This window comes from Actinotignum sp. usb-actsch-rep-73 (assembly GCF_059082735.1).
The window spans coordinates 57,672-115,342 of the sequence record NZ_JBHNPV010000085.1 but is presented as its reverse complement, the minus strand read 5'-3'; the positions used below and the strand labels follow the sequence as shown (position 1 = coordinate 115,342).

Annotated in this window: 52 protein-coding genes, 1 tRNA gene, 1 pseudogene and 1 riboswitch (2 of these 55 cut by a window edge); of the genes and pseudogenes, 30 read left to right on the top strand and 24 right to left on the bottom strand. The window is 54.8% G+C overall.

All coding sequences use genetic code 11. The features are described 5' to 3' along the window. Together AC5RE1_RS09285 and glnA are read right to left on the bottom strand one after the other, a co-directional pair. Positions 1–1,067: the 5' portion of an AMP-dependent synthetase/ligase gene (locus tag AC5RE1_RS09285; RefSeq protein ID WP_103632612.1), read on the bottom strand. It extends 751 nt beyond the left edge of the window; 1,067 of the gene's 1,818 nt are visible here — the first part of the coding sequence; it begins with the start codon at positions 1,065–1,067; its stop codon lies beyond the left edge, outside the window. A gap of 205 nt (positions 1,068–1,272) precedes the next feature. Beyond that, positions 1,273–2,697 carry a type I glutamate--ammonia ligase gene (gene glnA, locus AC5RE1_RS09280; RefSeq protein WP_006681061.1) on the bottom strand — a complete coding sequence of 475 codons (1,425 nt, stop codon included), beginning with the start codon at positions 2,695–2,697 and terminating at the stop codon, positions 1,273–1,275. Between the two features lie 284 nt (positions 2,698–2,981). On the opposite strand from glnA, the pseudogene AC5RE1_RS09275 reads away from it, so the two are divergent. From AC5RE1_RS09275 to AC5RE1_RS09225, 11 genes and pseudogenes are all read left to right on the top strand, one after another. After that, a pseudogene (locus tag AC5RE1_RS09275) lies at positions 2,982–3,161 on the top strand (hypothetical protein); the annotation flags it as partial. Positions 3,162–3,223: 62 nt separating this feature from the next. Beyond that, positions 3,224–5,236, top strand: coding sequence for an excinuclease ABC subunit UvrC (gene uvrC, locus AC5RE1_RS09270; RefSeq protein ID WP_103632613.1), 2,013 nt, complete (start codon positions 3,224–3,226; stop codon positions 5,234–5,236). A gap of 114 nt (positions 5,237–5,350) precedes the next feature. Further along, a complete protein-coding gene (gene purT / locus AC5RE1_RS09265; protein WP_103632614.1) occupies positions 5,351–6,577 on the top strand; it encodes a formate-dependent phosphoribosylglycinamide formyltransferase in 1,227 nt (408 codons plus the stop codon). Positions 6,578–6,596: 19 nt separating this feature from the next. Beyond that, positions 6,597–7,544: an RNase adapter RapZ gene (gene rapZ / locus AC5RE1_RS09260; RefSeq protein WP_006681057.1), complete on the top strand. Its 948-nt coding sequence runs from the start codon at positions 6,597–6,599 to the stop codon at positions 7,542–7,544. Beyond that, entirely contained in the window at positions 7,545–8,549 is a 1,005-nt protein-coding gene (locus AC5RE1_RS09255; RefSeq protein WP_103632615.1) for a gluconeogenesis factor YvcK family protein, read from the top strand. 22 nt (positions 8,550–8,571) lie between these two features. Beyond that, positions 8,572–9,555 carry a DNA-binding protein WhiA gene (gene whiA / locus AC5RE1_RS09250; RefSeq protein WP_006681055.1) on the top strand — a complete coding sequence of 328 codons (984 nt, stop codon included), beginning with the start codon at positions 8,572–8,574 and terminating at the stop codon, positions 9,553–9,555. A gap of 198 nt (positions 9,556–9,753) precedes the next feature. Next, positions 9,754–10,761: a type I glyceraldehyde-3-phosphate dehydrogenase gene (gene gap, locus AC5RE1_RS09245; protein ID WP_006681054.1), complete on the top strand. Its 1,008-nt coding sequence runs from the start codon at positions 9,754–9,756 to the stop codon at positions 10,759–10,761. Between the two features lie 124 nt (positions 10,762–10,885). After that, positions 10,886–12,076, top strand: a complete 1,191-nt coding sequence (locus tag AC5RE1_RS09240; RefSeq protein WP_006681053.1) for a phosphoglycerate kinase — start codon at positions 10,886–10,888, stop codon at positions 12,074–12,076. Between the two features lie 3 nt (positions 12,077–12,079). Beyond that, complete coding sequence (gene tpiA, locus AC5RE1_RS09235; protein WP_006681052.1) at positions 12,080–12,856, top strand: triose-phosphate isomerase; 777 nt, start codon at positions 12,080–12,082, stop codon at positions 12,854–12,856. Positions 12,857–13,000: 144 nt separating this feature from the next. Next, a complete protein-coding gene (gene secG, locus AC5RE1_RS09230) occupies positions 13,001–13,246 on the top strand; it encodes a preprotein translocase subunit SecG (protein WP_006681051.1) in 246 nt (81 codons plus the stop codon). A gap of 212 nt (positions 13,247–13,458) precedes the next feature. After that, positions 13,459–13,536: an IS1/IS1595 family N-terminal zinc-binding domain-containing protein gene (locus AC5RE1_RS09225; protein WP_424133818.1), complete on the top strand. Its 78-nt coding sequence runs from the start codon at positions 13,459–13,461 to the stop codon at positions 13,534–13,536. 452 nt (positions 13,537–13,988) lie between these two features. On the opposite strand, the gene AC5RE1_RS09220 is transcribed toward AC5RE1_RS09225, so the two are convergent. From AC5RE1_RS09220 to AC5RE1_RS09210, 3 genes are read right to left on the bottom strand one after another with little or no spacing between them, the layout of a single operon-like run. After that, entirely contained in the window at positions 13,989–14,495 is a 507-nt protein-coding gene (locus AC5RE1_RS09220) for a hypothetical protein (protein ID WP_006681049.1), read from the bottom strand. A 15-nt stretch (positions 14,496–14,510) separates the two neighbouring features. Beyond that, positions 14,511–14,876 carry a hypothetical protein gene (locus AC5RE1_RS09215; RefSeq protein ID WP_131367638.1) on the bottom strand — a complete coding sequence of 122 codons (366 nt, stop codon included), beginning with the start codon at positions 14,874–14,876 and terminating at the stop codon, positions 14,511–14,513. Positions 14,877–14,927: 51 nt separating this feature from the next. Beyond that, a complete protein-coding gene (locus tag AC5RE1_RS09210) occupies positions 14,928–15,338 on the bottom strand; it encodes an Eco57I restriction-modification methylase domain-containing protein (protein WP_040318541.1) in 411 nt (136 codons plus the stop codon). Between the two features lie 34 nt (positions 15,339–15,372). Between AC5RE1_RS09210 and AC5RE1_RS09205 the strand changes: the two genes are divergently transcribed. Both AC5RE1_RS09205 and AC5RE1_RS09200 read left to right on the top strand, forming a co-directional pair. Continuing rightward, positions 15,373–16,608: a DUF6688 domain-containing protein gene (locus tag AC5RE1_RS09205; RefSeq protein ID WP_006681046.1), complete on the top strand. Its 1,236-nt coding sequence runs from the start codon at positions 15,373–15,375 to the stop codon at positions 16,606–16,608. A gap of 241 nt (positions 16,609–16,849) precedes the next feature. Further along, positions 16,850–18,697 (top strand): phosphoenolpyruvate carboxykinase (GTP), encoded by a 1,848-nt coding sequence (locus AC5RE1_RS09200; protein ID WP_493938749.1) that lies wholly within the window; start codon positions 16,850–16,852, stop codon positions 18,695–18,697. 244 nt (positions 18,698–18,941) lie between these two features. On the opposite strand, the gene AC5RE1_RS09195 is transcribed toward AC5RE1_RS09200, so the two are convergent. From AC5RE1_RS09195 to tkt, 3 genes are all read right to left on the bottom strand, one after another. Beyond that, positions 18,942–19,985, bottom strand: a complete 1,044-nt coding sequence (locus AC5RE1_RS09195) for a trypsin-like serine protease (RefSeq protein ID WP_103633761.1) — start codon at positions 19,983–19,985, stop codon at positions 18,942–18,944. Positions 19,986–19,987: 2 nt separating this feature from the next. Beyond that, positions 19,988–20,944 (bottom strand): DUF418 domain-containing protein, encoded by a 957-nt coding sequence (locus tag AC5RE1_RS09190; RefSeq protein ID WP_103633760.1) that lies wholly within the window; start codon positions 20,942–20,944, stop codon positions 19,988–19,990. Positions 20,945–21,539: 595 nt separating this feature from the next. Continuing rightward, positions 21,540–23,621, bottom strand: a complete 2,082-nt coding sequence (tkt, locus tag AC5RE1_RS09185) for a transketolase (RefSeq protein ID WP_493938746.1) — start codon at positions 23,619–23,621, stop codon at positions 21,540–21,542. Between the two features lie 301 nt (positions 23,622–23,922). Between tkt and AC5RE1_RS09180 the strand changes: the two genes are divergently transcribed. The 8 genes from AC5RE1_RS09180 to AC5RE1_RS09145 all read left to right on the top strand — a co-directional run bounded on the left by AC5RE1_RS09180 (position 23,923) and on the right by AC5RE1_RS09145 (position 29,960). Next, complete coding sequence (locus AC5RE1_RS09180) at positions 23,923–24,864, top strand: site-specific tyrosine recombinase XerD (protein WP_285067427.1); 942 nt, start codon at positions 23,923–23,925, stop codon at positions 24,862–24,864. Positions 24,865–24,887: 23 nt separating this feature from the next. After that, positions 24,888–25,751: a ParA family protein gene (locus AC5RE1_RS09175; RefSeq protein WP_040318539.1), complete on the top strand. Its 864-nt coding sequence runs from the start codon at positions 24,888–24,890 to the stop codon at positions 25,749–25,751. Further along, complete coding sequence (locus AC5RE1_RS09170; protein WP_179369642.1) at positions 25,735–26,574, top strand: segregation and condensation protein A; 840 nt, start codon at positions 25,735–25,737, stop codon at positions 26,572–26,574. The genes AC5RE1_RS09175 and AC5RE1_RS09170 overlap by 17 nt, the downstream gene beginning before the upstream one ends. Continuing rightward, positions 26,567–27,148 carry an SMC-Scp complex subunit ScpB gene (gene scpB, locus AC5RE1_RS09165; protein ID WP_285067430.1) on the top strand — a complete coding sequence of 194 codons (582 nt, stop codon included), beginning with the start codon at positions 26,567–26,569 and terminating at the stop codon, positions 27,146–27,148. The genes AC5RE1_RS09170 and scpB overlap by 8 nt, the downstream gene beginning before the upstream one ends. After that, positions 27,145–27,894 (top strand): pseudouridine synthase, encoded by a 750-nt coding sequence (locus AC5RE1_RS09160; RefSeq protein WP_006681035.1) that lies wholly within the window; start codon positions 27,145–27,147, stop codon positions 27,892–27,894. The genes scpB and AC5RE1_RS09160 overlap by 4 nt, the downstream gene beginning before the upstream one ends. Then, positions 27,894–29,033, top strand: a complete 1,140-nt coding sequence (locus tag AC5RE1_RS09155) for a prephenate dehydrogenase (protein ID WP_006681034.1) — start codon at positions 27,894–27,896, stop codon at positions 29,031–29,033. The genes AC5RE1_RS09160 and AC5RE1_RS09155 overlap by 1 nt, the downstream gene beginning before the upstream one ends. Positions 29,034–29,054: 21 nt before the next feature. Continuing rightward, the gene (gene cmk, locus AC5RE1_RS09150) at positions 29,055–29,786 is read left to right on the top strand and encodes a (d)CMP kinase (RefSeq protein WP_179369641.1); all 732 of its coding nucleotides are present in this window, start codon (positions 29,055–29,057) and stop codon (positions 29,784–29,786) included. A 100-nt stretch (positions 29,787–29,886) separates the two neighbouring features. After that, a tRNA-Pro gene (locus AC5RE1_RS09145) sits at positions 29,887–29,960 on the top strand. 290 nt (positions 29,961–30,250) lie between these two features. Here the strand turns inward: AC5RE1_RS09145 and AC5RE1_RS09140 are convergent. After that, on the bottom strand, positions 30,251–31,276 hold the full coding sequence (locus AC5RE1_RS09140) for a DUF5692 family protein (RefSeq protein ID WP_006681032.1): 1,026 nt from the start codon (positions 31,274–31,276) through the stop codon (positions 30,251–30,253). Further along, complete coding sequence (locus tag AC5RE1_RS09135; protein ID WP_373273800.1) at positions 31,276–32,244, bottom strand: hypothetical protein; 969 nt, start codon at positions 32,242–32,244, stop codon at positions 31,276–31,278. Before AC5RE1_RS09135 ends, AC5RE1_RS09140 begins: the two co-directional genes overlap by 1 nt. A 276-nt stretch (positions 32,245–32,520) precedes the next feature. Here AC5RE1_RS09135 and AC5RE1_RS09130 point away from each other — a divergent pair, with 276 nt between their 5' ends. After that, positions 32,521–33,801 carry a DUF5692 family protein gene (locus AC5RE1_RS09130; RefSeq protein ID WP_103633753.1) on the top strand — a complete coding sequence of 427 codons (1,281 nt, stop codon included), beginning with the start codon at positions 32,521–32,523 and terminating at the stop codon, positions 33,799–33,801. Positions 33,802–33,888: 87 nt separating this feature from the next. Here the strand turns inward: AC5RE1_RS09130 and AC5RE1_RS09125 are convergent, their stop codons facing one another. From AC5RE1_RS09125 to AC5RE1_RS09115, 3 genes are all read right to left on the bottom strand, one after another. Beyond that, entirely contained in the window at positions 33,889–34,461 is a 573-nt protein-coding gene (locus AC5RE1_RS09125) for a methylated-DNA--[protein]-cysteine S-methyltransferase (RefSeq protein WP_285067432.1), read from the bottom strand. 114 nt (positions 34,462–34,575) lie between these two features. Next, on the bottom strand, positions 34,576–36,054 hold the full coding sequence (gene der / locus AC5RE1_RS09120; protein WP_103633751.1) for a ribosome biogenesis GTPase Der: 1,479 nt from the start codon (positions 36,052–36,054) through the stop codon (positions 34,576–34,578). A 71-nt stretch (positions 36,055–36,125) separates the two neighbouring features. Then, positions 36,126–37,703: a UDP-N-acetylmuramoyl-L-alanyl-D-glutamate--2,6-diaminopimelate ligase gene (locus tag AC5RE1_RS09115; protein ID WP_006681027.1), complete on the bottom strand. Its 1,578-nt coding sequence runs from the start codon at positions 37,701–37,703 to the stop codon at positions 36,126–36,128. An 80-nt stretch (positions 37,704–37,783) separates the two neighbouring features. Here AC5RE1_RS09115 and pepN point away from each other — a divergent pair, with 80 nt between their 5' ends. From pepN to AC5RE1_RS09080, 7 genes are all read left to right on the top strand, one after another. Beyond that, positions 37,784–40,339 carry an aminopeptidase N gene (gene pepN / locus AC5RE1_RS09110; RefSeq protein WP_493938740.1) on the top strand — a complete coding sequence of 852 codons (2,556 nt, stop codon included), beginning with the start codon at positions 37,784–37,786 and terminating at the stop codon, positions 40,337–40,339. A gap of 2 nt (positions 40,340–40,341) precedes the next feature. Then, complete coding sequence (locus tag AC5RE1_RS09105; protein ID WP_493938738.1) at positions 40,342–41,178, top strand: DUF881 domain-containing protein; 837 nt, start codon at positions 40,342–40,344, stop codon at positions 41,176–41,178. A 2-nt stretch (positions 41,179–41,180) separates the two neighbouring features. Continuing rightward, a complete protein-coding gene (locus AC5RE1_RS09100) occupies positions 41,181–41,513 on the top strand; it encodes a small basic family protein (protein WP_006681024.1) in 333 nt (110 codons plus the stop codon). A 5-nt stretch (positions 41,514–41,518) separates the two neighbouring features. Continuing rightward, positions 41,519–42,340 carry a DUF881 domain-containing protein gene (locus AC5RE1_RS09095; RefSeq protein ID WP_006681023.1) on the top strand — a complete coding sequence of 274 codons (822 nt, stop codon included), beginning with the start codon at positions 41,519–41,521 and terminating at the stop codon, positions 42,338–42,340. Between the two features lie 65 nt (positions 42,341–42,405). After that, the gene (locus AC5RE1_RS09090; RefSeq protein WP_040318538.1) at positions 42,406–42,837 is read left to right on the top strand and encodes an FHA domain-containing protein; all 432 of its coding nucleotides are present in this window, start codon (positions 42,406–42,408) and stop codon (positions 42,835–42,837) included. After that, positions 42,834–43,589 (top strand): transcriptional regulator FtsR, encoded by a 756-nt coding sequence (ftsR, locus tag AC5RE1_RS09085; RefSeq protein ID WP_006681021.1) that lies wholly within the window; start codon positions 42,834–42,836, stop codon positions 43,587–43,589. Before AC5RE1_RS09090 ends, ftsR begins: the two co-directional genes overlap by 4 nt. Positions 43,590–43,719: 130 nt before the next feature. Next, complete coding sequence (locus AC5RE1_RS09080; RefSeq protein WP_179370357.1) at positions 43,720–44,274, top strand: MerR family transcriptional regulator; 555 nt, start codon at positions 43,720–43,722, stop codon at positions 44,272–44,274. An 83-nt stretch (positions 44,275–44,357) separates the two neighbouring features. Here AC5RE1_RS09080 and AC5RE1_RS09075 read toward each other — a convergent pair whose 3' ends face one another. Together AC5RE1_RS09075 and AC5RE1_RS09070 are read right to left on the bottom strand one after the other, a co-directional pair. Next, a complete protein-coding gene (locus AC5RE1_RS09075; RefSeq protein WP_493938734.1) occupies positions 44,358–45,866 on the bottom strand; it encodes an Hsp70 family protein in 1,509 nt (502 codons plus the stop codon). 36 nt (positions 45,867–45,902) lie between these two features. Beyond that, positions 45,903–46,682, bottom strand: coding sequence for a phosphatase PAP2 family protein (locus AC5RE1_RS09070; protein ID WP_285101372.1), 780 nt, complete (start codon positions 46,680–46,682; stop codon positions 45,903–45,905). Between the two features lie 263 nt (positions 46,683–46,945). Between AC5RE1_RS09070 and AC5RE1_RS09065 the strand changes: the two genes are divergently transcribed. Next, positions 46,946–47,311, top strand: a complete 366-nt coding sequence (locus AC5RE1_RS09065; protein WP_006681016.1) for an RNA polymerase-binding protein RbpA — start codon at positions 46,946–46,948, stop codon at positions 47,309–47,311. A 136-nt stretch (positions 47,312–47,447) separates the two neighbouring features. Here AC5RE1_RS09065 and lnt read toward each other — a convergent pair whose 3' ends face one another. The 9 genes from lnt to rpe form a co-directional block, all read right to left on the bottom strand. Beyond that, positions 47,448–49,022 carry an apolipoprotein N-acyltransferase gene (gene lnt, locus AC5RE1_RS09060; protein ID WP_493938731.1) on the bottom strand — a complete coding sequence of 525 codons (1,575 nt, stop codon included), beginning with the start codon at positions 49,020–49,022 and terminating at the stop codon, positions 47,448–47,450. Beyond that, positions 49,019–51,787 (bottom strand): DEAD/DEAH box helicase, encoded by a 2,769-nt coding sequence (locus AC5RE1_RS09055; RefSeq protein ID WP_103633745.1) that lies wholly within the window; start codon positions 51,785–51,787, stop codon positions 49,019–49,021. Before AC5RE1_RS09055 ends, lnt begins: the two co-directional genes overlap by 4 nt. Beyond that, positions 51,784–52,761, bottom strand: coding sequence for a helix-turn-helix transcriptional regulator (locus AC5RE1_RS09050; protein ID WP_493938729.1), 978 nt, complete (start codon positions 52,759–52,761; stop codon positions 51,784–51,786). Before AC5RE1_RS09050 ends, AC5RE1_RS09055 begins: the two co-directional genes overlap by 4 nt. Next, on the bottom strand, positions 52,761–53,690 hold the full coding sequence (locus AC5RE1_RS09045; protein ID WP_493938727.1) for a helix-turn-helix transcriptional regulator: 930 nt from the start codon (positions 53,688–53,690) through the stop codon (positions 52,761–52,763). Before AC5RE1_RS09045 ends, AC5RE1_RS09050 begins: the two co-directional genes overlap by 1 nt. 40 nt (positions 53,691–53,730) lie before the next feature. After that, on the bottom strand, positions 53,731–54,576 hold the full coding sequence (gene hisG, locus AC5RE1_RS09040; protein ID WP_006681011.1) for an ATP phosphoribosyltransferase: 846 nt from the start codon (positions 54,574–54,576) through the stop codon (positions 53,731–53,733). 22 nt (positions 54,577–54,598) lie between these two features. Continuing rightward, on the bottom strand, positions 54,599–54,862 hold the full coding sequence (locus AC5RE1_RS09035) for a phosphoribosyl-ATP diphosphatase (protein ID WP_006681010.1): 264 nt from the start codon (positions 54,860–54,862) through the stop codon (positions 54,599–54,601). 59 nt (positions 54,863–54,921) lie between these two features. Beyond that, positions 54,922–55,941 (bottom strand): ABC transporter substrate-binding protein, encoded by a 1,020-nt coding sequence (locus AC5RE1_RS09030; protein ID WP_219585826.1) that lies wholly within the window; start codon positions 55,939–55,941, stop codon positions 54,922–54,924. Between the two features lie 12 nt (positions 55,942–55,953). Next, positions 55,954–56,727 (bottom strand): ABC transporter permease, encoded by a 774-nt coding sequence (locus AC5RE1_RS09025; protein ID WP_103633763.1) that lies wholly within the window; start codon positions 56,725–56,727, stop codon positions 55,954–55,956. A 69-nt stretch (positions 56,728–56,796) separates the two neighbouring features. After that, positions 56,797–56,921, bottom strand: a riboswitch (FMN riboswitch). Between the two features lie 93 nt (positions 56,922–57,014). Continuing rightward, positions 57,015–57,671, bottom strand: the 3' portion of a protein-coding gene (gene rpe / locus AC5RE1_RS09020; protein ID WP_103633741.1) for a ribulose-phosphate 3-epimerase. Its footprint extends 6 nt past the window's final position; 657 of the gene's 663 nt are visible here — the last part of the coding sequence; its start codon lies beyond the right edge, outside the window — the gene reads right to left on this strand; it ends in the stop codon at positions 57,015–57,017.

The window sequence follows — 57,671 nt, the reverse complement described above, 5'->3', positions numbered from 1 at the left end:
CCGCCGGACACGATGTACTTCAGGTTCGGGCCCAGGATCTCACGAATCTTCTTCAGAACCAGAGTGTCAGCAACCGAGTGGCGCACGCGCTTCAACGGCGATGGGCCAAGCGTCTTTTCTTTCGAAGTTGCCCACGACCTTGCCTGCTTGGCGGACCAGGAGAAAATCTTGCCTTTAATGCCCTTACCGGCCTTCGCGGCTGCGGAGTTGTAGACCTTTTCCAGGACGCGCGGGACAACCAACAACACGGAGGGCTTGAATGAGGCAATGTCGGGAAGCAGGTTCTTAATGTCGGGGGAGAATCCGAGTGTTCCTTGGCCGGAGATCACCACGTGCATGACGAAGCGAGCGAGTACGTGTGCCACGGGAAGGAACAGAAGCAGGCGGGTGTCGGGGGAGTCAATGACCGCTCCGAGTACCTGTCGAGTTGCGTAGGCTGTGCCGACAAAGTTGGCGTGAGTCAGGCAGACACCCTTCGGCATGCCGGTTGTTCCCGACGTGTAAATGATGGTTGCCAGATCACTGCTCTTGATTTTGATACGGCGTGCTTCAACTTCTGAAGCCTCGATGCCGAGCGCAGCTGTAGCGATATTGCGCATGGCGCCACGGTCAATGGAATCAATGAAGCGAACGTTGGGAGTACGGACGCTTTCCACAAGTTCCGCCTGCTGGCTGGTCTGGGTGAAGACCTGAATAACCTTCGCGTCGGTCAGGATGTGTTCGATTTGAGCAGCAGAGTCTGATTCGTAAATGGGAACGGTGATAGCTCCGATAGACAGGATGGCATAGTCCAGTAGCATCCATTCATACGAGGTTGATGAAAGGATCGCGACGGCATCGCCGGGGTGAATGCCCTGGCCGATCAAGCCGCGAGCCACATCGTTGACTTGAGCAAGAAGCTCTTCGGCGGTCACCGGTTGGGGAAGACCAACGGGAGTGCGCTGTTCGACGGCGACCTGTTTGGGGTGCTTCTGAGCACGCGCAATCAAGAGTGAGGATACTGATTCGTGTGCCCCAACCTTGAACTTTGGTTTCACTGTGAATGAGCCGTCGCGTAGCTTTTTCATGGATTCCTCCCGTGGTCGCGAACTTATTTCAATTCTTTTATTAACTTGAGCCTACCTACATCTCCTTCAACTAGTGTGCGACCCTCCGGTTTTGGGTGGCGTTTGATTGCTCACGATTCGCGCGGTGGTGTGTATGACAATGTGTATGACAAAAGGCCCCGCCGATCCGAAAACGGATGAGCGGGGCCTCCCTCAAGTACTCGGCTCAGAGATCGAAGTACATGTGATACTCGTAGGGGTGTGGGTACACGCGCATAGGAGCGACCTCGTTCGCCTCCTTGTAGTCGAGCCATGTGTCGATGAGGTCCTGGGTGAAGACGTCGCCTTCAGTGAGGAACTCATGGTCGTTGCTCAGGGCCTCAAGGGCTGCTTCGAGTGAGCTCGGGAGCTTCGTGATGTCCTGGTATTCAGCCGGCGGAAGCTCGTAGAGATCCTTATCGATTGGGGCAGCAGGCTCAATACGACGCTTGATGCCGTCGATGCCGGCCATCAGGCAGGCCGCGAAAGACAGGTACGGGTTGGCCGACGGGTCCGGGACACGGTATTCGACGCGCTTCGCCTTCGGGGACGTACCTGTAACAGGAATGCGGATACATGCCGAGCGGTTACGCGCCGAGTACACCAGGTTAATCGGGGCTTCGAAGCCGGGAACCAAGCGACGGAAAGAATTGACCGACGGGTTCGTGAAAGCAAGCAGTGCCGGAGCGTGTTCAAGCAGACCTCCGATGAACCAACGAGCAGTGTCGGAGAGTGAACCGTAGCCTCGTTCGTCGTAGAACAGCGGCTCGCCGTTCTTCCAGAGCGAAAGGTGGGTGTGCATACCCGAACCGTTGTCACCGAACAGTGGCTTCGGCATGAAGGTTGCCGTGTGGTCAAAGTCAAGAGCGGTGTTCTTGATGACGTACTTGAACTTCATCATGTCGTCCGCAGCCTTTTGCAGGGTTGCGAAACGGTAGTTGATTTCCTGCTGACCACCGGAACCAACCTCGTGGTGAGCGCGCTCAATCTTCAGGCCGACTGCGGCAAGGTTGCGAACCATTTCATCGCGGATATCCGCGTACTGGTCCTGGGGTGAAACAGGGAAGTAGCCGCCCTTAACGCCAACCTTGTATCCGCGGTTGCCGCCTTCTTCTTGCCGGCCTGTGTTCCACCATGCTTCGGGGGAGTCAACCTTGAAGAACGTTGAGTTCGGCTTGACCTCGTAACGGACATCGTTGAAGAGATAGAACTCAGCTTCGGCGCCGATGAAGCATTCGTCAGCGATACCGGTGGAACGTAGGTAGGCCTCAGCCTTGGCTGCAACCTGACGAGGATCGCGAGAGAAGGGCTCGTCGGTGAAGGGGTCAACGATCGAGAAATTGACGACGAGAGTCTTGGCGACGCGGAAAGGGTCGACGAATGCTGACGTGATGTCGGGGATGAGCTTCATGTCAGACTCGTGAATAGCAGTGAAACCGCGCACGGACGATCCGTCGAACATCAAACCATTCTCAAGGGCGTCGTCAATGAACTCCTGTGCAGGAATTGTGAAGTGCTGCTGGACGCCGGGAACGTCGCAGAAGCGAACATCAACAAATTCAATGTCCTGTTCAGTAATAAACGAAACAACCTCTTCGGAGGTGGTGAACATAAGGTGTCCTTCCATCGCACGTTATTAATGCGTTGATGCCAAGACGTTTGGTAAAAACTTTGCCAAACAACCGCTCAATAGATGGTATTACATAGCGTTTCATGCGCGAAAAAGATTGTCCGAAATGTGGCGCATTTGTCCTGTTTGTGGCGTGAATTCTCCAAGATGAGCCCGTTCTTTCCACAAGTGTTTACTATTACTTTGCAATTGTGGAATAGATGCATTTTCGACGCGAGAAGACATCATGAGTGCTCGAGTGCGTGAACAACGCGCCAGTGGTCTCTATGATCCGGCGAATAAACACGATGCGTGCAGTGGCAACGGTTGAAACGATTGCTCGTGAAGAGGGGCTGCGCGTTCTGGCGTGGCGAGACGTTCCGGTCGAAGATGGTGTTTCATTCCTCGTTCTTTCTGACCGTGAAACAAACGCTGAAATGGCGCCAATCCCGTCACTTCTGGCTACTGCAGCTGTCCATCATCATCTTCTGCGTCGGCATACGCGCACCCAGGTACGTACACTATTCAGGTGGCCGACCCGTCAACGTACCGTCCGAAAACCGGTGATATTCCTTCGTCACCGGGCGTCTATCGTTTTTCCGATAAAGACGGTCGAGTTATCTATGTCGGTAAAGCAAAGAACCTTCGTAATCGTCTGACGAACTATTTCCAGGATCCAGGCAATCTTCACCCTCGTACGCGCCAAATGGTGTTTACGGCGACGCACGTTCAATGGACCGTTGTTCGTAGCGAAATTGAAGCCCTGACGCTTGAATTCACGTGGATCAAAGAGTTTAATCCACAGTTCAACGTCATGTTTAAGGACGATAAGTCCTATCCTTACTTGGCTGTGACCATGGGGGAGAGATACCCCCGCGTTCATGTCACGCGTCAGGCGAAACGTGCCGGAACGCGTTACTACGGCCCGTATACGCAGGTGTGGGCGATTCGTGAAACGATCGATTTGCTCTCACGTATCTACCCCGTGCGTACGTGCACCCCGGGAGTTTTTCAGCGTGCGAAAGCCCAAAAGCGAGCCTGTCTTCTGGCGCATATCGACAAGTGTTCTGCTCCCTGTATCGGTGCGATTAGCGAAGAAGATCATCGTCAGCTTGCGCAGAATTACTGCGATTTCATGGAGGGGAAGACCGGTCCCATTGTCCGTGAGTTGAAAGAACGGATGAAAGAATCCGCAGCGAACCTTGACTTTGAAACTGCCGCGAAGACCCGCGACGACCTGAAAGCGATTGAGAACGTTCTGGAAAAGAACGTTGTTGTCCTCGATGATGGTACAGACGCTGATGTCTTCGCGCTTGTTGCTGATGAACTCGATGCTGCTGTCCACGTTTTCTTCGTTCGTGGTGGTCGTATCCGTGGCACGCGAGGATGGGTGATCGATCGCGTCGATGGTGCAGATGAGCAGGTCTTGATGGCTCGTTTGCTTGAACAGGTCTACTCGCAGCTTCCTCCTTCTGATCCGAGCACCCCGACAAGGCGCGAGAAGGTCAAAAAGAAGTCGGTTGACGACATCGCACACACTCCAACGTCGGCGATTCCGCACGAAGTTTTCGTCTCGATCGAGCCGGACAACAAGCAAATGATTGCGTCCTGGCTGAGTGAAGTGCGAGGGGCGTCCGTGCGCATTCACGTGCCCTCGCGCGGTCCGAAAGCCCAGCTGATGGAAACGGTGCGTGAGAACGCTCGCCAAGCGCTGGAACTCCATCAGACCAAGCGAGCAGGCGATCTGACTGTTCGTTCCCAAGCACTTGAAGAACTGGCTGAAAACCTCGGACTGGATGCTGCCCCGTTGCGCATTGAGTGCTACGACATCTCGCACACCATGGGTACCCACCAGGTCGGTTCCATGGTCGTCTTCGAAGACGGCGCTCCGCGTAAAGACGCTTATCGGACATTCAATATTCGAGGCACAGATGGCAACGGTACCCCCGATGATACGTCCGCGATGGACGAGGTTCTGCGCAGGCGTTTCTCCCGTCTGCTTGCAGAAGAAGCAGGGGTTGCCGGTGAAGACGATGAGGGCGTCGCCTTCGAGTCCGGTCCGATTGATTCACTCACAGGAAAGCCACGCAGGTTTTCTTATCGGCCCGACCTTGTGGTCGTCGACGGTGGTCTGCCTCAGGTGAATGCAGCGCGTACTGCACTCGATGATCTTGGCGTCGACATTCCTCTTGTGGGATTGGCTAAGCGTCTTGAAGAAGTCTGGATTCCCGGCGACGAATTTCCAATGATCTTCCCGCGCGGCTCGTCTGCCCTCCACTTGCTGCAGTACCTGCGCGATGAATCCCACCGATTCGCAATTACGAAGCACCGTAAGCGTCGAACGAAAGCACTAACGAGGTCCGCCCTTGACGCCATTGAAGGCGTCGGCCCCGCGCGGCAATCAGCGCTACTCACGCGATTCGGATCAGTGAAAAAGCTTCGCGAAGCAAGCGTCGACGAAGTAGCTTCGGTGCCCGGCATTGGCTCAGTGCTTGCTCAATCGATCCTCGAAGCACTGAATCCACAGTCCGAACACGCCTGATCGGCCTCGTGATACTTTCGTTCAGTCGCCCGAGTCAAACGTGAGCACACCCGCACACGCGCGCTTTGGTCCACTAACCTGAAGAAAACTCAATTCACCAACGGGGAGCACACTATGACGCCGGCGTTTCATCTTCCGTGTCGCGTTTTGTTGCTGGGTAGCGGAGAACTAGGAAAAGAAGTCACAATCTGTCTGAAACGCTACGGCGTATACGTGATTGCTGTAGATGTCTACCCGGTAGCTCCCGCGATGCAGGTCGCCGACGAGTACGCGGTTCTCGATATGTCGGATGATGACGAGCTTTTCGCGTTGCTCGACCGGGTGAAACCAGACCTTGTTGTCCCCGAAGTTGAAGCAATCGCCACTGACGCACTGGCAAAGTTTGAAGCAACGCATCAGGACACGCGTATCGTGCCCAACGCATTTGCCGTCCAAGCAACGATGGATCGCAATCGCATTCGTGGCCTTGCTGCGAGCCTCGATGGTGTTGTCACTTCTCAGTTCCGCTTTGCTTCAAGCGCCGATGATATTCGCGAGGCACTGAATCACACCGGCCTGCCTGCTTTCATCAAACCAACAATGTCATCGTCTGGCCACGGACAGTCCCGCATTACCTCCGAGGAACAGGTTAATGAGGCCTGGAATGCGGCTCAGGAAGGCGCCCGCTCTCAAACTGGTGAAGTTATCGTCGAAGAAGAAGTACGGTTCGACTGCGAAATCACGCTTCTGACCGTCCGCTGGTGGAATGGCGAATCGGTCGAAACGTCCTACTGCAGTCCCATCGGACACCGACAGGTCAACGGTGACTATGTTGAATCGTGGCAACCGGCAGCGATTTCGCCACTGGCGCTTGAGCGCTGCCAGGCCATGGCGAAGCTCGTAACAGACGCATTGGCATCCAACGGAGCATCGCCTGCTCTCGGCCTCTTTGGCGTCGAGTTCTTCATCAAGGGCGACGACGTCTGGTTCTCCGAATTATCCCCACGCCCGCACGATACTGGCATGACCACTATGGTGTCCCAAGCACAGTCTGAGTTCGAGCTTCACGTCCGCGCAATCCTCGGCCTGCCCATCGATACGACGCTACGCACACCGGGTGCATCTGCAGTCATCAAATCAACAAAACCCCTCAAACACCCCGAATACCTAGGCGTCGCCGAAGCCTTGTCCAAGGCCGATGGAGTCAGAATATTCGGCAAGCCCGTCACACGAGCCGGTCGTCGAGTCGGCGTTGTTCTGGCAAGCGGTGCCAGCAGCGACCTGGCACGCGAGCGCGCAAATCGAGGAGCCGACGCTATCACGCTTGTTGAAGCAACGTCGCTACCCGGCGAAAACAATTGAAAAGTGCGATAGTTACACCATGACTGACGAACTCGATAACAACCCGCCAACCGTACCTGCAGGCATCCCGTTGCTTGACATGAACAGCCCGGTCGTTGCCCCCATAGCATCGAACGAGGTCCTCATCATCACCGGTGCATCTGGCGCTGGACGTACCGGGGCAGGCAGAGCGCTTGAAGACCTCGACTGGTACGTCGTTGATAACCTGCCACCTTCAATGTTGCCCGCGTTGGTTGGCATGATGTCACCGGCAGGCGGAGGCGTCCACCGTCTGGCAGCAATCGTTGACGTACGCTCACGCACATTCTTTGCCGATCTGACGAAGACGCTGGATCAAATGAGAGAAATGGGTGTCGCCTACCGGGTTATCTTCCTCGAGGCAGACGAACGCACTCTGGTGAAACGCTACGAGTCCAACCGTCGCCCACACCCGTTGCAGGGGCAGAAGACAATCCTGGACGGCATTGAAGCCGAACGACGCATGCTTGCTCCCGTTCGTCGCATCGCAGATGAAGTGATTGACACGTCGAATATGTCCGTCCATGACCTGACGCGTCATATCCGCGATGTCGTTGCGGGAGAGGGCGATCGTCCGCTCCAAATCACAGTTGAATCTTTCGGCTTCAAACGAGGAATCCCGATTGACGCTGATCATGTGCTTGACGTGCGTTTCTTGAAGAACCCGTACTGGGTGGATGAACTCCGTCATCTGACCGGTCGCGATAAGCCGGTTGCGGATTATGTGCTGGATCAGCCCGGAGCTCGACAGTTCGTTGTGTCATATGCGGACCTGCTTGCCCCCATGCTTCAGGGCTACATTAGTGAGCTCAAACCATTCGCAACAATTGCCGTGGGATGTACCGGCGGTCAGCATCGCTCGGTCGCATGTGCGGAACTGATTGCCAACAGGCTTCGTGAAAACGGCTATCCTGTCCGAGTCCACCACCGTGACCTCGGGAGAGAGTAAATGTCATACGTCGATGCAGCAGGTTGGACACTACGCGGAGAAACCGGTCCTTCCGTTGTCGCTCTCGGTGGTGGCCACGGTCTTTCCGTCACTCTGCGCGCTCTTTGTCACATCACGCGATCGCTGACTGCGGTAGTTACCGTCGCCGATGATGGGGGATCATCAGGTCGTCTGCGTCAAGAGATGGAGATCCTGCCACCCGGTGATCTTCGCATGGCTCTTGCTTCTCTCTGCGAAGAAACCGAGTGGGGTCTGACGTGGCGCGATGTCCTGCAAACGCGTCTTGAAACAACCGGGCCGTTGAATGGGCACGCTTTAGGTAACCTTTTGATCTCCGGCTTGTGGCAGTTGCTTGACGACCCGGTTGAGGGTCTTGATTGGGTTGGGCGCCTTCTTGGTGCGAGCGGCCGTGTGCTTCCAATGTCCATCGATCCTCTCCAGATCGAAGCGGACATGGATGATGACGGACGTAAGTACACGGTTTCGGGACAGTCGAAGGTGGCGGTTGCACCAGGAACTGTCGAACATATTCGTCTTCTTCCCAAAAGCCCGCGTGTTCCAGCAGAAGTTGGGACGGCGATCGAACAGGCGGATTGGGTTTTGCTTGGTCCTGGCTCGTGGTACACGTCCGTGATTCCGCATGTGTTGGTGCCAGACGTTCACCGTGCACTTGTGACGACTGATGCCCACCGTGCGTTGATCTTGAACCTATCGCGCCAGCGTGGCGAGACAGATCGTATGACCACTGCCGATCATGTTCGCGTGATCCGCGACTATGCTCCAGATTTCAAACTGGATGTGATTATTGCCGATCCAACCGCCATCGATGATGTCGACGACCTTATTGTTGCTTCAGAGGGGGTGGGCGCTCGCGTGCTACTTCGACAGGTTCGTACCGGTGATGGGCAACCGCACCACGACCCGCTCCGCCTTGCCGCAGCGCTGAGGGATGCGTTTGACGGCTTCCTTGGAGAAGTCGGCAAAACTGAGACTTGGTTGCCCTGAAGCGACATCTGAGGAAATGAACGTGTCACTAACTACTGATTTAAAAGACGAACTTGCGCGCGTTGCGCCACAAACTCAGTCTGAGATGGCTGCTGAAACCGCTGCGATTCTGCGGTTCGCTGGTGGACTGCACCTTGTTTCCGGCCACATTCTGATCGAAGCAGAACTGGATACCCCCGCAGCGGCGCTCCGTCTTCGCCTGTTTTTGCAGACGCTCTACAACGCTGAATCAACGGTTGTCGTTGTTTCAGGTGGTTCGCTGCGTCGCGGTAAGCGTTTTGTTGTTCGCGTTGTGCATAAGGCTGACGAGCTTGCTCGTATGACCGGTCTTGTCGATTCTCTTCGCCGGCCAGTACGCGGTCTCCCCGCCACCTTAGTAGCGTCGGGGAACGGTGAAGCGGCCGCGGTCTGGCGTGGAGCGTTCCTTGCGCGGGGGTCGCTGATGGAGCCCGGGCGCTCGACTTCGCTGGAAGTGACATGCCCGGGACCTGAGGTTGCGCTCGCTATGGTCGGATGTGCGCGAAAGTTGGGCGCCGCTGCACGTTCGAAAGAAGTACGAGGAACGGACCGCGTCTCTGTCCGCGATTCAGAGGCCATCGGACAACTGATTGGCAAGATGGGTGCCTCCTCTACTCAGAAGACGTGGCAGGACCGTCGAGAGAAGCGCGAAGCCCGCGGATCGGCGAATCGTCTGGCGAACTTTGATGACGCAAACCTGCGTCGTTCTGCGCGTGCTGCTGTAGCCGCGGGAGCCCGACTAGAACGTGCCTTCGAAATCCTTGGCGACGACATTCCGCCTCATCTTCTTGAAGCGGGAACTCTGCGTCTGAAGTACAAGCAGGCGTCCTTGGAGGAACTGGGAAAGCACACGGATCCGCCGTTGACGAAAGATGCTGTTGCCGGTCGTATTCGTCGCCTGCTGGCCATGGCTGACAAGGTTGCTCACGATCGCGGGATTCCGGATACGGAAGCTGCACTCACGATCGAAATGCTCGAGGACGACTGAGGACTTTAGTCCACCTCAAGCCACGAACGTTATTATTGCCACGTAGGGGTTCGTTCACTGAAGGTGCCGTAGACCACCGTGGGGTGTAAATTGGGTCTTGCTAGAACCGCAGATAACTGCGGGCCGGATTCGCACCGTGCGGATACCGGTTGCACATTCGAAAACGTGCCCGTGCAGGGCATGAGCAGGAGGACAATAGTGACCACCCGCGTTGGCATCAATGGCTTTGGCCGTATTGGACGCAACTTCTTCCGCGCAGCACTCGAGCAGGGCGCGGACATCGAGATCGTTGCAGTGAACGACCTCACCGACACCAAGACTCTCGCTCACCTTCTCAAGTACGACTCGATTCTCGGTCGTTTCAATGGTGAAGTTTCCTACGACGAGTCCTCCATTATCGTGAACGGCAAGGCCATCAAGGTCCTCGCACAGCGCAACCCGGCCGACCTCCCCTGGGGCGAGCTCGGCGTTGAGGTCGTTGTCGAGTCCACCGGCTTCTTCACCGATGGCACCAAGGCTGTAGCTCACATCGAAGCTGGCGCCAAGAAGGTCGTTATCTCCGCTCCGGCGAAGAATGTTGACGGCACCTTCGTTATGGGCGTGAACCACGAGGATTACGACAACGCAACGATGAACATCGTTTCGAACGCTTCGTGCACCACCAACTGCCTCGCACCGCTGGCCAAGGTTCTCCACCAGGAGTTCGGCATCGTTCGTGGCATCATGACCACCATCCACTCCTACACCGGCGATCAGCGCGTCCTTGACGCACCGCACTCGGACCTCCGTCGTGCACGTGCAGCAGCACTGAACATGATCCCGACCAAGACCGGTGCGGCACAGGCTGTTGCTCTGGTTCTCCCGGAGCTCGCAGGCAAGTTCGACGGCCTCGCAGTCCGCGTTCCCACCCCGACCGGCTCCCTCACCGACCTTACCTTCCAGGCAGAGAAGCCCGTCACCGTTGAATCCCTCAACGCTGCAGTCAAGGCTGCTGCTGAAGGCGAACTCAAGGGCATCCTCGAGTACACCGAAGATCCGATCGTTTCCACCGATATCGTCGGCGATCCGCACTCCTCGATCTTCGATGCATCCGAGACCAAGGTCATCGGCGACCTCGTCAAGGTCCTGTCCTGGTACGACAACGAGTGGGGCTACTCCAACCGCCTCGTCCAGCTGACCGCTCTGGTTGGCTCGAAGCTCGCCTGAATCGCACCTCGTACGCTGTGAGCAGCAAACACTTGCGCCCGCGCACCCCTATGAGGTGTGCGGGCGCTTGTGTACTCACGATTTTCGGGCGGATACTCCGCCCCTTTAATGAAAGGTTGGTTCTATGAGGACCATCGAAACTCTCGGCGAACTGCGTGGCAAGCGCGTTCTGGTTCGTTCTGACTTCAACGTTCCGTTGAAGGACGGTGTCATCACCGATGACGGTCGTATTCGCGCAGCACTGCCGACTCTGAACCTGCTGACCAAGGCTGGCGCCAAGGTTATCATCATGGCTCACCTCGGTCGCCCGAAGGGCAAGGTCGATCCGGCATTCTCGCTGGCACCTGCCGCAGCTCGTCTCGGCGAACTCATCGACGCCCCCGTCAGCCTTGCAGGCGACGTTGTTGGCGAATCCGCCAAGGCTACCGTTGCAGCTCTCGGAGAAGGCGAAATCGCTCTTCTCGAAAACGTCCGCTTCGACGCACGCGAGACCTCCAAGGTTGACGAAGAACGCGAAGAACTGGCCAAGGCATACGCAGAACTCGGCGACGCATTCGTCTCCGATGGCTTCGGTGTTGTGCACCGCAAGCAGGCTTCCGTCTACGACATCGCCAAGCTCGTTCCTTCCGCTTCCGGCCTGTTGGTTCTGAAGGAAATCGAATCCCTGCGCAAGGCAACTGAGAACCCGGAGCGTCCCTACGGTGTCGTCCTCGGCGGTTCCAAGGTTTCTGACAAGCTCGGTGTTATCGCCAACTTGCTGAAGAAGGCTGACCGCCTCTTCATCGGTGGCGGCATGGCCTTCACCTTCCTTGCAGCTCAGGGCTACTCGGTCGGCAAGTCCCTGCTCGAAGCAGACCAGATCGAAACCGTGAAGGGCTACATCGCCGAAGCAGCAGAGCGTGGCGTTGAACTGATCCTCCCGGTCGACGTCGTCGTTGCTCCCGAATTCGCAGCTGACGCACCGGCAACCAACGTTGCTGTCGACGCTATTCCGGATGACCAGATGGGCCTCGATATCGGCGTTGAATCGCAGAAGCTCTTCGCCGAAAAAATTGCATCGGCGAAGACCATCGCATGGAATGGCCCGATGGGCGTCTTCGAATTCCCGGCATTTGCAGCAGGCACCAAGGCAGTTGCTCAGGCACTGTCTGACGGCAATATGTTCTCCGTCATCGGTGGTGGCGACTCTGCAGCTGCAGTTCGTACCCTCGGCTTCGACGAATCCACCTTCTCCCACATTTCCACCGGTGGTGGCGCTTCCCTCGAACTCCTCGAGGGCAAGGTTCTGCCGGGTATTGCAGTTCTGGAGGACTGAAAAATGACACGTACCCCGCTGATGGCCGGCAACTGGAAGATGAACCTCGATCACCTCGAGGCCAATCACCTTGTCCAGGGCCTGGCAATGGAACTGAAGGATCACAACCACGACTACTCCAAGTGTGAGGTCCTGGTTATTCCTCCGTTCACTGACATCCGTACCGTTCAGACTATCGTTGACGCCGATGAACTCGGCATCAAGTACGGTGCACAGGACGTTTCCATCCACGACAACGGTGCATACACCGGTGAAATCTCCACCGCTATGCTCGACAAGCTCGGCTGTACGTACGTCGTCATGGGCCACTCGGAGCGTCGTGAGTACCACAACGAATCCGACGAACTCGTTGGTGCGAAGGCACGGAAGACCCTCGACGCAGGCATGACTCCGATCCTCTGCTGCGGTGAAGCCCTTGAAATCCGCAAGGCCGGCACCCACGTTGAGTTCGTCCTCGGCCAGATCCGCGCAGCACTCGCTGGCTGGTCCGCTGAAGACGTCGCCAAGATCGTCATCGCCTACGAACCCATCTGGGCAATCGGCACTGGCGAAACCGCGACCAGCGAAGATGCACAGGAAGTCTGCGGTGCAATCCGTGCAGCACTGGCTGAAGACTTCGGTGCAGACACCGCTGAAGCAACTCGCGTTCTCTACGGTGGTTCGGCAAAGCCGGGCAACATCAAGGAACTCATGGCTCAGCCCGACATCGATGGTGCACTCATCGGTGGCGCATCGCTGAAGGCTGATTCCTTCGCCGAGATGGCACGCTTCTACGCCTGAGCAATTCTTAACAATTGGCTCTGAAGGGGGAGTCAACCGGCTTGCCGGTTGGCTCCCTCGGGCTTTAACCCGCTAGACTAGCGACAGTTACGTTTCAGCGATGCGCTTACGCGTGTATCGCCTATTCAAGAATCGGATTCAACAGTGACCGCACTCAAAATTACCCTGCTCGTCCTCATCGTGCTGACCAGCCTTTTGCTGACCCTCACGGTCCTTATGCACAAGGGCAAGGGTGGCGGTATCTCCGATATGTTCGGTGGTGGCATTTCGTCTACCGCCGGTTCATCCGGTGTTGCAGAGCGTAACCTGAACCGAATCACCCTCGGCATTTTGATCGTGTGGGTCGTGTGCATCGTTGCCTACGGTCTGATGCAAAAGTGGGTTTTCTGACCCGTTAGTCTTTCGAAAGTTTGGGCTCCAACCGCGCGTGATCTGTCCCCCGGAAGTTGGACTGATTTATTCAGTTTTTCTTCCGGGGGATTTGTATGCATTCGGGTTCTCAGTTGACTGATGACCGGTTGGCGGCGTGGGTGGGTTTGTTTGAGCAGGGGTTTGGTTATAGAGGTTCGGCTAGGCAGGTCGGTGTGGGTCATGGTTGATCCATGGCTAATGTGGCATGCCCTGTTTGTGGGGGTTCAACGGTACGTAACGGGAAAACGCCTGCTGGTCTTCAGCGCTGATACCCGGTGAAGCTGGATCAAGGTCGATTTCGAGCATCTGTTCATACGAAAACGGTGCGTTGTTCGGCAGACGGCATCAACGTCGAGCCCACACACCTTGTGTACACGGGCGTCGGCAAGACCCAACTCCGTATCGCGAATACCGGGATGCCCACCGCGCGAGTGTTCTTTGTCGGTGGCGAACTCTTCAAAGAGAGCGTCGTTATGTGGTGGAACTTCATTGGTTGCGACTACTGAGAAATTGAGCAATTCCGTTGCGAGTGGGAAGCTGGGGGAGAGCGCTTCGGCCAAGTCGAAGACTACATCGGTCACACCCCGCATTCGTGGCAGTTTTTGTATGATTTTTTGCTTTTATATATCTCTCTTTCCATCATGCCTGTTTCCGATTTTCGTACCCTCGGAGAGCAATCGTTAAAAAGTGTCAGTAATCGTTAAAAGGTTCAGATTGCTCATCAACTTGCCAAAAATTCAACAACGAACGCCTGAACGACAGCTACGATTGGTATCAATAAAAATGGCACGAACAAAAAATGCTCCGCAAGAGCCAAGTGCTTCATCCAATTCTTAAATTTATAGTCCTTGTGGCCCTCTGTGCCGGGAATAACAATTTTTTCCTTATATTTACCTTGAAATAACAGGCAATCTAGCAGCAAAAAATCTCCTGCATTTAAGATGCTCCAGTGAATATAGCTCATCCAAAATAAATTCCAAAAACCAAAAGTTTTTGAATGCAAAAGGCTTACAACTGAATAAACAAAACACATCCCGGTGAGAGCGATGCTTAATATGAGATTTATTTTTTTCTCTTGCTTTGTCATGGGTAAAGGAGCTGCCTTTTGAATGGCTTTAGGATAAGAGTCAAAAAACCATCTTGGATTTATAAGCACCAAACTTGCGACTGCACCGTTAAAAATAGCAGCGATAGCTACCCCATCCAGTATTGCTCGAAGGGTATCCATAAACCCATATTCTCCTTAATCCATACATCCTTTTACAAAAGCCATATAGGCCTCTGTGTTTTGTGTCATTTCTTCGCAGTGTCCATAGCCTTGCCAGATTTTTAATTTTGCCTTGGGATAATGTTTCTTGATGCTTCTTCTTGCGTGTCCGACATTCGGATCCTTATCCCCATAAGAAAAGATGGTATCTTGTTGCGTATCCTCCGATAAATGTGGCAAGCGGATATGTCCGCAATCATAAACAATATTTTTGATACTCTGCTTGTCCATCGTAACAAGCGTATCAACCAGCATGTTCGCATAGATCCCATAGCGTTTGGCGACCTTATCGATCAGCGGTTTTGGATCTTGCCGCGCCTTCTTTTGTTTGCTCAGAAACACATGCTCCAGCATTTTTGATAGAAGTCCGGCTTGTTCAAAAAGCTGGTCCCTTCAAAGAACAGAGGTCTGCGTTCCGTTTCGCGGTTGGAAGGTATCCGCATGCAAATCAATGCTGGCAATGATGCGATGATTTTGGATTAGCCATTCTCGGATATATCCAAGTCCGGGAGAGCCGAGGATAGAATCCGGCAACACGATACCCATGCGACCGCCCGACTTTAAGAACTGTGTGCAGCGCTCGATGAATAATATCTCCGGAGGAACAGATGATTGCAGGCGTTCGGCCATCGTCCAAATGTTATTTTTCTTATCCTGCTGCCAGATATGAGCCAGCTCAAACTGCTCCAGAATGGCTTTATCCTTAATGGGGATCTTGCTGCCAAAAGGTGGATTCGTCACAATCACGTCAAAGTATCCGAAACGTGTGTCATCGCCGTAACCAAAAACCCACCTGTGCCGCACACGAGCTATCGTGTTTTGCAGGAGAGGAGGACAAGTGAAGCTGTACCGCTACGCCAGCAAGCACCCCTCTTTTTCGCGAATCGTTTTGGCTCTGTTGATCGGAATCACCGGAGCGATTGCCTCCCTCGTATCCCAACCTCCTTCAGGCGCAAGTCAGATTCTCGGGCAGATTCTGGTTGGAGGAGCCCTCGTCGCACTCGTGGTCGGTTACCCAGTAGCGCTGACTGTCAGCCAAATAATCCGTGCGGCCAAAGCGGGGAGTGGTAAGGACCTGCCGGTTCTCGATGCAGGCCTGGACGTTTGGACCCTGTGTGTCTTAGCGGTTTATGAGTTCGGATACCTAGGGTTCTTCAAAGAGGTTGTGCCTACTGCGGACTGGCACGTTCAGCTGGCAAACTATCAAACTCATGCGCCGATTTACACGCGGGCATGGCCACACGTGCTGTTCATCTCGTTACTGTTCGTATTCGGGTTCCTCATTTTGCGCTTCAACGAGGCCAAGCAGTTGCCGCCCCTCGTAGTTGTGATTGCGATTGCGGGGCTCTACTTGGGCGTCGCGTTCGGCCTGGCGTGGACTATTCAGATCACCACCTTTGAAAAGCGCCTAGACGCGCTGTTAGTTCTACCTTTGCTGGCTGTTCTTGCGATTGTGGTGAAAATAGTTGCGATCCAAGTTCGAGCCTACGAAGCTGATGAAGACAGACGAGGCCGCATTGATGGCTCCTCGATATTGAGCACACTGGATGCAATGGTGGCTGATGCGAAACGCTGGCCCCTTCTGGGGTTTGTAGCGGCGCTCCCGCTGCTTGCCGTGCTGGTCGGGATTCTAGCTTTGTTTGGCCAATCGCCGAGCTTAGTGGTGAGGGCGTTTACAGAGACCAGTGATTGGAACCTGTCACAGCAGGTTGCCCCGCAAAACGTGTATTTTGACGAACACTACCTGTGCACCGTGGCGGCTGGCGGACACCGAACGGTGGTAAAGCCGATTCGCATGGGATTGCGTCATGGACGGCCGGTAGTTGTCAATCGCCAGTTGCTTGTGGCAAATGCGTTTGAGCAGATGCTGGAAGAGCGTGTGCCCAGAACCCATCGGGTTATTCGACGCTTATATGACACGTATGGCTTCCCGATTGCCAAGCTGATCAGATCGCAGTGGGCGGCTGATGCTGTGTGGTTTTTGATGAAACCAGCGGAGTGGTTCTTCCTGGCCGTCCTCTATCTGAATGATCGTCATCCGGAAGATCGCATAGCCCTCCAGTACACGGCCTAACGGAGCTGTACACTTTTAACGCCCGTGTTTCGTAGACCCGAGCACGGATTGAGCCAGGTTTCGGTTACTGGCTTTCTATGATCTTCCTGTTGGTTCAGCAGACCCAGGATTATCCCGATGTAAAACCATATTTCTTCCAGGCGGGATTTCTGCCAGGCGGGACATAAGTCCAAATTCGCTTCAAAAATTCAGGTATGCTGAACTTAATTTTCGGATACCCGAAATTTTAGGAGAGATGAATATGGATAACATTGCCAAGATCCTCAGCGATGCCGGACTGGAAAATCCTGCAGTAACTGAGTACGTAGCGTACTGGGCTGGAATTACCGAACCCGCTGCCATTGAAGTCATTTCCGCAAAGGATGACGATCGGCTCATCGCCGAAGGCCTAGACACCGGTGAGATCGCACCTGCGGGCGAGGGACTCTACTACTCCCGCTCCTACTACAAGGACACGGCGCGCAGCGAGGAACGCACCGTCGTCGCCACCCACAATCCGCAAGAAGCCGGAATCTACAACAACTGGCACGACGCCACGGAAGTAACTGCCCGGCAGCTGGAAAGCATGAAGGGCGCCTCCCGGGGTAAAACCATGTACGTGGTGCCCTACCTGATGGCACCGCCGAAAGCGCCGCTGGAAAAGTGGGCTCGCGGGGTGGAACTTACCGACAACCTCACCGTGGTTCTTCACATGATCCGCATGGCCCGGGTTGGTGTAGAACACCTGAACAATTTGGAAGATCCGGGACATTTTGTGCGTGCAGTGCACGTGACCGGCGACCTGGAGAACTTGGGGCAGGGCACCGATAAGGATAAGCGTCTGTTTGCCACGGTAGCCGACGAACGCACAATTTTGCACTTCGGTTCCTCCTACGGCGGCAACGCGCTACTTGGGAAGATCGCCCACGGTCTGCGCCAAGCTTCTTACGACGGCTGGGCTTCCGGGGAATTCCTTTCCGAACAGTTCATGCTGATCGGGATTAAGGATAAGCTCAAGGATCACACCTACTACGTGTGCGGCGGCTTCCCCTCAGCTTCCGGTAAAACCAACCTCGCTATGATGCTAGCCCCGGACGCCTTGGGCGAGCGCTACGAAGTTTACTTCTACGGCGATGACATCGTGTGGCTGCACGTTGGCGAAGACGGCAAGATTTACGGCATGAACCCCGAATACGGCGCGTTCGGCGTGGCAAAGGACACCAACTGGAAGTCTAATCCCACCGCCATGGACGCCATCAAAGAAGGCTCTAAGACGCTCTTCACCAACGTCGCTTACAACCCCGAAACCCAAGAGCTGTGGTGGGAAGGAAAGACCCCGGATTACCCCGAAGATGTTACCGGATGGCTGGATTGGAAGGGCGAAAAGATTTCCGACCGCCCGGCCGATCGGCAGCGCTCCGCAGCCAAGGGCGACGAGTGGGCACACCCCAATTCCCGCTTCACCACGTCTTTGGCTAACGTGCCCAACGTGGCCCCCGACTACGAAGAACCGCAAGGTGTGCCAATCGACGCCATCATCTTTGGCGGGCGAGTAAAGGACCGGGAGCCACTTATCCGGGCAATCACCGACCTAACCGAGGGCGTTTACGACGGCTTGACCCTGGGCGCCCAGGCTACTTTCGCGGCCGAGGGCAAGGAGGGCGTGCTGCGTTACGATCCGATGTCGATGCGCCCCTTCATGTCCTACCCCGAAGGGGACTATGCGGCCCACTGGTTGAAGATAATTGGTTCCGCGAAGGAACAGCCCATTTTTGCGCACGTGAACTGGTTCCAGCGTGATCCGGAAGACGGTCACTTCCTCTGGCCTGGCTACCGCGACAACCTGCGGGCACTGCTTTGGCTGCTAGATGTTAAGGAAGGGCGCGCTGAGGGCGTGCAAACGCCAGTAGGTATTTTGCCGAAAAAGGAAGAGCTGAATCTTGATGGTTTCGAAGGTGACGACGCCGATCTGGATAAGCTTCTTTCCATCGACGCCGAACTGTGGAAGAAGGAGATGAGCTACCGCCGCGAACACCTTGCACAGTTCAAGAATCTACCTGAGCAGATCTGGGCCGCGCACGAGCGCATAGAGCAGGCGTTTAACGCCTAATCGGCCACCCGGTTTCGCACTAGCGACGGGTGGAATTCCTCCAGGCGGGTTAATTCCAACGGGCAGCTACAATTCCTGTTGGGATTAACCCGCCACTTTTGTACTAACGGGTCTGCTGAAGGCAAGGGGGCAGATACGGGTCGCATGACTGTAAAAGAGCTAATGTTTGAAGCCGTCACCCAGTTTTCTGGGAGACGGCTTCAAAGGGTGAAATGCTATTCGCTCGACAGTCCAGTAGTAATCCTTACTGGCGCGCATTGCGGATATGTGAGCCGATTGCTCCCACAGCAAGGCCTACGAGTGCGATCGCAAGGTAGCCCCAAATGTTATCGCTACTGGTTTGAATGTTCTCTGGTGGTGCAGGAGTGTTTTCTGCAGTGAGAACGCTTTGGGTGTCGCGGCCAGAGGTAATGTTGTCGATCCATTCGGCGGTGCCTGCAACGGTGGTGATTGCAGCACTAGGGGAGGGAAGGTCCGGATCCCCATTGGCAGTTCCAGCGGCGGTAGCAAGTCCTGCAAGCTTTCCGTCGACAAAGAACGGGCCACCAGAGTCACCACCCTGCATGCCAGCTCCAGAAACTGACTGCACATCCAAGATAGAGGTTTCGATCCTAGGCTGTATGGAGTTGTCGGCTGGGCCTTCCGACATCCCCTCAGGATGAGGCTCGGTTTGGCCAGTTTCTGTCATTCCAGGTTTTGACTGTGGAGCCTGTGGCGGGGCAGTCTCTGTAGACGCATCAGCACCGGTAGGTGCCGTGGAATCGGAAGGAGTTTCGGGAGCACTCGGCGTGTCAGAACCGGAAGGCGCGCCACCTAGTAGCTCTTTGACAACCATTGTGGCCATTGGTAGCTGTCCAGATCGTGCCATTGACGAGCTGCTACTCCAACCGTAAAGAGTTCCCGTCTGCCCTGGGGTTGGAATATCGTGGGAGATTTTTGCGGGGGTTGCGTTAGTCACTTTCTCAGTCAGGTGAAGTAACCCCGCGTCAGATGTGGGCGAAAGAGCCCAGGAATCAGCGTTGTAGACCTTTCCAGCGATGCGTGCCTGGGTGCCTTCATTGTTGACTGACTCTAGACAGTGGCGGGCTGTGAGTACCCACTGGTCGGCAACGAGTGTGCCCGTGCAGTCACCAAAGCTACCGATTTTGCCCATTTTGAGCGCGGCAACGGAACTGCTTTCCGCATTTTCTGGCGCCGGCTCGCCATATTCGAGTGCGAGAGCCGGAGTGGCAGTCATGAGCAGGGTGGCGCTGACAATGGCAGCGACCGAAAAAAGTGATTTTTTCACGGTTAATTCCCTTTCTGAGAAGGAACAATGGCCTTGATCGTGGTGGCAACGAGTTTCTCAGCAGGACCCTGTCCTACAAACTTCTTCCACAGGCTGGCTGCGATGAGGAAAAATACGATGAAACCGATTGCTGACACAGTGGAATGTAACGCGACGTTTTGCTGCCAGTAGAAAGCGGTAAGAATGTGCAGAATGTAAATGGTTAGCGACATTGTTCCCATGGCCGCGAAAGGATAGGCCACGATTCGAGAGTGGTCTCCTACAATCAGGCACAGGTGAATCACTACGGCTGCAACGGCAACGGCGAGGATAACTTCGCCTAGGACGCCGGTGTGACCGGTAAAGCTGAGCCAGCTGGGAATGTTTGGGTCAAATCGGAAGTAGATTCCGATACCAGCGATGACAACGCTGATAGCGGTTACGATCCAGCTCAGTCGAGTGTGAGGGGTGCTGTTCGCATCGGGGGTGCGCTGTAGTCGGCCGCGCAGGTACACATCGAAAAGAAGCATGCCACCGATGAAGTATGCAATCCATGCCAATAGCGGATAAATCTGTGGCAGTTCGATGGGGGCGTACACGATTGTTGCGGCGATTGTGGTGGCAATAAATAGAGCGAGCCTCCACCACGTTCCCAATGCGGGCATCCAGGAAACTAGGATCATTACCAGGCCCATTACGATGAGGACCACTTGGATTTGTCCACCCACGGGCAGTAGTGCCAGGCCGATGAGGATGATTAAAGCGCCTCGGGCTATCAGCCGCAAGAAAGTGGTGCTGGTGTAGTTTCGTCCAATAATCATCATCGTCACGCCGGCGATGACGGCAAATAATGATGCGGGTAGGCCAGAGAGTATTACTTTGGTACTCCAAAGTAGCGAGGCCATGTGGATAACTATCATTCCGATGATCGCGAGTGAGCGCGCTACATCAAGCCCCACGATTCGTGAAGGTTTAGACACTCAGTTCTCTCCTTTACTCATACTTTAGAGAACTGTTCTTTTGGTTAAACATGCTCCCTAAAACCGACGTGTCACAAATGACTATCTATAAATAACTGCCAAATCTGGCAAAATATTTAGAGAATTCTGAGTGTCTTCTGGATTTTATTTTGACAGTTTGCGATAGCAAATCGAACGCGGGATTCCATGACACCAGTAGGCGGTTGCCATCCACAACTCAGTTTTGATCTTATGAAAATGTGTAGAAGATGCTTCTATTCAAGGCTGATCTTGGCATGGAAGAAAGCGTGATGCCGTGATGGATTTGCTTACGATTTCGCCTCAGGTTCTGCATACGAACCGTTGGTTTCATTCATGCGGGTTAGACACCCAGGGGAGGGGGGGAGTTAAAAGCTCCCGTCTAATGCGAATATTTAAAGTAGCTGGGGCGTGCCAAAAGGCACGCCCCAGCGCTATGTGATTGTTGAAGCTTGCCGGACGCGACTAAGCCGGAACAGCACAGCTATCTATATAAACGGACGTAGCCACAGAGGATGTTCCCCTGTGGCTACGTCCGTTGTATTTCAGCGGGTTACACCTTAACTAAAAGGTGGCTTCACCGTGCAGCTGTGATCGATTCCTTAGCAGCCGCAACAACGTGGTCAGCATCGATTCCGTATTCCTTGAACAGGAAGTCACCGGGTGCCGAGGCACCGAAGTGTTCGATGGAGACTGCGCGACCTGCATCGCCAAGGTAGCGGTACCAGGGCAGAGCGATACCTGCTTCGACGCTAACGCGAGCCTTGACGGCCGACGGTAGAACCTCTTCGCGGTATTCTGCATCCTGCTGCTCGAACCAGTCGAGGCAGGGCACGGACACGACGCGAGCCTTCACGCCTTCACCCGCGAGTGCTTCGCGTGCTTCGAGTGCCACGGAGACCTCGGAACCGGAAGCCATGATGATGACGTCCGGGGTGCCCTCGGTGTCAGCGAGCACGTATGCGCCATGGACGAGGCCGTCAGCGGTGGCAAGCTCGGTGCCTTCACCGCGTGCCGGGTTCGGCAGGTTCTGACGGGAGAGAACCAGGGCAGCCGGGTGACGTTGCTCGAGGACTGCTCGCCATGCAGCTGCGGTTTCGGTTGCGTCGCCGGGGCGAATCACTGCGAGGTTCGGGATTGCACGGTAGGAAGCGAGGTGCTCGATTGGCTGGTGGGTCGGGCCGTCTTCGCCAACGCCGATGGAGTCATGCGTCCACACGTAGGTGACGGGCAGATCCATGAGGGCTGCGAGGCGGACAGCACCACGCATGAAGTCGGAGAACACGAAGAACGTACCACCGTAGGGGCGGGTGAGGCCGTCGGCTGCGATGCCGTTCATGATGGCGCCCATGGCGAATTCGCGGACACCGAAGTGCATGTTGCGACCGAATTCGTTGCCCTGGAATGCGTCGGAGGATGCGCCTTCAGGCAGGAAGGAGGGCTGGCCCTTCATGTAGGTGTTGTTCGAACCTGCAAGGTCAGCAGAACCACCCCAGAGTTCCGGAATAGCTTCGGCGATCGCGTTGAGGACTGTGCCCGATGCTGCACGGGTTGCGATTGCCTTGCCAGCTTCGAAGGTCGGCAGTGCTTCTTCCCAGCCTTCGGGGAGCTTGCCGGACTGCAGACGCTCAAGAAGCTCTGCGCGCTGGGGGTTCGCTGCCTTCCATGCCTCGAAACGTGCGTCCCAATCCTTGCGGTATTCGGCGCAACGCTTGGCAACATTCGCACGTGCAGCTTCGACTGCCTCAACGTCGACGTCGAACATCTTCTCCGGGTCAGCTCCGAGGGCTTCCTTGAGACCGGAGAGTGCTTCACCACCGAGCTTGGAGCCGTGGATGCCACCAGTGTTGGTCTTGCCGGGGGTCGGCCAGCCGATCAGGGTGCGAACTGCGATGATGGACGGCTTGTCGGTGACAGCCTTGGCAGCGTCGAGTGCCTCGGAGAGGGCTGCGACGTCTTCGGTGTAGGAGCCATCTTCCTGCAGCCAGTTGACGCGCTGAACGTGCCAGCCGTAGGCCTCGTAGCGTGCTAGGACGTCTTCGGAGAAGGCGATCTTGGTGTCGTCTTCAATGGAGATGTGGTTGTCGTCCCAGATGAGGGTCAGGTTGCCGAGCTTCTGGGTGCCTGCAAGCGAGGAGGCTTCAGCGGAGACGCCTTCTTCGAAGCAACCGTCGCCAGCGAGCGCGTAGACGTTGGTGTCGAAGACGGATTCGCCGAGGGCAGCTTCCGGATCCAGCAGGCCGTGCATACGTCGCGATGCCATTGCGAAGCCGACGGCGGAAGCAATGCCGGTGCCGAGCGGGCCGGTGGTGATTTCGACGCCCTTGGTGTGGCCGTACTCCGGGTGCCCCGGGGTCAGGGAGCCTGCGGTGCGCAGGGTCTTGAGGTCATTGAGCTCGAGGCCGATGCCTGCTAGGTAGAGCTGGACGTACTGGGTGAGTGAGGAGTGACCTGCCGACAGGACGAAGCGGTCTCGGCCGAGCCAGCGATCATCCTTCGGGTCAATGTGCATGTGGCGCTGGTAGAGCAGGTACGCGGCCGGTGCGATGGAAATCGCAGTGCCTGGGTGTCCGGATCCTGCCTGTTCAACGGCATCTGCCGCAAGAATTTTTGCCGTGGTCACTGCACGGTCATCAATTGTGTCCCACTTGAGTGTCACTTCGGCCTCCAGCCGGGTTAGGCCCCATCATTGGGGCATTCTTTTTACGATTGTTAGTTTAGCGAAAGAAAAATCGAAAAGTTGAGGGGAAAGTCTGCTCACTTGTGCACGTGTCGCTGGCAATTGTTCTCCCTCAGATACGCGCCTACTTGAGCAGATGGACTCAACGCCTCGATAGTGTCTCATTCGAGCCTCGCCCTCGTCTTCGATTCACGAGGCTGCCCACCGGTGTGGGAACACGCGGGCGTTCGTAGGGCGGGTATTTGCGGGTCTAGGGTCGGAGTGCCACTAGGCTGAGTGCGTGAGCGAAATCGGTGAGTACATTGACGAGTGGCTTGGCTATTTGCGGGTTGAACGAGGTTCGTCGATCAACACGGTTTCCAACTACAAACGCGATATTGAGCGCTATCGCTTAGACCTTGAAAGTCACGGGTTGAGCGACCTGAAAACGATCACGTCTGCTGATATCGAACGTCACCTCGCCGACCTGAGCGCAGGCACGCTGAGTGGCAAGCCAGCGGCGGCCTCGTCAATTGCGCGGGCAAGTGCTGCGATTCGTAGCTTCCACACATTTGTTTCGGCGACCAGCCCCGACATTCATAATCCGGCCGCTCGCATTACTTCGCCGAAACAGGGGAGTCACCTTCCTCACGCACTGTCAGTTGAGCAGGTGAGCGCGTTGCTTGACGCTGCCCGAGTCGGAGATGACGTGATCAGCCTGCGCGACAGTGCGCTGTTGGAATTGCTCTATGCGACAGGAGCGCGCGTTTCAGAGGGTGTCGGTCTTGCACTTGATGATCTTGACCTTGACGAAGAGCTTCCCGTTATCCGCCTCTTTGGTAAAGGGCGTAAGGAACGCATTGTGCCCCTCGGCTCGTACGCGAAAGCGGCAATCGAGGCGTACATTGTGCGCTCCCGTCCTGTGCTTGCCCAGCGCGGGCAGGGGAGTCCCGCTCTGTTTTTGAATTCACGAGGCCGGGCGCTTTCACGTCAAAGCGCATGGGAAATAATCCAGCGCGCCGCAGGCAGGGCTGGGATTGATGAAGACGTTTCACCCCATACTTTGCGCCATTCATTCGCAACGCATTTGTTGGAAGGTGGAGCATCGATTCGTGACGTCCAAGAACTGCTTGGTCACGCATCAGTGCAAACAACCCAGATCTATACACGAGTCACACCAACAACATTGAAAGAGGTCTACCAGCTGGCACATCCGCGAGCGAAGGCCACCCACGCGAACTAGCGAACATGAACTAACATTGAGGTGTGACGAAAGACGTGCAGCCAACATTGAACGGTGACATCGCAGATGACACCGAAGGTTTTCCGATTCCAGCACCCCTGAACGGACATGGTCCGGCCAGGGTGATTGCCGTATGCAATCAAAAAGGTGGTGTCGGCAAAACCACCACCACAATTAACTTGGCTGCAGCTCTTGCCGAATACGGTCGAAAAGTACTGATCGTCGACCTTGATCCCCAAGGTGCCGCATCCGTTGGTCTTGGAATCAATACCTTGGACATGGATTGCACGATCTACAACCTGTTGCTTGACCCCAAAGCAGATGTCCGCTCCACTATCTGCCACACCTTGCTTGACGGCCTCGACATTATCCCCGCCAACATCGACCTGTCAGCGGCAGAAGTCCAACTGGTCAACGAAGTGGCCCGCGAATCCGCGCTGGCGCGCGTCATCCGTCATATTGAAGACGACTATGACGTGATTTTCATTGACTGCCAGCCGTCGCTGGGTCTGCTTGCAGTAAATGCCCTGACTGCCGCGCACGGCGTGATTATTCCCGTCGAAACCGAGTTCTTCGCTCTTAGAGGCGTTGCCCTTCTTGTGGACACCATTGAAACTGTCCGCGACCGCATTAATCCGCGTTTGAAGATCGATGGAATCATCCCGACGATGGTCAATCTGCGCACCTTGCACTCGCGTGAGGTTCTTGCTCGCCTCGACGAGAGATTCGGTGATCTTATCTACACCACGCATATTGCTCGTACCGTGAAGTTCCCTGACGCATCGGTCGCAACCGAGCCGATTATTACCTACGCGCCCAATCATCCCGGTGCTCGTGCATACCGTCGTCTTGCACGTGAGGTCGTAGCCCGTGGTGACGCCGCCTGAGCCCAGCGCAGTCGAACAGGGGGCGATAGATGATTTCCGTGTCACCCTGGACGTTTTCGAGGGGCCATTTGACCTTCTCCTTCAGCTGATCACGCGCAAACGTCTTGACATTACTCAAATATCGCTGGCCGAGGTCACCGACGAGTTCATCGCTCATATGCGGATCTTTCCAGATCTGTCTCGTACTACCGAATTCTTGGTCGTCGCGGCGACACTTCTCGATATCAAAGCAGCGTCACTTTTACCACGAACTGAAGCTGACCCAGATATCGCATCTGAAGACCTAGAGGCACGCGACCTCTTGTTCTCACGCCTGTTGCAATACCGTGCTTTCAAAATGGTGGCAGCTGACATTGAATCAGTATTGGATGACAACGCCGGCTACATTCCTCGCCAGGTTCCGCTTGAACCCCAGTTCGCAGCCCTCCTCCCAGAATTAAAGTGGGAGGTTCGTCCGAACGACCTGCTCAACGCCGCGGTCCGCGCATTTACAACCGTCGAGCCTGAAGTGGTCACCACGCACCTTCATGACCCGGTCGTTCCGGTGCGCGAGCAAGCACGTGTTGTTGCAAGCAAATTGAAACACTACTCTCGCCTTACGTTTGCCGATCTGGTGGCGGACGCCGAGTCGCGCGCCGTCGTCATTTCCAGGTTCCTTGCCGTTCTCGAGCTGTTTAGGAGGCGTGCGCTCGAAGTCGCTCAAGACGAACCGCTTGCAGAACTCATCCTGACCTGGACGGGCACTGACGATACAGACATTGACATTGACGAAGCAGAATATGGGGCTCACCTCGACAGGGAACAGGAGACGAGCAATGACTGATACCGGTGAAATGTCAGGCTACGAAGAACTCTTCGCGCCGCTCGAAGCTATCCTGATGGTCGCTCCAGAACCCGTGGATGTTGGCGACCTAGCTGAAGCTCTCCACGTCAATCCCCAAACAGTGTATGACGCCCTTTGCGCCTTATCGGCCTCGTACCGCGGAGAAAACGGGCAGAGAACGGCAGGTTTCGAACTACGTCAAACTGGGGGAGCATGGCGAATCTACTCCGCGAGGCGCTGGGCCAGCCTCGTTGGGCGCTTCATTGTGGGCAGTGCGCAGTCGCGTCTGTCACAGGCAGCACTGGAAACTTTAGCCGTCGTTGCCTATCGCCAGCCAATCTCAAGGTCGCGTATCTCGCACATTAGAGGCGTGAACGTTGACGCCGTAGTGCGTACGCTTGTAGCTAGAGGTCTGATCGAAGAAGTCGGTGAGACAGATTCGGGCGCGCACCTGTACGGAACGACGCGCGAATTCTTAGAAAAGATGGGTTTTAAATCCCTGGATGACCTGGTGCCCTTGGCACCGTATTTGCCGGACAGCGATGAGCTGGACGAACTGGAGGAACAGCTGTGAGGAACGATCCCTACATTGAGGGCGGTATTCGCCTGCAGAAGGCACTGTCTCAGGCGGGAATCGCTTCGCGGCGCGCTGGCGAAGAGATGATCGCGGACGGACGTGTTCAGGTCGATGGTCAGGTTGTGCGTTCCCAGGGCATGCGCGTTGATCCAACGAAGCAGGTCATTCACGTTGACGGTGAGCGCGTGTTCTTCTCAGACACGAAGCCGATCGTCCTGGCAATCAACAAGCCCGTCGGCGTTGTCTCCACGATGTCTGACCCCGAAGGTCGACCGACTCTCTTAGACCTGATCGCAGACTACCCGGAGCGCCTGTACCACGTCGGTCGACTCGATATCGACACATCCGGCCTTCTGCTACTGACGAACGATGGGGAACTCGCGAACCGTCTGACCCACCCCTCGTACGAAGTCCCGAAGACCTACGTTGCCCGTCTGCACGGTGAAGTGAAGCCTTACATTCGTCGCACGTTGCTTGACGGAATCGAGCTGGAAGACGGTCCGATTGCCGTTGACTCTTTCCGCGTTGTCGACACCTACGGTGACATCACGACCGTTGAGATCGTTGTTCACGAAGGTCGAAACCGCCTGGTTCGTCGCATGATGGACGAGGTTGGCTTCCCGGTTCGTGAACTCGTGCGCACCGCATTCGGCCCGATCCACCTGGATCGCCTGCAACCGGGCACCACACGTCGCGTGAAGGGCAACGCTCTGGTCGCTCTGTACTCTTCCGTGGGTCTCTGATGCCCACTCGGCCTATCGCCACAACCGGCCCGATCCTGATTATTGGATCGGGCTTGCTGGGCGCTTCGCTCGGATTGAATCTCCGCGCGGCAGGTGTCGACGTATATCTCGAGGATTCTTCACCAACTTCATTGCGCCTCGCGCAAGATATCGGTGCTGGCTTCCCATTTTCCGAGGCCAGCGATGTCACACCCGCCTTGGTTGTTGTGGCTACGCCACCGGATGTTGCAGACGTCTGCGTAGTCGGGGCCTTGCAACGATTCCCGTCCGCGTTCGTTACGGATGTTGCTTCAGTAAAGAAGGCCGTTGCACAGGGGGTGCTTGAAGCTGGCACTGCAAAGGGCGATCCAACACTCGCTTCACGCTACGTTGGTTCGCACCCTATGGCAGGTCGTGAGCGATCAGGCGCCGGCGCCGCCGATGCTGACCTGTTCTACGGTCGCCCCTGGGTTGTCGTCGCACACGAAACCTCGGATCCAACAGCAGTCCTCGCCGTGCGCACTCTGGCAACTGACGTCGGATCTGTTCCCTACGAAATGGATGCGTCGACTCACGATGAGTCGGTGGCGCTTGTCTCGCATGTACCACAGTTGGTGTCGTCCCTGATCGCCGCACGTCTTGAAGAGGCACGTTCTGAATCAATGAACCTGGCGGGGCAGGGACTACGTGACACAACCCGTATCGCTGCCTCGGACCCTCGCCTGTGGACCGCGATTCTAGCCGGTAATGCCGGACCTGTTGCCTCGATTCTTACAGCTTTGCGCTGTGACCTCGATGATCTGATCGTTCACCTGGATGCTGCGAACCAGCGCGGCCCCCTTCGCGGTGGCATCGTCGGAGCCGTTAACCGCGTTATGGAAGCAGGCAACAGGGGAGTGTCGCGTATTCCTGGCAAACACGGTGGAGCCCCCAGTCGCTACGGCGAACTCGAGGTGCTGATTCCCGACACGCCCGGTGCTCTCGGCCGACTTTTCAGCGAGCTTGGCGAGATTGACATCAACATTGAAGACCTTGTGCTCGAACACTCTGCTGGTCAGCAGGTGGGCTTAGCTCGAATCATGATTGATCCGGCGCGCGTTGGTGAAGCTGAGGCTGACTTGGAACGTCGCGGATGGCGACTCATCAACTACTCAAACTGAAACATGGGTATGGAGGACACAATGACTTTCACTGATGACTCTCGACGCGACGCTATTAGCCACGTTGGCATCACTATCGCCATCGATGGTCCCGCAGGGTCTGGTAAATCAACGATCTCCAAAGCTCTTGCCTCACGTCTGGGCATTGGCTATCTCGATACTGGCGCGATGTACCGCGCACTCACGTGGTATGCGCTTGATCGTGAGATCGATCTTGATGATCAGGAGAGAGTCCGCGCTCTGGCTGACGAAATGCCACTGATCATGGACTCTGATCCGGTCAGCCCAGTTTTCCATATCGGCGCCACGGACGTGACAGCGGCGATCCGTGAACCTCGTATTGCGTTGGCCATTCCGAAGGTGTCGACGAACCTGCCGGTTCGAAAGTGGATGGCGAGCGAACAGCGCCGACGCATGATGGAGGCCCGCGCTAACGGTTCCGGCATGATTGCTGAAGGGCGAGATATTACGACCGTTGTCTGCCCCGATGCTGACGTGCGAGTTCTTCTTCTTGCTGACGAGGAAGAACGCCTCCGTCGACGCACATTGGAACTTCACGGGAAGGTCACTGACGAACTTTTGGAGTCTGTCCGCGACCAAGTGGGCAAACGAGACGCTGCCGATTCCAAGGTTTCTGAGTTCATGACACCGGCCGAAGGCGTAGATGTCGTCGACTCTACTGCTCTGGGAATTGATGGTGTCGTGGAGGAAATCCTCAAGCTGATCGACGCTGATCTTGTGTCGAGGATGTGACAAAAGCCGTTTTATTGTCGTGGGACTGCTCCCAAGTGGAATTTAATTCCACAAGTGGGCTATGATCGTCAGGTCGATAAAATGACAGTAAAACCGAATACGGGCTATGGCGCAGTTTGGTAGCGCACTTGACTGGGGGTCAAGGGGTCGTGGGTTCAAATCCCGCTAGCCCGACAAAAAGCCCGGAATCTCAACGATTGAGGTTCCGGGCTTCGTCGTTTCCTCCCCGATCTCATGTTGAATCTCATGGTGAGATTCCGCCCGGAATTGTTTAATAGCAATTCCGGGCTTTTTCTTCTCGCTTGATCTCAGCCATCGCGGTCGGCCTCGTTGCTTACGTTCACGAAGCCGAGCACATGACTGTGACGTTCTTTCTGATCTCGTTCGATTTCAAAGCACACAGATGTGGCCGGCTCGGCGGCCTCGTGCCACCCAACCGGCCACATCACGTGTAAGCCGAAACGTCAGCTGACGTACCCAACTTCCGCGGGAGTCTTACCGATACGCTGGGCGATCAGTTCTTTGTCCTCATCGGTTGCAAGATCACGTACCCATTCGACGTAGGTCGGAGTATCGGAGTAAATCTCCTGCTTGAACGGGTTACGACGCAGTTTCACGATGCGATAGGCATGGCGACCGAACACAATGATGTTCGCAACCAATGCAGCAAACGAGATGATGAACATCGCGTATGGATTGTGCGCACTGCGGTGAGCGAACATCGAATCCTGCATGAAGTGCGGGAACGTCAACACCACCGCAGACCAGAACGTCAGCGTGTACGCACGATACTGGATCCACGCGCCCTTACCGAACTTCATAAACGCGGGAATCGTACACGAGGCAAGCAACGCGATTGCCGAGTACCACGCTCGGTCTGCAAGACAGTTGTACACGTAGGCAACATTCCAAATGTCGTACGCAATAATCCAACCGATCGTCAGATCGCCCCAGATTAGCCCCCGTTCCTTGCCCTTCGACACGAAGATACCGATCCAACCGGAAATCGCGAGAAGGTTCAAGATGCCAGCGATGCCGTTCATGATGTTCCACGGACCACCCCAGGTCACCATTCCCTGAGAGGGATCAATGCCGTGAATGAAGTAGCACTGGAAATCGCGAACAACAGCCTCGGCAATGTTGACGCTAAGCAACAGTGGGGGGATCAGTAGATACCACTTGTTGTGTCGTAGCTTCGGGAAAACCTGCAATGCAACCAAGCAGAGGCTACCAAGCAGAGCCGAATACTGCTTCACAATCGGGAACCAGCCTGCGGAGTTCGTCCCAGCGGTCGAATGAGGCCACCAGAAGATACTCAGCGATACTGGCACCACGATGAACAGAGCAAGAACGACCCACATGTTCCGCTGGGCAAGCCAGGCGGCGAATGCGAGGGCAGCGATGACGATCAACAACATCACATAGTCCCACCATTCTCCCTTCTCAAAGAAGAAGAGGGTCGCATAGTCGGGAGGCGTGATGTTACCCATCACTTGGCCTCCTTACCCCAGTTGGGCAAGTAGGTCTTTTCCATCTTCTGACGGATCTGCTCGTTCCAATCGAATGCGGGTTCGCTCCATCCATCGAAGTATTCGGCGTCAACCTCGTGCTCCCATGGGGTTCCCGGTCCTACTGGTGGCCAGCTGGGATCTTCGGTAACGGGCATACGAATCTCAGCAACTGCAGGCGACTTACGGCCGTATCGGAACCACTGTGTGTACGTTTCGTCGAACAGGGGAGTCCCGTCGTAGCGACCAGCTGGAGTACCGGACTTGAAGAACTGGCCGCCAAGCACTCCACGCATGAACTTGCCGGTGTGATGCTGCTTCTTACGGAACTCCAAAACGCGCTTCACGTAGATGTTCTGCATGTGGGTCATGCATCCGCCAATAAACTCGATATTGACCCAGTTCAAGGCCTTCATGGCAACTGAGTCAGGTTCGTATCCGATACGCCAGTGATTGATCAGACGCGTGCGACCGCCCTCAAGCGGAACGACGTAGAAGCACCATGCTGCTGCGAAGTGGGTCATTCCAGGGAAACGGAATGCGTAGGAGCCAGGTGCCTTTGGCGGATTCTTGGTGTCGACCCACTGGACCATGTATTTGCCGGGGACAATATCGGCCCATTCCATTGACATTCCGTGGTAATCGAAGGCGGCGATATCGCCGGGCATCATGGAATCTGGCTGTTGGAATTCTTCTTGAATTTCGTAGGAATTAAAGAAGGGGAGTCGAGCAAATGTTCTTTCTAAGAATTCTGAAGAAAATGAACCACTCTTTTCCGCGCCGATTTGTTTGAATAATCTCCATACTGCGTAAGCGGGGGCTTCAATTGTAATAGCGTAGGTTGAAGAATAACCATTATCGTAATTTGCGTCGATTAAATCGTCGCCCGGATAACGCCATGCTTGTTCTTCCGGAGTTGCTTTGCCGCTGAGCTGGCTGAAGCCATACATCCCGCTCAGGACCCCTAAAGCCCCCAGACCGATAGCGGTGCGAAGGCCACGTTTCGACGAATTCTTTGACATTCTTCTTCCTCTCGTCAAGGCCCAGTTGTGGGCAAGTGGAGGAGATAAATAAAACCCCGGCCAAAAGTCCTAAGCGTCTTTGCTAAAAAGAACTTTCTGCGGAATTATAAATCCCTCTTTGGGGCAATCTCGCTCCGTGTTTTTTCTTGTTCACTAGACTAGCTGAATAACTACTATCCCGTCTGTGTTTCAAGGAGGAAACTGATGGAGTCACTTTGGCTGTGGGAAATTGGCTCCCCGAAGGTCTATGCACTTTGGCTAGCGGTATTCGTCGCTCAGATGCTTGTTGCTGAGATCAACCGGCGGTGGAACTGGACCATCTTCGTTATCTGGACGATCGGTGGCATTGCACTTATGCCCTATGCTTGGATTCACGGCACACCAATGGTCGGTTGGTTCCCATTCGGCAAATACGCCATCATGATCCTTACTGCAACAATGACCGGAACCGTCCTTGTCTATGCGAAGAAAAATCCGCAAAAGGCGCACAAATACGCTATTTGGCTGGGTGTTGCACTCTGGATCGGTCTCGCAGTCAACATCATGGAAGCCAATATCCGTGACCTCACCATCTATTTCAACGCGGACACCTACTATGCGTGCGGAGCAGATTGGCAGTGCCTGAAACATGTCAATGACACTCACACTCTCGATATGATCGCGGGCCTTCCGGAAGCCAGGGGCGTGACCGCCGAACTCCATTCACAAGCATGGTACGAAGCAGTCGCGTCGAATCTTTCCGCTCGCCATATCGGTATTGATCCAGAAACCGGTTTTAGAACTATTGGTGGCTACTGGAACCTGATCAGCGCGGCAGCTGGCTTGCTCAACATCATCACAATTACCGGTCTAGGCAAGATCATCGCCACATCGCCAGGCAAGCAGAAGGTTCGTGGCCTGATCTGGGTTGACATGGTGTGGCCGTGGGTTATTGCCTACGACCTGTGGAACCATGCTTTCCTCTACAACTCGCTCGCTGACTACACCTGGTACTGCACAGCAGCCCTTCTTCTGGCATGTACCATTCCCGCCTTCACATGGGCAAAGGGCCAGTGGATTTGGTTCAGGTGCTTCACGTTAGTGTTCTGGATTTCTATGAACACATTGCTACCGGAAATCCTCGTTCCACCAAACTCCACCTTTAACTTCTCCACGATGGATCCGAACGCGAACATCATCTGTGCAGTCCTTGCATTGATCGCGAACGTTGCCCTGTTCGTCTACTGGCTCTACAAGATCGTTCGCTACCGCCGCAATCCGATCACCGGTGTTTTGTACCCCGAGCTCAGTGAATTCAAGACGATCGTTCGCACCCACTGCGATGACAGGGACAAGTACTTCCTTGTTGATCGCATTCCTGAAACCCCAGCAGAACTCGGCTTCGAACCCGATTCTCCAAACCCTCCAGCTGACGGTTATGTGTCATACATGCCGTGGTGGGGAGATAAGGACCATCGCTACCCGAAGGCTCGAACCGAGCGCTGACTATCATCAGCGTTCGTGTGCTACAGCAGAGTTTGGGGGTGTTATCGTCATTGATGACACCCCCAAACGAATTTCATGGTGGTGTATTTAGTCTGACGCTGGAGCAGGAATCCCGACATAGCGAGGCCTGAGTACGGGCTGGGGGACATAGGTTTTTGCGTCAATTTCTTTCTCAAACGTCAGAAGGTACTCTTTGGCTTCGCGCCCGCCAGCGTAGTCACCATATGATCCGTCTTTTCGCGTGATCCGATGGCATGGAGCAAGGATAGGCAACGGGTTATGGGAACAGGCTGACGCAGCCGCGCGATGAGCTTTCTTATTACCTGCAAGCAGTGCCAGGCCTGAATACGGCAATGTCGTACCGAAGGGAACCATCGTCAATTGTTGGGCAGCGCGCGCATAGAATCCCGAGATCAGGGACCAGTCCAGTGCAAGATCGAAAGTCTTACGCTGGCCAGCGAAATACTCTTCAATCTGATCGATGGCCTCAAACAGTTCTTTACTGTCTTCGACCATCTCATCATTCAACGAGTGTGCGACATTACGTCGTACTGTGGCGAAGTCTTCGCATTCGAAGGCAACTCTGACGATGCCTTTGCCGGACTTGATGAGCATCAGGTCGCCAATGGGGGAAGAAAGTGTTGTCCAGTGAAGCATCATTACTCCTTGGGTGAGCTCAACAGCGAATGGTACGAAACAGACTTTATGCACAAAGTCAACCCCGTGGTAGTTATCCACAGGGTTGACGTGTAAAACGAGTTGGTTCAGTGCCCGTTACTTGCGGCGGCGTTCGCGAACGCGCATACCGATCTGAATCGGAGTTCCTTCAAAGCCGAATTCCTCACGCAAACGGCGTTCAATGAAACGGCGATATTGCGGGTCAAGGAAACCCGTTGTAAACAGGACAAAACGCGGGGGACGTGATGACACCTGCGTGCCAAAAAGAATACGAGGTTGCTTACCGCCACGTAGCGGATGCGGGTGGGCGGCAACGAGTTGGCCGAGGAACGCGTTCAGCTGACCTGTGGGGATACGCGTTTCCCAACCGGCAAGAGCCGTGTCGAGTGCACGCGTAATTCGGTTCGTATGCCACGCGGTCAGAGCGGACACGTTGATTCGCGGAGCCCACTGGACCTGGACAAGTTCGCGTTCGATTTCGTTCTTCAGTTCGTTCTGGCGGTCTTCGTCAACGAGATCCCACTTGTTCGTGACAATCACCAGTGCACGACCAGCATCAACGACCTGCTGAACGACGCGAATATCCTGTTCTGTCAGTGGCTGGGAGCCATCGAAGAGGACAAGAGCAACTTCCGCCTTCTCAATTGCTGCCTGGGTGCGAATCGACGCGTAGTAATCAGCACCGGTCGTACGGTGCATCTTGCGACGAATACCGGCGGTGTCAACAAACGACCAGAGGCGCCCATCAAGCTCAATGAGTTCGTCGACAGGATCGCGGGTCGTGCCAGCAAGTTCGTTGACGACAACACGTTCGGCTTGCGCGAGCGCGTTGAGCAGAGAAGATTTGCCGACATTCGGGCGTCCAACAAGTGCGATGCGACGAGGCCCCCCCTGAGGCAGTGCGCTTGCCACGGCGGATTCATCGGGCAGAACATCCATGATGGTGTCCAGCAAGTCGCCGATACCGCGGCCGTGGAGTGCAGAAATCGGGTGGGGCTCACCCATTCCGAGGCTCCACAGGTAAGCGGCGTCGGCTTCTTGTTGAGGAGAATCAACCTTATTTGCTGCCAGAATCACCGGCTTGCCTTTTGATCGAAGCATCGTAACGATGCGTTCGTCTGAAGCGGTGACGCCAACGGTTGCGTCAAGAACCAGAACGACGGCGTCGGCAAGGTCAACGGCAATTTCTGCCTGCTCAGCAACCGAACGGTCTAGACCTTTAACGTCGATTTCCCAACCACCGGTGTCGACGACTGTGAAGTCGCGACCTGCCCATTCGGCGGGGTAGGAGACCCTGTCGCGAGTAACACCGGGAGTGTCCTGAACGACAGCTTCGCGACGACCAATAATGCGGTTGACCAGCGTTGATTTGCCGACGTTCGGGCGTCCAACGACGGCGAGAACCGGTAGACCGGCGAGTTCTTCTTTACGCTCATCGAAAGAAGCTTCACCGTCGATCAGTGCAAGATCGTCCTCGTCAAGCTCGAATTGAGCAAGAGAGGCTCGCATGTGCTGAGCGCGTAGCTCAGATTCTTCTTCGGCGGCTAGGTCCTGATTCAGGTTCTCGTCATTCACCCGTTCATCTTACGTGGCATCACACCCATAAGCGGTGTCAGCCTTGCGCTCACGCGCAATCTCACACGTTCTTAGATGTGCGAACGAACGTCGTAGTAGAGCACTTCGCGCGATACGGGAACATCGTTGTACTCGTGTTTAATGCCTTCGAAATCTTGATACCACTCCGAGCCTTTGCCGGTGATAATCACCGTGTCACCTGGCTGGGCTGCCAAGATTGCTTTGCGCACTGCATCGCGACGGCACGTCTTAATTTCTGTTACATCGTGCATGTCCGGACGTACCGAAGTAATACCGCGCAACAGATAGTCGCGAATAGACTGCGGGTCTTCAGTACGTGGATTTTCGTCGGTCACCCACAAGACGTCAGCTTCTCGTGCCGCGATTTCGGCAAGGTATTCACGCTTTGATGCGTCACGGTCTCCATCGGTACCGAATACGATATGAAGCTTTCCATTCGTCAGCTCAGCTGTTGAGCGCAGAGTCCACTCAAGAGCCTCGGGAGTATGGGCGTAGTCGACGATGACGAGTGGTTGATTATGAGGCTTGGGATTAATCATTTCCATGCGCCCTGGAACCTGCTCCGCCTTTTCAATGGCGGCGATGACTGCATCCACGTCATAGCCAAGCTGAACGGCAGCAACAATGGCGACGGCAGTGTTCTGAACGTTCACTTCACCAAGAATCGGCATTGCAACATCATGCCCTGCGCCATTCGGATCCACCAACGTAAAGACCGTGCGACCGATCGAACGGTCGGGGTGAGTATTTTCAACGTGCCACTCGGCTTCGTTCGAGCTCAGCGCGGCAACGGTTGTCACCGGTACTTCAGCTTCGCGGGCAAGACGCTGGCCCCACTCGTCATCGACGCATACAACACCGCGTCGTGAGTGTTCTTGAGTAAACAGCGACTTCTTCGCGACGAAGTAGTTCTCCATGTCGCCGTAGTAGTCGAGGTGATCGTGTTGCAAATTCGTGAAGCCGACAACGTCAAACACAATGTCGTCAACGCGCTCGAAGCTCAGAGCGTGAGAGCTTGTTTCAATAACCGCTGCGCCAAGTCCTTCTTCCAGTGTTTGGGCAAGGAAGCGCTGGATGACAGGGGATTCAGCCGTAGTCTGATCGGAACGGAAACGTAGGTTACCGATGCGTGTTTCGACGGTTCCGCAGATGGAGGGATTCGGAAACTCAACGCCCAGAGCTGCACGCATGAGGAACGACGTAGTGGTCTTCCCGTTTGTGCCGGTCACGGCCATCGTCTTCAACTTTGTCGCAGGCTGGCCGTAGAGAGTTGCGGCTATAGTCGCTGCGCATCGACGAGGATCCTTAAGAATAACGATCGGCAGTCCGACTTTCTGATCGATTGCTCGCTTCGCTCCCTCGCTATCCGTGACAAGGAGGGTTGCACCAGCCTCGGCTGCCGCGTGGGCAAAACGAACTCCGTGCTGGGTGAGCCCAGGAATAGCGACGAACGCCCAGCCTTCTTCGCAGTCGTTCGAGGAAACGGTAATGCCCGTGATGGTAAGCCCGTTTGGATCCCTGAGAGGATTTCCCAAGGCGTCGCACACTGAATAGGAACCAACGTTGGCCAGAGCAATCGGAACACTAAGTGGCACAACTGAGGGGCGAATATCTACGACTGAGCTCATGCCTCATACTGTAGCGCCGGATAGCGAAACGCTTACAATCGCTTCTCGAAGTGTTTAAGAACGCGCCGTAAACTACGGTTATGCACGTCCTATCCCGCGATGAAGCCCGTCAACGTTCACACGCAATCGACCTTTCGACGATGAAGGTCAATCTTGATGTGCGCGGTGGGGATAGCCAAGACAATACCGAGTTTGTGGTTACGTCCACCTTCACCCTGACTTCCCACGCGGATTCCACCTTCGTCGACATCGCAGGCCAGGTTACCCGGCTCAGTGTGAATGGCGAGGCGCGAGAGATCACGCAAAATGACGAGTGTCTGGCCCTCAGTAGCCTGCCCGTCGATACTGAGTGCACGGTTGAGGTTCAGGCGCGGTGCCCGTATTCACACTCCGGTGAAGGTCTGCATCGATACATTGATCCAGAAGATGGACGCGTTTACCTGTACACGCAGTTTGAACCCCAAGACGCTCACCGCGCATGGCCATGCTTCGACCAACCAGATTTGAAAGCCGAGTGGTCATTCATCGTCGATGCACCGGAACACTGGGTTGTTGCCTCCAACGGAGCAGAGCTACATACCGAACCCATTGAAAACGGCACACGACATGTCTTTGCTCGAACGCGCCTGTTGTCCAGCTACATCACCGCCGTCGTTGCCGGTGACTGGGCTGTCATTGACGGAGGTACGTGGAGTGGGGGAGCAAACGACGGTCAGAAGATTGACGTCCCACTGCGCTTGATGTGCCGTTCAAGCTTGGCTCAAGCGATTGATTCCAACGACATTCTTTCCGTTACGCGCGCTGGCTTGGACTTCTACCACCAGCACTATGGCATCACATACCCTTGGGGCAAGTACGATCAGATCTTCGTTCCCGAATACAACTTGGGAGCCATGGAGAATCCGGGATGCGTGACCTTTAACGACTCATACCTCTCACGTGACACCCCGACCTTCGCCCAGCGTCAGCGTCGAGCAAACACGATTCTTCACGAAATGTGCCACATGTGGTTTGGGGATCTTGTGACACCTCGATGGTGGGACGACCTCTGGTTGAAGGAGTCATTCGCCGAGAATCAGGGTGCCCTGGCAGCAAGCCGAGCAACCGTGTACACGGGGGAGAGGGCCACATTTGCTGCAGGTCGCAAAATCTGGGCCTACGAGCAAGACCTCATGCCTACAACTCACCCGATCATTGCTGACATTCCCGACGTTGGCGCAGCCAAGACCAACTTTGACGGCATCACCTATGCCAAGGGCGCTTCGGTACTCAACCAGTTGGTAGCAACCGTCGGCGAAGAAGCCTTCTTTGAAGCCACGCGAATTTACTTCCAACGCCATGCTTTCGGATCGACCTCATTCCAGGACCTCGTCGACTGTTTGCAGGAAGCAACGGGCAAAGACTTATCCCACTGGGTGTCCACGTGGCTTACTACCTCCGGTCCTTCGAAACTCGTTCCTCACTTTGATATCTCCCGTATTGGTAGCGTCACCAATTTCCAGATCACGGATGAGTCTGAGTCAGATACGACTCGCCCGCATCGTTTCGATGTCACAACGTGGGCGATGAAACGCGATCAGCTTCAGATGACGCATCGTTTTGAGCTGACAATGGAAGGTCGATCCCAAGAGGTTGATCCCGCGGGGCTTCTTAGCCAACCAGCCGGTATTACGGATATGGATCTACTCGTCGTCAATGACGGCGATCTGACGTATGCGGTCACCTACCTCGACGATCGCTCAGCATCCAATGCGCTTGCCTTCATTTCGGCATGTCCCGACCTGATGACGCGATGCGTCGTGTGGGGCGCCCTGTTCAACGGTGTCCGTGACTGCCGCTTGAACCCCAGTGACTTCGCTCTTGCAGCATTCCGTCATGCAGAAAACGAAGTCGACGAGACACTTGCGGATCGCTTGTTGGAGCTCGGTCGCATTACCCTGGGCACCTACGTGCCAAAGGAACAGCGTGCCGCGATTGCGACAACGGTAGGAAGGCTTGCGCTACGTCTGTCGCGTGAGCACGCCACGGATCGTAGTCGCGCATGGTTAAAGACCCTGTTCTTTACCTATCCGATGACCGATGATCCCGCGATTAGTCAGACCGTGGAATCGTATGCGAATACTTTGACCAGCGAGATCGTTTGGACAGCTCGTACTGTCATTGCTGCTTCTGGTTCGATCGGACGCGATCGTATTGAAGCATGGCTCGCCACTTCCCCAACAGGCGAAGCAAAGACCGCATCAGAACGCGCAATTGCAGCTCTGCCGTACGAAGAAGAACGTGAGGCCTCGTGGTCGAAACTCTTCGTTGACGGGATCGCAAACGACACACTGAGCGCAATCCTCGACGGATTTGCTGCATCCTCGTGGCAAGGCTCAAGCTTCATTGACCGCGGTCTTGGCTCACTTGAATACTTCTGGAATACGCACTCGATTGCCCTGTCGATTCGCTACATCAAGGGCCTTCTTTCGCTCCCGGTTTATGCCGACAGTCCCGAAAGCGTCGAGGACCATATTGATCGGGTGAATCGTTGGCTCGGCGAACACGAGAATGCAGCATGGCCGTTAAGACGTCTTCTCATTGAGCATGTTGATTACGCATCTCGTGCAATTAACGTACAACGCACCTGGATGTAGGCGTGCAAGAATACAACACGCACACAACGTCTTCTTCGCCGGCGCAAGGCAATGATCCTGCTACGTCGATGTCGTTGCTGACCTCGTTGCTGAATAATCCGCTCGATGTTGGGTACGAAAGCTATGACGATACTCAGCATCCCAAACATTGGTGGCATCGCCCGATCGCTTTTGTTTTCACGCTGGCGCTCGGCTTCACGCTCACAATCGCAGTGATGTCATTGCGTACCGCTCAGGACGCTGACATTACTCAAAGCCTTCGCGATCAGGCACAATCTAGTCAAAGCGTCGTGGCTTCACTTCAGGACAACGTTCAATCGTTGTCCACCCGCGTCAACCAAGCTGCGTCGTCGACAGCTCCTCAGGTCCTCGTTGATCCTTCGGTTGCACTGACGAATGCAATGGAACCCGTGGTTGGTCCGGGAATTACGGTCACGGTCAAGGACTCGTCATCAGCAAAAACGCTGACACAAGGGTCCCGAGGTCAGGTCCGCGACATTGACTTGAATGTGATCGTGAATGCCCTCTGGGCTGGGGGAGCCGAGGCAATTTCAATCAATGACCTACGAATTGGCCCAGGCACGTTTATTCGTACTGCTGGTTCGGCAATTCTTGTGAACGTCACTCCCGTTGAATCTCCGTACGAGGTGAGAGCTATCGGAGATGCGAACACACTGTCCGTTGGTCTTGTGCGCGGGTCAACAGGTGATTTTCTTTCAACTGCGAAGTCAATGAACGGCATTGAAATCTCGGCTGCGGGCACCGCCGAAATTCAAATGCCAGCGCTTAATGTCCGTACTCCGCAGTATGCGGTAGCGTCGAATTCCCAAGGAGAATAGTCATGGTTGTTGTTATTGGCCTAGCGGCTGGCATTATCTTGGGACTTTTCCTTGATCCGACGATTCCGGTTTGGCTTCAGCCGTTCTTGCCGGTTGCGGTAATCGCGGGCTTGGACGCTCTCTTTGGCGCGACACGCGCTTGGCTTGAAGGGGTGTTCCATGATCGCGTGTTCATCACGTCGTTCTTCTGGAATGTCGTTGTTGCCTGTTTGCTTGTGTGGTTGGGAACTCAGCTTGGGGTGGGGTCCGCGATTACGACGGCCGTCATCGTCGTGTTGGGTATTCGTATCTTTTCGAATACAGCGTCGATTCGTCGTCTGATTTTTAAGGCGTAAAGTCCATGAGTTTAGATTCGAAGAATTCGCGTCATGGGCGACATGGAGCTTCTCGAAGGGACGAGGTTGCGTCCGCTGAAAAGGACATGAAGCCGGGTCGCGCGCAGTTTGTTCAAGCTCTTTTTGCCGTTCCGCGCACGATTCACCTTGTCCTTGTTCTGATCTGTTTCATTCTTGGTTTTGCGCTGGTGACAACCGTTCGTGCTCAACGGGAAGATCCCTTGGAAGCCTTGAGCGAACAAGACTTGGTTGCGTTGCTTTCTGAGCTGAATTCTCAGGAGAATAACCTTCGTCAGGAGCGTTCTGCTTTGCAACAGCAGGTTGCCGAGATTGAAGCCAACGAGTCGGAGCAAGAAGCGGCGGCTCAGACGGCTCGGAAGATTAATCAGCTCGCTCAGATCAATGCAGGCAGAGTTCCTGTCGAGGGACCCGGGGTGCTCATACACATCGGTGATGAAGCGAATCGTTTAACGGCTACCGAGTTCGTGATGACGCTAGGGGAGTTACGTAATGCCGGGGCTGAGGCAATCGAGTTGAACGGCGTGCGTCTTTCCACCCGGAGCGCGTTTACGTCTGACAATAATATGATTGCGGTCGATGGCGTTGTCTTGTCGCAACCGTATGATTGGCATGTGATCGGCGAGGGTCAGACGATCGCGACTGCTCTAGAGATTCAAGCTGGTTCGGCTGCCCAGATGCGCGCAAAGGACGCGAATGTGACGGTTTCAGTGGTTGGGCACATTTCGATTGATTCTGTGTCTTCTGTGCCTCAGCCTCAATACGCCGTGGTTGATACGTCAGAAGAGTCCAAATCTTCTGACGAGTAAGTACGTTTGCCCTGTACCCTTTAGACTATTGAGGGTAATGAATGCGTCTATCACAGGGGGAGATCATGGAATCCACTAACGATTTCGATCCAACCGCAACTTCCATCTTTGGACTTTCGCCGGTTGAAGAGCAAGTTGATGCTCCTCTTGTGTTGTCTGCACGCGACCAGGAAGCGGTGAATTCACTTCCCGCTGGTTCTGCTCTGCTGATCGTTCAGCGTGGCCCGAACTCGGGTGCTCGTTTCCTTCTCGACAGTGAGGTAACGAATGCTGGTCGTTCCCCGAAATCCGATATTTTCTTAGACGATGTGACCGTTTCCCGTAAGCATTGCCAGTTCAAGGCTGAAGACGGCGGTCATATTGTGCGTGATTCCGGTTCGTTGAACGGCACGTATGTGAATCGGGAGCGCGTTGACTCCATTCGTTTAAACGCTGGCGACGAGGTCCAGATTGGAAAGTATCGCCTGACATACCAGCCTTCGCCCTTGCAAGCATGAGTTCTCAGGCTGCACAGTTCAGCTCTGAGGCTGAACACACGAGTATTACGGGGCCGTGGCCACACGATGCGTCCAGGGACCCGGTTCTTTCGATCGGTAGAGTCGTCGAGGAACTCAAGAAAGAGTTTCCTGCTATCTCCGTGTCGAAGGTTCGCTACCTCGATGACCAGGGGTTGGTCACTCCTGCGCGTACGAAGTCGGGCTATCGCAAGTACTCGCAGACCGATGTGGAACGTATGCGTTATGTTCTGACACAACAGCGCGACTCTTTTACTCCTCTTCGAGTAATCGGTGAGCACCTGCGCGCCCTTGATGCGGGTCATCAGGTTGAAGCAGTCAGGCGGCCTCGTATCGTTTCTTCTGAGGGCGTTAGCGTCACGCCGTCTTCTCCCTATCTGTCGGCTAGGGAACTGACCGATCTGGCCGGCGTCGATATCTCAACGCTGGAACGTTATTCTTCTGCAGGATTGATTGCCCCTGATATTGCGGGCTATTTCCCAGTGCGCTCGTTGCAGATTGTGCGACACGTTGCCACTCTTGAATCCCAAGGATTCGATATTCGTCTGTTGCGTGCAGTGAAACTCAGTGCGGATCGTTGTTCTGACGTGATTGATCAGACTGTTCAATCTACTCGTTCGCGTGGACGTTCATCTGACAATGAACGTTTGAACGCGAAGGTGACTGAATCTGCCGAAATCATTGCTGACCTGCACAGAGAGTTCTTGCGAATCTCTGTTGGTCAGATTCTCTAAGAGGGGATCTCAACCCTCAAGTTCAAGTTGAACTTGAGGCTCGCCGGTCGTGTCATTGACCTTGCGTTCAATAACGCATAGCGTGGTATCACCATCAACTGATACGTCTTTCATTATTGCAGGAGTCCTAGTGAGCGCCGAACCATACGAGGCCGAATCGCGCCAAGCGATGCTCTTCGGTGATCCCCTTGAAGGCATTGACGGTGAAGGCCTCGGATACCGTGGTCCCGTCGCATGTGCAGCCGCTGGCATCACCTACCGCCAGCTCGACTACTGGGCTCGCACCGGTCTCCTTCAGCCTTCCGTTCGTGCCGCACGAGGTTCAGGTTCGCAGCGCCTGTACTCGTTCAAAGACATTCTTGTTTTGAAGATCGTCAAGAAGCTTCTGGATACCGGCGTTTCTCTTCAGCAGGTTCGTCAAGCAGTTTCGCAACTCCAGAACAGGGGAGTGGACGACCTCGCATCCATCACGTTGATGAGTGACGGCGCGTCAGTCTACGAATGCACGTCGACGGATGAGGTGATTGACCTTCTTCAGGGTGGTCAGGGCGTTTTCGGCATTGCCGTTGGTCGCGTGTGGCGCGAGGTTGAAGGCTCTCTTGCTGAGCTTCCTATTGAGCGTTTGAGCGACCACGTTGATGAACTGGCAGAACTTCGCAAGCGTAAGCTCCGTTCGATTTCCTAAAGCTTTGCTTTCATAGGTCATCGCCTATGTCAGGGGGCAGTGATTATTCATCACCGCCCCTCTTTTCGTTGATCGCTTGTCGCTCAGCCCAGGTGCGCAGACCGCGTGTAACCGGTTTCAGTGTCAACAATTTCAACGTCAACGATTCCGTTCTCATCTACTCGGTAGCGTTCCTCGATAAGGTGCCCGATGTCAGTGCGCTCAACCGAAACATGTTTCAGGTCAACGTCTTCACCCTGTAGCACAGGATCAAACGGCATGATGATTTCGCCGGCTGGGCTTACCTGACCACGCGGAACGCCCTGCTCGTCCACGCTGCGATACTCAACAAAGCGGTAGTAGCCAACGTTGTGGGCAGCCATGTAACGCCGAACAACAAGGGTGTCTTCGCCCGGTGTCCATCGATCATCGGGGGTAAGTAACGGGTCGAAGGAGAGGGATGCGCCCGAATCGTATTCACGGAAGACGCCAAGCCCGCGCGCAAGACGTTCTGACACGGTGTATCCGGCCTGTTCATCGGCCGCAATGGCAAGGCCGATAGCCGTCGAGCCGGCGTTGTGAGTCGAACGATGGACGCGACGACCAAATCGACGACGGAGCACCCTCGAGACTAGTGGGAATTCAGAAGCGCCACCAACAACATAAAGACCGGCAACGTCCTCTGGAATCACGCGTTCGCCACCGTTTTCTGTGGGGGAAAGGAGTGAATTTAAGACCTCCAGTGTGTGTTCAACAAGCGGAGTTGCAGCCTGGTAGTAGTCCTTGACGGAAAACGAGATCGGAATGTCACCAACGGTGACGACAACGTTGCGACTGTTGGGGTTCAGCGATTCTTTAACAACGCGGCATTCTTCGATCAGCGCTTGCCACTCCATATCACTCAGAGAAGCGGGCATCACGTTGGCGTTGCGAAGTGCGACCTGTGCCAGCACCATGTCGAAGTCGTCTCCGCCCAGTAGATTATCGCCGGCGGAATCGAGGACAGTGTGGTCGCGCCCGACTGCTTCGACAAGAGAAGCATCGAAGGTGCCACCGCCCAAGTCGTAAACGAGGACCCGAGTGCGTTTTGCGTTCAAGCTGGAAGCATGGCGGTGGGTGTATTCAAAACCTGCAGCTGAGGGCTCGTTCATCATTTCGATGACGTGCCAACCGGCTGCTTTAAATGCTTCAAGGGTCATAAAACGCTGAGCAGACCACGCATGCGCGGGGATACCGATGACCGCTTCAAGCGGTTCATCGCCTTCGATAACGGCGGATGAATTCTCTCGTACCATACCTGCGACGTACTCCAGGAAGCGAGTAAGAACATCGATGATCAGGAAGTCGCGGTTTCCGAGGCGAAGAGTTGTCCGAGGTGTGACGTCAGGGTCGGATAGAAGGCGCTTGAAAGATCGGATGTGTTCGCCGCCTCCGAGAGCTGCTTCGTGAGCTTCAAAGCCAAAGAGCAAGCCTTTGTCATCCAGAGCAACAACCGAAGGGACGTGGTCAAAGGCGTCACCATCGGGGGAGATGAATGAGATCAGGGGATAGTTGCCTCGATCAACGAGGGCAACGGTTGTGCGGGTGGTGCCAAAATCTACTCCGAACTTCATAGGTTCAAGAGTATCGGCTAGGCCGAATGCCCCCGCTCAGACACCTCGGGCTTCAAGTGATTGACGCTGTGATACTCGAGTAATGATGAGAGTGGTCAGAAGGAAACCAAGTAAGCAGAACACAATACCACCCACTGCGTCCAGCACGTAGTGATTGGCGGTCGCAAGGATTACCCAGATTGTGTAGAGGGGATGCAGGGCAAGAATTGCTCGGGCTCGCCAGGTCTTAAAGACAAATGTACCTAGAACAATGGCACTCCATACAGCCCAGCCCGTGTGCATGGATGGCATCGCAGCATAAGAGTTCGCCAAATAAGAAAAGGCAGTCGAGTATCCAGAGCCAAGCGTTGATTGGGTAGCTACGGCATCGACGTACCCCAGTGAGGGAAAGAATCGCGGAGGAGCCAGGGGATACACCCAATAGGTGATCATTGCGCCACCAGTCATCACGAAGAGTGAGTTGCGAACGAAATCGTAGCGGTCTGGGCGTTTCACCCACACGATGGCCAAGGCTGTGAATGTCACGGCAAAGAATGAAACGGAATAGAAAACCGCTGAAACATTGGCGAGCCACGGGTGGTGGGAGAGCCATGTGTTGAGCGCGAGTTCGACGTTGATCCCGAGATAGTTTTCGAGGCGCAGAATCTGACGTGCATGCCGAACTGCAGCAACTCGCGTAACGGGCGCAATGGCGCACATCAGCGAATAGAGCAGAGCACAGGTTCCGACAAGAGCAATTTCAGGGAGGGGTTTTCGGACATTCGCTGAAGCACCAGAAACGGCGGTCCGCTGATCGGTTTTCAGTGCAACACTCATGTCATCCCTTCCTTTCGCATTCCATAGATGTCCCTACCTATCGTTGTCTACTTTTCTTCCGGTTGCACGGTGGATTCATCGTGGTGTTGGCAACCATTTGTGAGAGGAGTGCATGGAATTGAAGATGGATCAAAACCCCAACAATTCTGACATAATGTACATTATCGGCTTTAGCTTCGTGTGCGAGAGATCCGCTAGTAATGCAAATGCTGATATCTCCGCTAAAATAGAGTGCTAGCTTCAATGACCTTAAGGAGATCACCATGGCAGATCGCGCGCTCCGAGGAATGCAGATCGGCGCAAAGTCTATGGAGTCTGAAGACGGTGTCGTCTTTGCCGAACGCTACACCGTTTCGTACGTCTGCCCGAACGGTCACGAGTTCGAGGTTCCTCTTGCTAGCGAAGCAACTCCGCCAGCAACTTGGGAATGCCGTTGCGGTAGTTCTGCTGAACTGATTGGCGATGCGCCAGAAGATGAAGAAACAAAGCCCGCCAAGGCTGTTCGCACCCACTGGGATATGCTTCGCGAGCGCCGCAGTCTTGAAGAACTTGAAGTTGTCCTTAACGAACAGCTCACCGCATACCGCGAAGGGCGCCTTCAGCCCGAAGGTCACTATCGTAAGGGCTGACACCCCTGGGCTTGGCTTGCTCAACTCAATAAAGCCTCCAGATACTCCTGACTTCCTGAGCGAAGCGAGGAGTATCTGACATAATAATACCCTCTATCGAACGTTTCACGCACAATTTAAAGCATATTTATGCAGGTCAGATCCTATTTTGACGCCTTAGAGAGTTCCAGTTCACCACAGCCTGAATCGACGCATAGAGCAAGGCAAAAACGCCGTACACACCCGTTGCTCCCATAACCATCTGAGCGGGCAACTCCCCCAACTCAGCAGTCTTCGTCATCGACGTCCTCAGAGGCACCGAGTCAGCAAGCCACGCAGCACTGTGAGGATCGGTTGTCGCCTTCATACGACCATCCGGCAAAATCACTGACGACATTCCGGTAGTCGACGCTTGGATCGCTGAACGCGAATACTCCATTGCTCTCAAACGCAGAAGCTGATTCTGCTGGGCAGACTCCGATGAAGATTGGAAATGATAGTTATTCGACGGAGTGACAATGAGCTGTCCACCTGCCATAACACCAGGACCAATCACCGCCGGGTAAGCGGATTCAAAACAAATCCCTACAGCGATCGGAATCGTCCGCGAATCATGGAGATGAACATTCATTAATGCAAGATTATCAGCGGCAGCCATGTCCATATTGATCTGAGCAGCCTGGGTAGCAAGCTTCGAAATCAGCGAACGGAAAGGAATGAATTCTCCAAAAGGAACAGGCTTTTGCTTAGCATAGAGGCTTTCTTCATCGAGTCCCTCGGACTCGTACCAGACGCCCAACCAATTCCAACGCTTATCATCTTTAACGTTCGCGAAACCGAAGAGCAACGGCGCATGAGCCAACGTGGCCGAAGAATCAACAAGCTGAGCAACCAAACCGGATTCTCTCGGGTCACGATCGGCGCCGGTTTCTCCCCAGATCAGCAGATCGACAGGATCAGACTGAGCCACAAGCTCCTGAGTCATCACAGAATTGTTCGTTGTGACCTTACCTTCGATAGCAAAGGTGTGTGCTCCCGGTAGTTCAACGTCTCCCTGAACAACTCCCACACGAATCGTGCCCGCCTCTTGCGACAAAGGAAGCGGAATCATCCACGCGGCAAAAAATACGCCGAGACTTCCAACAAGCAGAGCCGGCCTCGTGAACCAATGCTCATCGCCCAAATCTGAGCGGAAATAGAACACTCTCCGAAGCGCAACTGCGAGGGCAACGCTCACAAATGACACCACCACTTCCCCACCCCACGGGGCAAGGTGACCAAGTGGTGAATCAACCTGTGGCATCGCGACATTTCCCCACGGAAAACCAGTCCAGGGATAGTGACTACGAAGCTGCTCGACACCCACCCACGTCAATGCATAGACACAAGGCTGTCCCAACGGAGAATTCACCACTGGAATCGACTGTGACAGACGCGCGATCACTGCCCACAGGCACAACGCAATCACCTGAGTCGTAGCAAGAGCAGCCCACGGTACATATCCTCCGGTCGCCAGCGTCACCCAGTGAATCAGAGGAAGCCACCAGGAAAAACCAAAAACAACGGTGTTCAGCAGTCCGCGTGAAAGAGTCGAATGATCCACACGTGAAAAATAGAGAGCAAGAGACGGAAAGATCAGCCACCATAACGACAGGGACGGGAAGGCTGCCCACATTCCTACGCCCGCAAGGGCGCTGAGAAAAACATCAACAATCAAAGAAGTATTTTTCATAACACCGACCACGCTACTACGCCGTGAACAAGTTGGTGTCGAGCACGCTTCGCCTGCGACGCCATCGCTTCGTCAGTGTCATGACGCAGCTGATCCAACAGATCCATGACCTGACGAATCCAACGAACGAAGTCGCCACCGAGCATCTCTTCGCCATCGAGCGAGGTTCCCAACGATGCCCCATGAGCCCACGCCAGACACGCTTCCATCATTCCCGAATCAGGCTCAGTTGTCGGTTCAAGTCCGGCTCGCTTCTCAACCTCTGCGACCTTCGCACTTGCTTGAAATGTTGCCTTGAGTGCGCGCGTCAAATTCTTTGAAAGACCAACCGGGAGTGCAGGACGCGCACCATCTTCACGACGCGACTCAAACACACACGTCGACACGATCGCAGCCAATTCCGCGTCATCCAATCCGCTCCACGCTCCGCTTCGCAAACACTCCATGACGATGATGTCGCGCTCGCCAAAGATATGACGTAGACGTTCACCCTGGTCGGTCACAGTATCGCCGTCAAGAAAGCCTAGCTCCTCCAAAACCTGGCATACTCGGTCGAACTTATGGGCAACGGAATGTGTTCGAGAGTCAATGCGTTCGTTCACCTTGCGCAACTCGCGATTAATTCGGGCCCACTGATGCCCTGCACGCGCATGGTGTTCACGTTCAGGACACTGATGAACAGGATGAGCCTTCAGTTGCTTCTCGATCTGGGCGCTCTTGGTCGCATCAAAGTCCGGCGTATCAAGCGGAATCTCAATAGATTTCACCCGAATACGGCGCTTGAGTTCATCAGCGATTTTCATTCGTTCTTTATTCCGACGCACCGCAGATCCGCCGGCAATCTTCATCGACCCCACAACAGCGAAAGAAGATGAGACATCTTTAGCTGACAGCGAATGGAACTTCCCATCCGTGCCAATCAACGTTGTAGAAACGTGCCCGATAGCAGTGTCGGAATGGAACGCAACCACCGCGTACAGGCTACGACGACCAGATCCATAACGAATGATTGTTCCTGGCTGACAGGTCGCCAACGCCACACGATTTGCACTGCGTTTTTCGGCAGCCCTCAGCTTAGATTCGGACTTCTGGGCAAGAACAAGATCGTCACGAAGCGCAAAATACTCGCGCGCATCTCCGCGATCACATTCCATATCCTGCTCGAACTTGGCGCGCTGGCGTGCGAGCGCACGGGCATGCTGTGCAAGTTCAACGACCCCGCCATCGGCTTGGAACTGAGCGAACGATGTTTCAAGCACATCACGCGTGGCAGCCCGCGACGAATGGTGAAGCAGGTTCACAACCATGTTGTAGGTCGGAGTGAAAGCACTGATCAGTGGGTATGTTCGTTTAGAGGCAAGAGCATTGACCTCTTCAGGAGTAACTTGGCCACGGTGAAGAACAATTGCATGTCCCTCGGTATCGATGCCACGCCTACCAGCACGACCCGACAATTGGGTGTACTCCCCCGGTGTCAGCTGAACGTGGGCAGCTCCATTCCATTTGCGCAACGACTCGATGACGACACTGCGAGCCGGCATATTGATGCCTAGAGCAAGCGTCTCAGTCGCATACACCATTTTGATCAAACCGCGCGTGAAGAGCTTTTCTACTGTCTCTTTCTGAATGGGAAGAAGACCCGCGTGATGCGCTGCGATTCCACGTTCTAGTGCCTCACCCCACGCATTAATCCCTAAGACATGACAGTCTTGTGCACCAACCTGAGTTTTTACCTCATCAACCGCTGTCGCAATCTGCTTCTGCTCTTCTTTATTGGTCAGCCAAATTCCCGCGCGAACAACCTGGGTGACAGCGTCTTCACACCCTGCCCGAGAAAAAACAAACGTGATCGTCGGTAATAGGCCAGCTCGATCCAGCTCAATCAAAGTCGACGGACGCGACTCGCGTGGAGGTCTGACACGAGCAGTTTCATGCCAATTCCTTCCACCTCGTCCCATTCTCCCAGGATTCGACGGACCGATAGCCGAACGTAGCTCCGGGTTGATTCGCGTTGATTCGCCCTTCTTCGATGGCGAATACAAGTCATAGAGATGTCGCCCGACCAACATGTGCTGATACAGCGGGACAGGACGATGCTCGGAAACAACAACCCGGCATCCTCCACGAACATGACCGATCCACGTACCGAATTCCTCAGCGTTCGAAACGGTTGCCGATAGAGCGACAATCTTTTGCTCAGCGGGAAGATGGATAATCACTTCTTCCCACACGGGGCCACGGAAGCGATCCGCTAGGTAGTGCACCTCGTCGAGCACAACCGAATCAAGATCCGATAGATCCGCGCCCGCATAAATCATGTTCCGAAGAACCTCAGTCGTCATCACAACGATTGGCGCGTGAGAGTTGATCGACGTATCACCGGTCAAAAGACCAACAGTGTCTTCACCGAAGCGACGACGTAGATCCGAAAACTTCTGATTAGATAACGCCTTAATCGGAGTTGTATAAAAGCTTCTTTTTCCCTTCTGGAGAGCAAGGTACGTCGCGAATTCACCCACAACCGTCTTACCAGCACCAGTTGGAGCAGCAACTAAGACTGACTGTCCAGCTTCGAGAGCATCCATCGCTTCGATCTGGAAATCATCAGCCTGAAAATCGAGGGTCTCGCACCATGCGTAACGCATGGTGCGTTGGATGTGCTGATCCTTCTTAAACGCCTGCATTCGCTGAGCCGGACTCAGTTGCTCAACAGGCTGTGGTTCCCCGGAAGCTTTGCTTGCCTGACGCCTTCTTTTTGGGCTCACAATGTCTCCACGCTGGCTAGAACCTCGTCCCATGATGCCTTCATCTGACGCGCAACTTCACCCGCTTGCACGAGCGAGTCCTGCGGGGCGGATTCAAGGGACTCTGAAATATCAATAAGCAACGTCAAAAACCACTGTCGGCTCCAGATCGGAATCAACAGTTCGGTCAATTTATCGTTGACTTGACGACTGATTACCTGCGGGTATTCGTCTGCTACCCAACGCCCATTGGGGCCAACAACCAGTTGTTGTGTCTCAAGTGGTTGTTGGTTGTCACGCAGTCTATTGGGTGACTTCCGCCGGGCATTCTTACGCGACATATTGATTTCGAGGTCGCTCATCCGGTCAACAGCGAACGTTCTCCACTCATCGTGGATCATGCACCAGCCAAGAAGCATCCAGCCGGTTCCTTCCAAATGAAGTTCACGAGGTTCCACTTCGCGCCGCTGAGTCGCCCCATTCGCTGAGGTATAGGTGAACACAACCGGTCTGCGAAGCCCGATGGCACGGTCAAGAAGAGCAAAGGCATTCTGACACTGGTGATCCCGGTGATGAAGCAGAATCTGCTCATCACCACGCTCCCCAACCAGCTGGCCAATCTTGTCCAGAACGGCGGGAATACGCTCGACAAGGTCTCGGGAAAGAACACTCGACAGAGACTCAAGACCGATACGAATCGCCAACGCTTCGCTTGGAGTAAGGCCCGGTAGCTGATTGGCGTCAATATGCGACATCAGCTGGACAAGACCTGAGTCGTGAAGAAGATCAATATCAACCCAGAAACGACCGTCGAAATCGAACGTGTCATCATCAGCTACTGACAGGGTATTCAAATCGCGAAGCATCTTGTCTCGCGTTCCACCAAACTGGCGGACCACATCGTCGAGTGGCACAGGTTCGAAATATGCATTCGTTGCAAGCCAATCACGAATCGCGAGCAGGCGAACAAGCGCGTCAGTAGATCGTGCTCCCATCACTGAACTCCCCACGACGAGGCCCTGTCAATTCGGGCATAGATCTCATCCCTCAAATCGTGGGGAGCAAGAACAACAACATCTTCACCTTCGGTGAGAACGCGCGTCATCCACGTATGACGGGAAGCTCGCAGCCCGACGGCTTCGCACCAACCATCTGTTATCAGGCGCCCTGTCAGTTGGACGTAGGCGCGAATCGCAAGCGATGCGTCATCGCGAATTGCAAGAAGAGGCTCGATTTCTAGAAGAGTGAAGGGATCTGCCGGGATCTCGGGAAGTTCCAGTGCGTCGAAAGAGTCGCCAATAATTTCAATCTCGGAAGCAATCCGCGACAGCTTGAACAAACGTGGTGCGTACCTATCCATATCAAAACCCCATAAGTACATGGAGTTCGAGCGCATCACAAGCTTTCGGGGAGCAACGCTACGTCGGAATGAATCCGATTCAGACGTGTAGTCAAAGCTGACAAAGCGCCCATGCGTGATTGCTTCGCTCAGCGCACAAATCACATCGCTGTGATCAAGGCCGATATTCACGTGAGAAAAAGACGTTTCAGGCGGATCCATCGAAAGCGCTAGCTTTTTCAGTGCCGTCGTATTCGCGTCATCGTCCCACACTTTGATTGCCATCGAAATGAGCCGTGACTCGCTGGCATCAAAACGAACGTTCTCTCCTTGGAACTGAGCCGAAGCTTTCGGATCAATTTCATAAGTGAAATCAGGATTCGTTCCCCGCATTGTCAGTGCGATACCGATGGTGTGAAGAGTTTCTTTATCGTCTTGGAATTGGCCCTCGAAGTTATCGCGAGTCAGTCCTTGATACTGAAGAACCTGTTCCTGAATCTCCCGCTTAGACAGTGGGCGTCCAGAATGCCTCAGACAATTCAATAAGGCAAGCAACCGAGCATCGCGCGAGCTGTCATTTCCCATAGGCATAAGCCTACTGATGCTCGCGAGCAAAAGCCCTGTTCTAGAGACGAGAGGCACGCAATTCGGTGACGATAATTCCTCGGGCTCCAGCCTCGTGAAGCTGATCCATAATCGGATTCACTTGGTGTGCTTCCACCATCACGCGAACCGCTCGCCACGCAGAATCCTGCAATGGAGAAACAGTCGGAGAGTCAAAGCCAGGCGCAATAGCGATCGCCGCATCAAGAGCAGACTCGCGAACGTTGTAGTCAACAATCACATACTTGCGAGCAACCTGAACACCTTCGAGGCGCTTGACCAGCGTTGCCAGCGCCGGATCGTCAACGACATCGGGACGTGTGATCAGAACAGCTTCTGACTTCGCCAAAGGCTCACCAAACACCTCAAGGCCGGCAGCCTTCAGGGTTGAGCCGGTTTCGACGACGTCAGCAATCAGGTCAGCAACACCCAGGCGCACCGAGGACTCCACTGCCCCATCAAGGTGAACGACCTCAGCATCCACACCACGCTCATCAAGATATGACTTCACCAGATGGTCATATGACGCAGCAACGCGCTTACCGTTGATCTGTTCAATCGAGGTAATCGTGCCGGTAGGAGCTGCAAAACGGAACGTTGAACGAGCAAAACCCAACGGGAAATGCTCGATTGCTTGAGTCTGAGAGTCAAGTAGCAGATCGCGACCGGTGATACCCGCTTGAATGGAGCCTCGTCCCACATAGACCGCGATGTCTCGCGGACGCAGGAAGAAGAGTTCGACATCATTCAGGGTGTCGGTAAGAACAAGCTCACGACCGTGGCGACGAGTGTTGTAGCCAGCCTCAGAAAGCAGACGAACAGCAGGGTCAGACAGTGAGCCCTTATTGGGCACAGCAATGCGAAGCATGGAGATCCTTCAACGAAAATGCTTAGAGTTTCTTGTAAATGTCGTCGAGGGTCAGGCCCTTGGCAATCATCATGACCTGCGCATGGTAGAAGAGCTGCGAGATCTCAAGAGCGAGATCGTCAAGAGTCTCGTATTCGGCAGCCATCCACACTTCGCCGGCTTCTTCGATGATCTTCTTTCCGATCGCATGGATGCCCTTGTCCAGTTCAGCAACAGTCCCAGAACCCTCGGGGCGGGTCTGAGCCTTTTCGGACAGTTCGGCAAAGAGATCTTCAAAAGTAGCCATGGCCTGACTTTACGACGCCTCGGACAACAAATGAAACCCTATCCGCCTAGCGGACAGCCTTATTCATTCACATACTCGTTAGTAGCAGCCAAAGAAGCATCGGGCTTCTGAGAGACGACACCCGGCACAGAGCCCAAGAACTCTGCCATCATCTCCCAGCGATCAAGATCCTGCCTCGCCACAGCCGGGCCGCCAGCGTTCATCATCAGAGGAATTGTCGCCTGAAGCACTGCCATCGCATTAGACTTCGAGGTCTCGTCGCTGAGAGTCTCATCCCACGCCATCGTGACGTCAAGGGCATGGTCGGGATCATCAATCACCGAGTTAATACCAGCAGTTGTTGCGCTGACAACCGCTGACGCACGTTCAGGGTTTGCCTCAGCCCACTGACGGGTCGTGATGATCGACGCCGCGACAAGAGGCGTCTGCGATTCCAAACTAATGGCCCTGACATCCATGCCCGACTGGAGCATCTGAACCAGGTCATTATTCGCAAAACCGAGGACAGCATCCACTTCACCTTGAGCAAGAGCAGCTCGTTGCGTGTAGCCAATCGACGCAATCTCGACATCCTTCTCGCTCAAGCCACCCTGTAAGATAGCCGAGAGGGTCGCATACCAGTTCGACCCATACTCACCGGGAATACCGATGCTGTGTCCTTTAAGGTCCGACAGAGTGTGGATCTCAGAATCCGCTGGAACAATCACAACGCCGGGGTACTGACGGTAATAGGTACCAATCGACACCAGATCCATCCCGGAATCACGCGCCACCATTGCCTCGTCACCCGAAGCAATCACAACGTCTTCTTCACCGGAAATGAGGGCCGTAAACAGTCCCTCATCGGAACCGTGGTGACGAATCGTCACATCCACCCCAGCATTCGAATACAAGCTGTCATCATGGGCGACATACACGGGAGAGAACTGCACGTTCGGAATATAAGTGAGACCAACGGTCACTGCGTGTGACGCCGACGCACCGGACTCAGCGGTCGAAGGATCGGGAGCACATGCTCCCACACATGTAACGCCGAATAGGGCGAAAGCCACGATAGATGCGCGAAGACGAACAGACATGAGGAACCACTTTCATTGCGAGATCATGTAACGATGCGAGCGCTCAATGCGATACACGAGGATGTATATCGCTGTTGCCATCACACACAAGAGTCCAATCGTGACGAACATTCCTGCCGTATCAACGTTTGAACGTGCCTGTGTAAGAACCTGCCCCAAGCCATTGCCACCCATCACCATTTCGCCAACAACTGCGCCAGTCACCGAAAGAGTAAAACCGTTTCGGACACCGCCAAGGACCGCGGGGGCCGCAAGAGGAAGCTCCATCGAAATCACCATCGTTAAGCCCGACGCTCCATCCACCTGGGCGGCCTCGAGAATCTCAGAATCGAGATGTCGTAGACCCACCACCGTAGAGACGAGAATCGGGAAGAAAACGAGAAGCGCACAGAGTGCAGTGATCGACCAAAAACCGTAGCCGATCCACAAGACAAGAAGTGGTGCGAGAGCAATAGCAGGAAGCGCCTGCGTAGCTCCAAGGAAGGGTTCGACCGCAGCACTGACAAGTGGCGAACGATAGATGAGATACGCCAGCGGCAGTGCGACAAGGGCGCCAAGAACGGACCCCGCAATCGCCTCCCCCGACGTCACAAGCGTTTTATTCCAGAACGACGACCCTGTTGCAAGCGTCAATGCACGCTGCCACGTTTGTGCAGGTGACGGTAGACGCCACGACTCGATGCCCGAAAAGGATACGGTCACCCACCACATTCCAAGTAGGAAGAGCAGGAAGACGACAGGTGCAATGAGCGTCACCGTACGCGAAGCGCGTTTGCGATGTGCCACGACCCTAGCCTTTCTGGCATCCGGGTGCGTCGCGAGGCAAGCAACACGGCACAGAACGTCCGTCTGCTTGACGCGCTCCTCCCATCCGGACTTTCACCGTCGGTATCGGAATTACACCGATTCAGCCACCTGATAGCAGGCGGGTCGCGGACTTTCACCGCCGGCTCGGACTTTCACCGACCCCGGAGCTTCCTCAATCATGCCACGAACGCGTCCAAAGCGCGAAAATAAAAACCGGTGTGTGGTCTTACAAATTACGACCACACACCGGTTGGAAGCTCAACAAATCAGTGGCAGTGATGCAATGCGAGCTCGCGGAGTGCTGCGACCTCTGCATACGCGTCTTCTGCACGGAACACGGCAGAACCGGCAACAAAGTTGTCTGCGCCCGCTTCAGCTGCCAGTTCGATGGTCTGACGAGAAACACCACCGTCAACCTGAATCGAAACCTCAAGACCAGAAGCATTGATCGCTTCGCGGGTACGGCGGATCTTCGGGATCATCGAGTCAATAAACGACTGACCACCAAAACCAGGTTCCACAGTCATCACGAGGATCATGTCGAAATCCGACAGAATGTCCACGAACGGAGCGATATCGGTTGCGGGACGAAGCGCCAGACCGACCTTTGAACCGATGCGGTGGAGCTCGCGTGCAAGGCGGAGCGGAGCTGCCGCAGCTTCAGCGTGGAACGTGACTGAATGACAACCAGCTTCCGCATATGCGGGCGCCCAACGATCAGGGTCTTCGATCATCAGGTGTGCATCAACAGGAAGGATCTTCGATGCGATGACGGACTCGACAACGGGCAGGCCCCACGACAAGTTCGGAACAAAATGGTTGTCCATCACGTCAACGTGAGCAACGTCCGCGCTGGAAATCTTCGTGAGTTCGCCGCGCAGATCGCCGATATCGCAGTTAAGAATCGAAGGAGAAATAGTTGG

What these genes read in the sequence shown, in the direction of transcription:
- AC5RE1_RS09125 (WP_285067432.1), bottom strand. Translation starts at nt 34,461, where the DNA reads ATGATGCTTCACTGGACAACACTTTCTTCCCCCATTGGCGACCTGATG.
- AC5RE1_RS09045 (WP_493938727.1), bottom strand. Translation starts at nt 53,690, where the DNA reads ATGGGAAATGACAGCTCGCGCGATGCTCGGTTGCTTGCCTTATTGAAT.
- lnt (WP_493938731.1), bottom strand. Translation starts at nt 49,022, where the DNA reads ATGAAAAATACTTCTTTGATTGTTGATGTTTTTCTCAGCGCCCTTGCG.
- AC5RE1_RS09030 (WP_219585826.1), bottom strand. Translation starts at nt 55,941, where the DNA reads ATGTCTGTTCGTCTTCGCGCATCTATCGTGGCTTTCGCCCTATTCGGC.
- AC5RE1_RS09035 (WP_006681010.1), bottom strand. Translation starts at nt 54,862, where the DNA reads ATGGCTACTTTTGAAGATCTCTTTGCCGAACTGTCCGAAAAGGCTCAG.
- AC5RE1_RS09140 (WP_006681032.1), bottom strand. Translation starts at nt 31,276, where the DNA reads ATGGGTAACATCACGCCTCCCGACTATGCGACCCTCTTCTTCTTTGAG.
- AC5RE1_RS09240 (WP_006681053.1), top strand. Translation starts at nt 10,886, where the DNA reads ATGAGGACCATCGAAACTCTCGGCGAACTGCGTGGCAAGCGCGTTCTG.
- glnA (WP_006681061.1), bottom strand. Translation starts at nt 2,697, where the DNA reads ATGTTCACCACCTCCGAAGAGGTTGTTTCGTTTATTACTGAACAGGAC.
- AC5RE1_RS09135 (WP_373273800.1), bottom strand. Translation starts at nt 32,244, where the DNA reads ATGTATGGCTTCAGCCAGCTCAGCGGCAAAGCAACTCCGGAAGAACAA.
- AC5RE1_RS09255 (WP_103632615.1), top strand. Translation starts at nt 7,545, where the DNA reads ATGTCATACGTCGATGCAGCAGGTTGGACACTACGCGGAGAAACCGGT.
- hisG (WP_006681011.1), bottom strand. Translation starts at nt 54,576, where the DNA reads ATGCTTCGCATTGCTGTGCCCAATAAGGGCTCACTGTCTGACCCTGCT.
- AC5RE1_RS09075 (WP_493938734.1), bottom strand. Translation starts at nt 45,866, where the DNA reads ATGAAGTTCGGAGTAGATTTTGGCACCACCCGCACAACCGTTGCCCTC.
- rapZ (WP_006681057.1), top strand. Translation starts at nt 6,597, where the DNA reads ATGACTGACGAACTCGATAACAACCCGCCAACCGTACCTGCAGGCATC.
- AC5RE1_RS09050 (WP_493938729.1), bottom strand. Translation starts at nt 52,761, where the DNA reads ATGGGAGCACGATCTACTGACGCGCTTGTTCGCCTGCTCGCGATTCGT.
- AC5RE1_RS09065 (WP_006681016.1), top strand. Translation starts at nt 46,946, where the DNA reads ATGGCAGATCGCGCGCTCCGAGGAATGCAGATCGGCGCAAAGTCTATG.
- cmk (WP_179369641.1), top strand. Translation starts at nt 29,055, where the DNA reads ATGACTTTCACTGATGACTCTCGACGCGACGCTATTAGCCACGTTGGC.
- AC5RE1_RS09090 (WP_040318538.1), top strand. Translation starts at nt 42,406, where the DNA reads ATGGAATCCACTAACGATTTCGATCCAACCGCAACTTCCATCTTTGGA.
- tpiA (WP_006681052.1), top strand. Translation starts at nt 12,080, where the DNA reads ATGACACGTACCCCGCTGATGGCCGGCAACTGGAAGATGAACCTCGAT.
- purT (WP_103632614.1), top strand. Translation starts at nt 5,351, where the DNA reads ATGACGCCGGCGTTTCATCTTCCGTGTCGCGTTTTGTTGCTGGGTAGC.
- AC5RE1_RS09200 (WP_493938749.1), top strand. Translation starts at nt 16,850, where the DNA reads ATGGATAACATTGCCAAGATCCTCAGCGATGCCGGACTGGAAAATCCT.
- AC5RE1_RS09225 (WP_424133818.1), top strand. Translation starts at nt 13,459, where the DNA reads ATGGCTAATGTGGCATGCCCTGTTTGTGGGGGTTCAACGGTACGTAAC.
- scpB (WP_285067430.1), top strand. Translation starts at nt 26,567, where the DNA reads ATGACTGATACCGGTGAAATGTCAGGCTACGAAGAACTCTTCGCGCCG.
- AC5RE1_RS09220 (WP_006681049.1), bottom strand. Translation starts at nt 14,495, where the DNA reads ATGGATACCCTTCGAGCAATACTGGATGGGGTAGCTATCGCTGCTATT.
- AC5RE1_RS09155 (WP_006681034.1), top strand. Translation starts at nt 27,894, where the DNA reads ATGCCCACTCGGCCTATCGCCACAACCGGCCCGATCCTGATTATTGGA.
- AC5RE1_RS09100 (WP_006681024.1), top strand. Translation starts at nt 41,181, where the DNA reads ATGGTTGTTGTTATTGGCCTAGCGGCTGGCATTATCTTGGGACTTTTC.
- AC5RE1_RS09095 (WP_006681023.1), top strand. Translation starts at nt 41,519, where the DNA reads ATGAGTTTAGATTCGAAGAATTCGCGTCATGGGCGACATGGAGCTTCT.
- AC5RE1_RS09070 (WP_285101372.1), bottom strand. Translation starts at nt 46,682, where the DNA reads ATGAGTGTTGCACTGAAAACCGATCAGCGGACCGCCGTTTCTGGTGCT.
- ftsR (WP_006681021.1), top strand. Translation starts at nt 42,834, where the DNA reads ATGAGTTCTCAGGCTGCACAGTTCAGCTCTGAGGCTGAACACACGAGT.
- pepN (WP_493938740.1), top strand. Translation starts at nt 37,784, where the DNA reads ATGCACGTCCTATCCCGCGATGAAGCCCGTCAACGTTCACACGCAATC.
- AC5RE1_RS09115 (WP_006681027.1), bottom strand. Translation starts at nt 37,703, where the DNA reads ATGAGCTCAGTCGTAGATATTCGCCCCTCAGTTGTGCCACTTAGTGTT.
- AC5RE1_RS09130 (WP_103633753.1), top strand. Translation starts at nt 32,521, where the DNA reads ATGGAGTCACTTTGGCTGTGGGAAATTGGCTCCCCGAAGGTCTATGCA.